Genomic DNA, 44,691 nt, shown 5'->3' with positions numbered 1-44,691 from the left:
CCCCATCCCCTTCGTTAAAACCTCTCGACTTTCTCAAACTTCTTCTCACTCACTGCTCTTGCAGCTTCACCACAGGTGCGAGGGGTGGGAAAAATCTTTTCTGGATTGGCTAATCCTTTACTATTAAAAACTTGTTTAACCCACTGCATCGTTTCTAAATCGGCAGGTGAAAACATATCTGGCATATAACATTTTTTATCTGCACCAATACCGTGTTCACCGGAAATACTACCGCCAACTTTGACACAGAGTTTAAGAATTTCTCCGCCGACTTCTTCGACTTTTTCTAATTCACCGGGAATCGAATTATCGAATAGAATCAACGGATGTAAATTACCATCACCAGCATGAAATACATTGGCGATTTTATAACCGTATTTTTCGCTTAGAGCTTCAATTTCTTGTAATACATAAGGTAACTGAGTCCGAGGAATTACCCCGTCTTGCACGTAATAATCTGGACTTAAATGTCCCGCAGCCGCAAACGCTGCTTTTCTTCCTTTCCACAATTTCAAACGTGTTTCGGGGTCGTTTGCTGAAGTTATATTACGCGCCCCATTCTGTTTACAAATATCAATAACTCGCTGTTTATTCGCTTTAACTTCTACCTCTAAACCATCAATTTCAACTAACAAAATCGCCACAGCATCGCGGGGATAACAATTCATTGCAGTTACATCTTCCACCGCATTAATACTCATGTTATCCATCATTTCCATACCACCAGGAATAATTCCCGCACTGATAATATCGGAAACAGCCGCTCCTGCTGCTTCTACACTGGTAAAATCTGCTAATAGCACGCAAATCGATTCTGCACTTTTAAGAATTCGCAAAGTTATTTCCGTTGCAATTCCTAAAGTACCTTCAGAACCGACAAATATACCCGTTAAATCGTAACCGGGCATTTCTGGGATTTGTCCACCTAAATCTACAATATCACCGTTAGCAGTGACAACTTTTAACCCTAAAACGTGATTCGTAGTCACACCGTATTTTAAACAATGCACTCCACCGGAATTTTCCGCAACGTTACCGCCGATCGAACAAATAATCTGACTCGAAGGGTCGGGAGCGTAGTAAAAACCGGCACCGCTAACGGTTTGCGTCACCCAATTGTTAATTACTCCCGGCTGCACCATAACGCGCTGATTATCTAAATCAACTTTGAGTATTTGCCGCATTAAAGAAGTTACTATCAATACGCATCCCTGAGTAGGCAAAGCACCGCCAGATAAACCAGTACCAGAACCCCTTGCAAGAAAAGGAACCGAGTATTTATTGCATATTTTCACCACTTCAGCAACTTGTTCTGTAGTTTTGGGTAAAACCGCTAAATCCGGACGTTGACGGTAACTAGCTAAACCATCACATTCATAAGTAATTAGTTCTTCACGGCGCTGTATTACCCCTTTTTTACCTAAAATAGCTTCAAATTCCTTAATGATGGGTTTCCAGTTGCGTTGTTGGTATTTTTCGTGAGTAAGCATAGTTTATCGTTCGGTGTGGGATGCAATGGTTATATTTATCAGTCTTACTCTTATTGTTACAGGTGTTTTCTGATAAAAACAATTACAGAAGTCGGGTTTTTTGGAAGATTTTGTAATGTGAGGAATATTGATTCAAAATCTACACAGAAGTCGGGTTTTTTGAGTATGTTGTGGTGTTAGGAATATTGATTGCAAAAACCCGACTTCTTCCAATACGGTTCGGTTAATAATTTTTCGTGGTGATTTCGGGAATGTAGAGACGCGAACCCTTGCGTCTCTACAATTATTTTGGGTTTACGAATTTTCTTATCCGAACCGTATTGCGACTTCTTCCCCCACCATCACAGAAGTCGTGTTTTGAGGAAAAATATCCATCACAACAGAAAACACTCATAAAAAGCCGACTTCTTTTCCCACCGGATTCACCATCTAATTTACGTTAAAGTAGGTAAATATATGAACCCAAATTAGTAGATAATTATTATGGTCAAACAAACTTTAATTGATACTGATGATGGCTTCTACATCCCAGATGCCAATCAGCTAATTACTGAAGATGATACACCTGTGGATAATTTTGCATCTGCTAAACAACAACGGCTTTTAGTCGGTTCTCTTTATAGTTCTTTACAAAATCAAATTTTTCTTGCAGAATCTAATGTGGGGGTTTATTACACAGATTTAAAACCAGCCATAGTACCCGATGTATTCCTTAGCTTAAACGTTCAAGTTCCTCAAAATTGGTGGGAAAAACAAAATCGTTGTTACATGATTTGGCGTTTTGGTAAACCCCCTGAAGTTGCAATTGAAATTGTTTCTAACAAAGTTGGTGACGAATTAGGAGAAAAACTCAAAATCTACGAACATATGCGAGCAAGTTATTATGTCGTATATGACCCTACAAAACAACTTAGTGAAGAAATTCTGCGTATCTACGAATTACGAGGAATGCGCTATTCCCAAACAGAAGAAACTTGGTTGGAACAAGTTGGACTGGGTTTAACTTTATGGGAAGGTGAATTTGAAGCAAGACAAGATTCCTGGTTGCGTTGGTGTCATCAAGATGGTACCGTTTTACTAACCGGAGACGAACGCGCTCAAACTGCCGAACAACGCGCTCAAACTGCTGAACAACGCGCCGCACAGCTAGCTGAAAAATTACGAGAAATGGGCATCAATCCAGACACCATGTAGAGACGTAGCATTGCTACGTCTTTGTATCCTATATCTAAGCGCGCAAAAAACAACTATTGCCATAAACTACTTGTTGATTTATTATATAACTAACGTTCGATATAAGTAATTTGATTGACTGAATGCCGAAAATTGTAGACCACGAAAAGTATAGGAAAGAACTGCTATGGAAAAGTTTTGATTTATTTGCAAGCAAGGGTTATGGTTCTGTTACCATGCGAGAAATTGCGAAAGAATTGGGTGTTTCTACAGGAACGCTGTATCATTATTTTCCAAATAAAGAAACTTTGTATTTACAGTTGGTAGAAGAGCAAACAGAACAGGATATATCTAATTTTTTTACCCAAGCAGGTAATCCCAAAACCTTAGAAGAAAGAATCAAAGTTTTGATAAATTTTATTCAAAAAAATGAGGATTATTTTATCAAGCAAACCTTATTAAGCTATGACTTTTATCAACAGCAAGAGCGTAGTGAAATATTAAGTAATGATATTTTAAAGAAATCTTGGGAATACACAGAAAAAGCTGTTGCAGATTATTTGCAAATTGAACAAAAGCCTATAATTAAGTTTATTTTGAATCTAATTGGAGGCTTGTTTACATCGAGAGTGTTTGGTGGAGATGAAATAGCTTCTTATGAAGAACAAGGAGAATTATTGGTAAAAATGTTAACTGCTTATTTGGGTAATGGGTAATAGGTAATGGGTAATAGGTAATAGGTAATAGATAATGGGTAATGGGTAATGGGTAATAGATAATGGGTAATAGGTAATAGGTAATAGGTAATAGGTAATAGATAATGGTTTTTTGACTTAATTATGGAAATACTTTCAAAACCTGCTAATAAAACTATTGGTATCGTAGTATTTGGGACTGTCATTACGGGTATAATTGCTTTTTACGGAATTTCTCAAACTGGCTTTTTAAAAACATCAGAAACACCTGTTGTACAAAAGTTACCTGTAGTTAAAAAAGTTGCTGCTCTCGGAAGATTGGAACCTTTGGGAGAAGTAATTAATTTATCTGCACCCTTAACTTTGGATGGTGATAGAGTTGCAAAACTATTAGTAAAACAAGGAGACAAAGTAAAAGTAGGAGATGTTATTGCAATATTAGATTCTCAAAAACGGTTGCAAGATGGAGTATTACAAGCGAAAGAACAACTAAAAATAGCACAAGCTAAATTAGCGCAGGTGAAAGCAGGGGCAAAAACTGGAGAAATTGAAGCACAGAAAGCCACAATTGCACGTTTACAAACTGAAAGAACAACTCAAATACAAGCGCAATTCGCAACTATTGCAAAATTACAAGCAGAAAAAGCCACGGAAATCCAAGCACAAAAAGCAACAATTGCACGTTTAAAAGCAGAAGTTGATAATGCAAATTCTGAATATCAACGCTATGAAAAACTTTTTAATCAAGGTGCTATTTCGACATCATTTCGAGATAGCAAGCGCTTAACTTTGCAAACAGTACAACAGCAATTTAACGAAGCACAAGCAAATCTTAATCGTATTCAAGCATCCCGACAACAAGAACTTTTAGAAGCACAAGCAAATCTTAACCGCATTCAATCATCTGGAAGCGAACAAGTTAAAGAAGCAGAAGCTACTTTAAGTCAAATTAGTGAAATTCGTCCGGTGGATATTCAAGCGGTACAAACAGAAGTAGACAATGCTAAAGCTGTTGTTAAACAAGCGCAAACTAACTTAGAAGAGGCTTATATCCGCGCACCGATGACGGGACAAATTATCAAAATTCACACCCAACAAGGAGAGAAAATAGCCGATCAAGGTATTGCTGAATTAGGACAAACACAACAAATGATGGTAGTAGCAGAGGTATATCAAACGGATATTGATAAAGTTAAGTTAGGTCAAAAAGTGCTAATTAGCGGACAAGCTTTTTCGGATAAATTACAAGGAGAAGTTTCACAAATAGGCTTGCAAATTAATAGACAAAACGTCTTTAGTAACGAACCTGGAGAAAATTTAGACCGCCGCGTAGTTGATGTCAAAATTCGTCTTAATCCAGAAGATAGTAAACGTGTTGCAGGGTTGACTAATTTGCAAGTTCAAACGGAGATTGAATTATGATTTTTGATTAATTTGTCTATTAGTTTTATTTATAACGAATGTTTGATATAGATAATATTAATAGTTGGTTGATAGTGGTTAGTAGTTCACTTAATAATTTGACAATTGTAAATCTAAAAGCTAATGAATACACAAATTATCTGTTTAGAAAAAACGCAAATTAATCAAGCAGCAGAAACTCTTGTTACTGCATTCGATAAAGACCCAATTTTTGAATACTTAACATCTCATACAAACAATACAAAATATCAAATATCTCGGAATGTGTGGGATGCGACTTTACGTTATGCTCAGCCTTACAATTATATATATACGACTCCAGAAATCAAAGGTATCGCAGCTTGGATACCACCGGGAAACTATCCTTTAAATGTGTGGAGATTATTGCGAGTAGGTTTTTACAAACTTCCGTTTTTGGTTGGTTTTGAAGGATTGAAGAGATTCATATCATTATTTTCATTAATTGAGAAATACCATGAACAAGATATGCATCAACCGCATTGGTATTTATCTGCATTAGGAGTTTCCGAAATTTATCAAGGACAGGGGATTGGTAGTTTATTGATTCAACCAATTCTCAAATTAGCAGATGAACAAGGTTTACCTTGTTATTTAGAAACATCAACAGAAAAAGCCGTTCGTTTCTACAAAAATAATGGTTTTGAAATTATCAGAACAGGTAAGGAACCAATTGAATATTGGACAATGAAACGAGAACCAAGTAATCAGAAAGAGTAACAGACTTCCGCAATGCTACATCTCTACAACTCTTAACTCCCGTACAGACGTAGCATTGCTACGTCTCTACAATTCCTAACTCTTAATTCCTAACTTTTATCATGTTACGCAAACTATTTCGTCGTACACCTTTAGCGTGGTTACAGTTAAAAAAAGAGAAAACTCGGCTTGCAGTTGCTTTAGCAGGAATTGCTTTTGCTGATATGTTGATGTTTGTCCAGTTAGGGTTATTAGATGCATTATTTGATAGTGCTACAAAACCGCATCAAACATTACAAGCGGACTTAGTTTTAATTAATCCTCAATTTCAAACTTTAATTTCAGTACAAAGTTTTTCTAGAGAAAGATTGCAGCAAGCTTTAGCATATGAAGGTGTAGAATCTGTACGTCCTTTGTATGTTAATACTGCTGAATGGCGTAATCCACAAACTCGGATTAATCGGGCAATTTTAGTATGGGGAATTGACCCAGTAAATCCACCTTTTGATTTTCCAGAAGTTAAGCAAAATCTTGATGAATTAAAGCAATTAAATAAAGTTATATTTGACCGTGCTTCTCGTCCAGAATATGGTCAGATTACAGATTTTATTCAACAAAAAGGAAAGGTCGAAACTTTAGTTAATAAACAAACTATTCAAGCGGTTGGTTTATTCCAAATGGGTGCATCTTTTGGTGCAGATGGAAACATTATTACTAGCGATTCTACCTTTTTAAAACTATTTCCAGAGCGTCAAGTAAATCAAATTGAAGTTGGTTTAATTAATCTGAGTAAAAATGCAGATGTAGAAAAAATTCAATCACAACTTAAAGCTAATTTACCCAATGATGTCAGAGTGTTGACACCACAAGAATTTGCTCAAACAGAGAAAGATTATTGGGAAAGTGGAGGCATTGGATTTATTTTCGGGATTGGAGTAGTAGTAGGGTTTATCGTTGGTATCGTCATTGTTTATCAAATACTTTACTCAGACGTGTCAGAACATCTTCCAGAGTACGCCACACTGAAAGCAATGGGGTACAGTGACGGTTATTTAATGGTGATGTTGATGCAAGAAGCTTTGATAATGTCGGTATTAGGATTTTTACCTGGGATGTTGCTATCTATGGGATTATATCAAATTACTTTTGCTGCTACTTTATTACCTGTGGTGATGAAAGTTGACCGTGCTGTTTTTGTACTAGTTTTAACTATTATTATGTGTAGTTTTTCTGGTTTAGTTGCAATGCGAAAATTACAAAGTGCTGACCCCGCTGATGTTTTTTAGATTTGAGAAATAAAATGATTAACAATAATAATTCTAATTCAATCAATATTTATAGAATTAACTGTTGCTTTAATTACGATTATTTTTTCATTGATTAATCCATGATTGTGGGATATTTTTTTAAGAAATCTGTTGGGATGAAGATTATGGATTTTAAAAACCGCAGAGACGCTGAGAACGCAGAGGAAGAGATGAAGAGAGATAATTCGTTTTATTTGAATAATGTTTCGATTGGTTGGTGTAAGTTTAGTGAAGTTCCACCCGTTATTGTTGCAAGATTGCGACTTTATTAAACGCGGAGGTAGACAAAGAAAATCAATTTTAATACTTGAGATGTTTTTTATTTACTAATTAGATAAGTTATGTCATTAGAACCTGTAATCTCTGTCAAAAATCTCAATCATTATTTCGGTGAAAAAAATCTCCGCAAGCAGGTATTATTCGATATCAATTTAACTATTAATAAGGGTGAAATAGTAATTTTAACTGGTCCATCTGGTTCAGGAAAAACGACTTTATTAACTTTAATGGGTGGTTTACGTTCTGCACAAGAAGGAAGTTTAAAGATTTTAGAGCAAGAAATATGTGGAGCGAAAAAACAACAACTAACTAAAATTCGTCAAAATATCGGCTATATTTTTCAAGCACATAATCTGATGAGTTTCTTGACAGCAAAACAAAATGTGCAAATGTCTTTAGAATTGCATGATAAATATTTAGAACAAGATATTGGTGCTAAAGCTACAGCAATTTTAGAACAAGTAGGCTTAGGAAATCGAGTTGATTATTACCCAGAAAAACTATCGGGAGGACAAAAACAAAGAGTTGCAATTGCTCGTGCTTTAGCTAGTCATCCGAAAATAGTTTTGGCTGACGAACCAACCGCAGCACTTGATAAAAAATCAGGACGTGATGTGGTGGAAATCATGTACAAATTAGCGAAAGAACAAGGTTGTACAATTTTATTAGTTACTCACGATAACCGGATTTTAGATATTGGAGATAGAATCATTTATATGGAGGATGGAAGGTTAGTTCGTGACGGTGTTGATGTTGCAATGAAGGTAAATTAATTTAATTTAATTTAATTTTAGAACACGAACTTAACAAAAAATTTATTAAACTAGAAAAAAGACGCGAAATCGGTGGATAATTTTATGGTTGAACAAATTTTAGTCTCTGAGGATAACTTTTATATCCCGGACGCTGATAAATTAGTTACCGAAGACGATACCCCAGTGGATAACTTTGCATCTGAAAAACAACAACGGCTTTTAGTTAGTTCTCTTTACAGTTCTTTACAAAATCAAATTTTCTTAGCATCAGCAAATGTCGGAATCTACCATGCATACAAACAGCCCCCCATAGTACCTGATATTTTTCTCAGCTTTGATGTTCAAGTACCAGAAAATTGGTGGGAGAAACAAAATCGTTGTTATATGGTTTGGGAATTTGGTAAATCCCCAGAAGTTGTAATTGAAATTGTCTCGAATAAAATCGGTGATGAATTAGGAGAAAAGCTCAAAACTTATGAACAGATGCGAGCAAGTTACTACATAGTATATGACCCAAGTCAGCAATTAGGAGAAAAACAGTTTCATATATATCAACTTGTGGGAAGACGCTATCAAGAAACGAACGAAAAATGGTTAGAACAAGTTGGATTAGGTTTAACTTTGTGGGAAGGAGAATTTGAAGCGAGACAAGATACTTGGCTGCGCTGGTGCTACCAAGATGGTACGATTTTACCAACAGGAGACGAACGCGCACAAACTGCTGAACAACGCGCTCAAACTGCTGAACAACGCGCTCAAACCGCTGAACAACGCGCTCAAACCCTAGAACAACAAAAACAACAAGCACTTTCTCGTGCAGAGCTTTTAGCAGCAAAATTGCGGGAAATGGGTATCAATCCAGATGATTTAGATTAATTTGCTGCAACATACTTTTCAATAGCTTCCTTCCAAACTAAATAGGCTTTCCCATTTAAATGTACCCCATCTGTAGTGTATTGAGCATCTAATTGATTGTTGGAATCTACTAAATGCGAATATACATCGATATATTGGTAACTGAATTCTTTTGCTAATTCTTGTAATTTCAAATTGAATTTCACTAAAATATCGTTATTTTGCCAAAACAACGTTATATCATTATTTACTGGTAAAACACTTTGAATAAATACTTGTGTATCTGGAGTATGAGTTCGTAAGTCGCTCAAAATTTCTTGATATCCATTTAATAATTCTGCAATCGATTTCTTTTCATTTGCAAAATCATTAATACCTACCATTAAGAAAATTTGTTTTGGCTTTGTATTAATAATTGCATCTAGACGATTTAATATTCTAGCCGTAGTATCACCAGAAATTCCTCGATTTTTGATATGAGGATTTTCTAATAACTCGAACCATTCACCTTCATCAGTTAAACTATCTCCTAAAAATACAATAGAATTATTCGATTTAGGCAGTATTTCAAATTGACTCTTTTTATGTTTGTAATAAGCATTTATATTCCAAACTTTATTTTCTGATTTATTTCTCAAATTAAAAATTTTACTTTTGAGATAAAATATTCCCCCTTTTCGGAGAAGAAACGAAATCGCAAATAACAAAAATAAAATATTCAAACTAACAGAAATTAATAATAATAAATTCTGAATTGTATTGTTCATTTCGGATAATTCAGGTTATATTTTTATCTGATTTTTGATTTTTATCTAAGTCAAATTCTGGTAAATTTTATCTCCGATAAACTCTTGGATTCTCAACCAAACTTGTTCTAATAAATCTGGAGACTCAGTATCAAACCATTCAATTGAAGAATCTTTCCTAAACCAAGTACGCTGACGCTTAGCAAATTGACGTGTATGTAAAACAATTAATTTTTTCGCTTCATCCAAACAAATCTCTCCATTTAAATATCGTTTAATTTCTTGATATCCCAAAGTATTGAGTAGAGGTAAATCTACCCCATACTTTTGACAAAGATATTCTACTTCTTCAATCAAACCATCTTTTATCATACTCTCCGTTCGCCGTGCAATCCGATTTGTCAGATGCTCCACATCACAATCCAAACCAATTTGTAGAATTGGATAATCTGGTGGATTTTCTCCTTGTAAATCAGAAATTGGCTTACCAGTAATATAAAATACCTCTAATGCCCTTAAAGTCCGTACCGCATCGTGGGGGTGAATTTTTTGTGCTGCAACAGAGTCAACTTGTTGTAACATAGCGTAGAGTTGGATTTGACCGATGGATTCAAGTTGCGATCGCAACTCCATCTGGGGTGCAACTCTGGGAATTTTCATTCCGCGCACGATTGATTTAATATACAATCCAGTACCACCAACTAGGAAGATGGGGGGATGGGGAGACAAGGGGACAAGGGAACAAGGGGACAAGGGGACAAGGGGATGGAGAGATGGGGAGATAGACGGAGAATCCAAAATCCAAAATCCAAAATCCAAAATCTTCTGTACTTGTTGTTGATGGTCAGCAACCGTCATTGTGTCAGTTGGATTGCATATATCAATTAAATAATGGGGTACTAACTTTTGTTCAGTAATTGTTGGTTTAGCCGTACCGATGTTGAATTCTCGGTAAACTTGTCGAGAATCAGCACTAATAATTATCGAACCACAGCGCTGAGCTAAAGCTAAAGCTAACCCAGACTTACCTGTTGCTGTCGCACCGCAAATTACAATTAACTTTGTCATCGGTTGATCTGTAATTGATTATGAGTCTACTCCTAACACTGAATTTTAAACTTTCTCAAACGAATGACTGATTTTACCGTAAATTAATCTTTTCAACCTAAAATCGTTTGGTCAAAACTAAAAAGAAATAATTTTTAACCTTTAACTTTTAGTTTCTTGTAATCGCTTTTTTCCACAGTTAAAACCTTTATTTACAGTCATAGAACCTACTGAGAGGGAAATCAAAAGAGTAACATTTACCAACAAAGCTGTTATAAATAACAGGTACAACCCCTATAATAAATTCCACTTCTAATAGCTCTAGGGTCGCCCGTAAGGCTTTTGTGCTAGAATTTGGGAGTGTTTTTGACTTTTATGCTTTTTTAGGCGACTTTAAGCCCCAATAATCAGGAGATTTTCATGACGAGCAGTTACAATGCCGAGCAGATTCAAGTTCTCGAAGGTCTCGAACCCGTTCGTAAACGACCGGGGATGTACATCGGTACTACTGGTCCGAGAGGACTACATCACTTGGTTTACGAGGTAGTAGATAATTCTGTTGATGAAGCTTTGGCGGGTTACTGCACCCATATAGAGGTGGTACTCAACGCCGATGGTTCTTGTACTGTAACAGATGATGGTCGCGGTATTCCGACCGATGTACATTCCAAAACCGGAAAATCGGCGTTAGAAACTGTATTGACTGTATTGCACGCTGGAGGTAAATTTGGTAGCGGCGGGTATAAGGTTTCTGGAGGATTGCACGGTGTAGGTGTTTCTGTAGTAAATGCCCTTTCAGAATGGCTGGAAGTGACTATTTGGCGAAATAATAAGGTACATACCCAACGCTACGAACGCGGTGCAGCGGTTTCGGAATTAAAATCTGTTCCCTATAAAGAAAATCGCACTGGAACCCGTGTTAGCTTCAAGCCAGATGCACAAATTTTTACTACCGTTACCGAATTTGATTACGATACTCTAGCTAGTCGTTTGCGAGAGTTAGGCTATTTGAATGCGGGTGTCAGAATTACGTTTACAGATAACCGTTTAGAATTGTTGAAAAACGGTGAACCCCATGTCGAAGTTTATGAATATAAGGGCGGAATTAAAGAATATGTAGCTTATATGAATGCTGACAAGCAGTCGCTACATGAAGAAATAATTTATGTCCAAGGCGAGCGCAATAATGTACAGGTAGAAGTAGCGTTACAGTGGTGTGTTGACGCTTACTCCGATAGTTTGCTGGGTTTTGCCAACAATATCCGTACCGTTGATGGTGGTACTCACCTAGAAGGATTAAAGGCAGTTCTGACTCGCACTTTAAATAGTGTTGCTCGCAAACGTAACAAGATTAAAGAGAACGAGTCAAACCTGAGCGGTGAACACGTGCGGGAAGGTTTGACTGCGGTCATTTCAGTCAAAGTACCCGAACCGGAATTTGAAGGACAAACTAAAACCAAATTAGGTAATACCGAAGTTCGAGGAATCGTTGATTCTTTTGTGGGAGAAGCTCTTAACGAGTATTTAGAATTTCATCCCCAAGTTGTCGATACCATTCTAGAGAAAGCAATTCAGGCATTTAAAGCCGCAGAAGCTGCTCGTCATGCACGGGAATTGGTACGGCGCAAATCGGTGCTAGAGTCTTCACCATTACCAGGTAAGTTAGCCGATTGTTCTACTCGCGATCCGGCTGAATCAGAAATCTATCTTGTGGAAGGGGATTCTGCGGGGGGATGTTTTGATGGCGATACACTTGTAGCATTAGCTGACGGACGTTCGCTTTCTTTTAAAGATATTGTTGCCGAACAAGCCATAGGTAAAGAGCATTTCTGCTATACGATTCGTGATGATGGTACTATTAGCATCGAACGTATTATTAATCCTCGTATCACCAAGACAAATGCTCAAGTCCTGAAGATAACTTTAGACAATGGAGAAACAATTATTTGTACTCCCGATCATCGTTTTATGTTGCGTGATGGTAGTTATAAGCAAGCCGCATCATTAACGCCTGATGATTCTTTGATGCCGCTATACCGTAAATTATCCGATTCGAGTGAACCAAGAATTACTATTGATGGTTATGAAATGGTTTGGAATCCTCGTTCCGATTCTTGGTTGTTTACTCATGTTTTAGCGGATTGGCATAATCGTTGGAATCGTGTTTATCAATTGGCAGACGGCGAACACTGTCACCATGTTGATTTCAACAAACTAAATAATAATCCTACAAACATTCAGCGTTTGAGTGCTAAAGAACATTTAGCTTTACACCGCTCTCATATAAAAAAAACATTACATCGTCAAGATACGATTGATAAATGTCGTGCAATTCGTCAAAGCAAAGAATTCCGTGCCAAGATGAGCGAACGGATGCAGCAACCTCAAACACGGCAAATTCTTTCACAACAAGCGAAGGCACAGTGGGATTCGGAAAACTACAAAGCTTACATGGTAAGCAAATGGCGTGATTTTTACGAAAATAACCAAGAATATCCCATTGCCAATCGCGAACAACTTAGCAAAGCGCAGCAAGAATATTGGAGCAATGAATCAAATCGGTTAGCTCAATCCCAAAGAGTTACCAATTATTTTGCAAATAATCCTCAAGCACGTCTTAGAGGCTCGCAAATTGCCAAACAACAATGGAAGAATGAAACATTACTAGAATGGCGACGAGAAAAAACTCAAGAACAGTGGACACCTGAATTTCGCGCCAAACGTTTAGCAGCACTCAACCAAACTTATTACCGTAAAACAATTGCAGCACTCAAACAAATCGAAGTAGAGCAAGGCAGCCTTGACTTAGATGCTTACCAAGAATTTCGTCTGCAAACAAGAGATACGTCTTTGTTGCGCTTTGATAAATTCTGCCAACGCTATTTTGAAAGCGATACTAAGGCAGCTTATGAAGCCGTTGCTAACTACAACCATCGTATAGTCAAGATTGAACGTTTAGACGAACCTGTAGACGTTTATGACATCGAAGTTCCTCACACCCACAACTTTGCTTTAGCAAGCGGCGTATTCGTACACAATAGTGCCAAACAAGGGCGCGACAGACGTTTCCAAGCGATTCTTCCTTTACGCGGTAAAATTCTTAACATTGAAAAAACCGACGATAGCAAAATCTACAAAAATAATGAAATTCAGTCTTTAATTACCGCTCTCGGTTTAGGTGTTAAAGGTGAAGAATTTGATTCAACCCAACTGCGATATCACCGCATTATCATCATGACTGATGCTGACGTAGATGGAGCGCACATCCGGACTTTGTTATTGACTTTCTTCTATAGATATCAAAAAGCTTTAGTTCAAGAAGGTTTCATTTACATCGCTTGTCCGCCATTATACAAAGTAGAACGGGGGCGCAATCACTATTATTGCTATAGCGATCGCGAATTACAAAATTTAGTTACCAATGAGTTCCCTCAAAATGCTAACTATACTATCCAAAGATTTAAGGGTTTGGGAGAAATGATGGCAACTCAACTTTGGGATACCACTATGAACCCTGAAACCCGAACTTTAAAAAGAGTAGAAATCGAAGATGCAGCCGAAGCCGACCGAATTTTCACAATTTTAATGGGCGATCGCGTTGCACCTCGTCGTGAGTTTATCGAAACTCACAGTTCTAAACTTGATCTCATAGATTTGGATATCTAATATCTGCTCGGTTTTAGATTCCAAATTATTTATTATTAGCGATCGGTAAGCAGTTTTCAATTACCGATTGCTTTTTTTCATGTTTGTAAAAACTATTAAAAAGTCCGGTTTTTTGGCTAAAATATTCGTAAAACAGGACAACCGGGGTCAAAACCCAACGAATCACCCAAGCAAAAATAACGAATATCAAGAAGTCGGATTTTTAAATATAGTTTTAAATATAGTTTTAAATATAAATATCTGTAACACGCTTACAACTTTTGCCAAAACCCGACTTCTGAACCCAACCGTCGTAGTACGGGAGTACCCTGCACACAGCCAGAATAGTTCTTTTCAGTCAAATCTCAGTAAAATATTTTATTTTATACTTTTATCTCAACAAAATTACGATATGTATTCTTATTAACTTAGTGGCTATAATTACACAACATTATTTGTTCAATTTCATGTGCTGAATAGAAAAAACTAAATTTGTCAATCTTCCGGAAGACATAAAGTGAAGGATGAACAGAATATCCAGCACAGCGGCTTTATAGTTTTTTTAACTGTTTCGCCAATCGCGAGATTTTGAGTATATATTACTGAGTTAAAATTCCTATAGAAGTAAAATATAGTTCTCAGGGAATGATAAAAACCAAATTGTAAAGTATACTGCAATCTACTACGAGCTGCTGAGTTACAAATTTTGCATTTATTCTATGCAGCAAGGGTGTTAATTTATTTAATTTCGATACTTTTGAATGTCAAACTTGAATTGTAATTGATTAGAATATGTATGTATCAACCATCAAAATTTGTCAAGTTTCTTAAGGCTGAAATTTCAATGGTGCGCTAAGGTGTATTTATAAATGAATTGGTTTAATCAACTGATTCCTAAGTTACAAAGAGTCTGATTGCAGTTTATCTGTAATTTCAGGTAAAAAATGTCCGTTCAAAGGTAAAATTTTCGTTAAGTAAGATTTTGTCTTACCCAAAGCTGTTTCGAGATCAAGGTACTAAAGTATTTGTAATAAATATTTCGTCCTTTAGCAAAAGAATATTTTTCTGCTCGATACATCTGTCTTAATGTCATCTTTGTCAAAATTATTTGTCGGTGAAGAGAAAATTCTCAGCAATCGCGTATCATCCTAACCACTTAAATGCGACCCGAATTATAAAATAGAGGGTAATTGCAGGTGAATTAGGTTGTGCGTAACACCTTCAATTAAATAGATATAGATGTGTAGTCGGTGTATATGAGTGCTTTTGACTTCATCAAGGATTGGTGTAATTTCAAAAGTTTGGAAAAAAATTACACAATAAGCCTACAGTCTTTAATGTGTTTTTGCTAAAACAGACAATAAATCAATTTATTACTTTATGAACACCACAGTCAGGCATAGTACAATTTCTGTGAAACAGGCTACAATCGGAACAGTCTTTCTGGAAAATCTTACTCAAGACATATTACTTTATATGTACTAGTTGATTCATAACCGGAAAGTTGATTTTTCTTTCATAGGAATCGAAAGTTTAAGTAACGACATTAATCATGGTGTTTACTTTTCACAACCTCAGAAGTGACCCACATCAAATCAAAAAGACTTTATTTACGCAAGGCAGTCTTCCCCTAAAGGGATAAACAGCTTGCTGTCTGATTGTTATGACTGGGGGCATTAGTTGAAACAGGAAACTGCGACCAATGCCAAAAATTCTGATCGGCGGTTGAAGAGTGGGCGATCGCCCTTTGATTTATTGTAAACGTTTAAGCTGCATAAAAAACAGCTTTCAGCATGGAAGACACCACCCGGAGTAATTGATTCTGCAAGGAGCATGAGGAACGCGGCATGAACCAGGCTAACAACGTACTCGAAAATATTTATCAACCTAACCTAGGAGTGATAAATCAGCCCGAGATGGAGTTAGAACTCTTAATCGAAGAAGAAGAAGAAGAAGAAGAAGATTTACTTATCAATGAAGGCGAATTAGAGGAAGAATTTAGCGAAACTCAGTCTGCTGACGTAGCCAAGGCTGGAAAAGCTGCTAAAGGTCGTCGTCGGACGCAAGCGAAGAAAAAGCACTACACCGAAGATTCTATTCGCCTGTATTTACAGGAAATTGGTAGAATTCGCCTTCTAAGAGCAGATGAAGAAATTGAATTGGCACGTAAAATTGCTGATTTGCTCGAATTAGAAAGAGTGCGCGAAAGACTCTTGCAGCAGCTCGAACGCGAACCTAGAGACATCGAATGGGCAGAAGCCGTACAGCTACCTTTGCCGCAATTTCGCTATCGCCTTCATATAGGACGTAGGGCGAAAGATAAAATGGTTCAATCTAACCTGCGCCTTGTAGTTTCGATTGCTAAGAAATACATGAATCGTGGATTGTCTTTCCAAGATTTGATTCAGGAAGGTAGTCTCGGTTTGATTCGTGCTGCTGAAAAGTTCGACCACGAAAAAGGTTATAAGTTTTCTACTTACGCTACATGGTGGATTCGTCAGGCTATTACTCGGGCGATCGCCGATCAATCTCGGACGATTCGTCTACCAGTTCACCTGTATGAAACCATCTCTCGCATTAAGAAAACTACCAAGCTACTTTCTCAAGAAATGGGACGCAAACCCACAGAAGAAGAAATAGCTACTCGCATGGAGATGACTATTGAAAAGCTGAGATTTATCGCCAAATCCGCTCAGCTACCAATATCTTTAGAAACTCCCATCGGTAAAGAAGAAGATTCCCGTTTGGGTGATTTTATTGAGTCAGACGGTGAAACACCTGAAGACCAAGTTTCCAAGAGTTTACTACGCGAAGACCTCGAAAAAGTCTTAGATAGTTTGAGTCCTCGCGAACGCGATGTTCTCAGACTACGCTATGGTTTAGATGATGGTCGGATGAAAACTCTTGAAGAAATTGGACAAATTTTTAACGTTACTCGCGAACGTATTCGTCAAATTGAGGCAAAAGCACTTCGTAAGTTGCGTCACCCCAATCGTAATAGCGTTCTGAAAGAATATATTCGCTAGTAAATTATTTGCATTGAGTAGTTTGTCATTAGTAACTTTTGGCAAACTACCATAAAAAGACCTGGGATTACTAAGTATTTCCCAGGTCTTTATTTTTAATTAGGTTAAATTTAAAACTTAAAATTTCGATAAAGTGGGTCTTAAAATTTACAGAATACCCCAGAAATGCAAAAAGCCTTTACCGGAAAAAAGTTCAATTAACGCAGCAGCGACAAAGCCAATCATCGCTAAACGACCGTTCCAAATTTCCGCTTGAGGAGTAAAACCCCAACGCCAAGCATTACGATCTTCAGTTGTTGCAACAGGTATTTTAGTTGAGTTTGCCATAATTACTACTCCGAACTGAGTTCCTAATGTTTGTAACCTTTTGTAACTTAAATATAGCAAATATTTTAATATTTGCAACATTTTCAAACAAAAATGTTACAAAGCTAGACTTTAATAATTTTTGATGATATAAAAATCAACATTTCATTAATTATGCGAGGTTGTAGAGACGCGAAATTTTGCGTCTCTACATGGTTTCGCGGATAAATGAACCCGTCAGAATAAATGAAAAAGACTAGTAGTACTTGACCACATAAGTTTTGAGCGGTAGAGGTAGTGCGACCCGAAAAGGTCGCTGGTGGCTTCTAGCTCCCTAATTGTCATCCAACATTGTGTGGCAGACCACTAGGAATTATTTTCAATTGCAACTTCATTAACAGTGACAATTGTTTCATCGCGGTTGAGTTCTACAACCTTTTTGCCCCAATCATTTTTATTCAGTACAGGTACACTTTCTCCATTCAGACGTATTACTCGTTGATTGCTGGTGACGAGGGCGATTTCAGTTTCCGGTTTGACTAAAGCAATACCCGCAAGATTGTCAGTTGCAACAGAAAATTTAACAACTTGAGCGCCTAGATCACCGCGATTGGCTAATTTGAATTTACTTGCATCAAGTTGTTTAGCATATCCTTCTTGAGTAACTAGCAATAAATGAGAGTTTTTACTCAAAGTCACACAGCCAACCATTTGATGTTGTTTACCTACGCGCAGCGCTTGTAAACCGACAGCAGTGCGTCCCATATAAGGAAGTTGTGCGTCATTGACTTCAAAATAAACTATTCTTCCACCAGAACTGGCTAAAACTAAACGTTCGCCGCTGTTGACAAAGTGAGTTGATAAAAGTTCGTCATCATCCTTGAGTTTTAGAATAGTAACTCCACGACGGCTGATATTAGTCAATTCTTCTATAGGCAAACGCTTGATACGTCCTTGTTTCGTTAAAAGAACTACATCTGTATTGGTTGAATTTTCTGGAATTACAAGACGACCAACAATAGATTCAGCTTGGCTCTGAGCAGTTGATGTCAGCAAAGTTATTAATGGTGTTCCCCGCGCTCCCCGCCCAGCAGTTGTGGCAGGAATATCTCCTACTTGTAACGGGTACATTTTACCGCCGCTAGTTACAACTAATAGGTCTTTGTGAGTATTAGTTTCCGAAGCTTGAATAATAAAATCATAATCTGGAATTCCGCTATCAGATTTTGATCTTTTAGAAGATAAACTAGTTCGTCGCACGTAGCCGCGCTGAGAAAATTCTAATACCACATCTTCAACAGGTACCTGTATTGGTGGACTCTGACTTTTAGATTTAGTACTTTGATCTTTTTCGTCACTTTTATTTTTCTGTTTGGCAAATGCTTTATTATCGGGTTTTTCTATAAATTTGCTGCGTCGCTCATCGTTATAAGAGCGTTTTAAACTCCGCAAATCTTTTTTTAAACTTTTAAGTAATTCTTTTCTATCGTCGAGTAATTTACGTAACGTATTAATTCTTTCTTCAAGTTCCTCGAACTCTTGCTGTAATTTTTGTCGCTCCATACCAGTGAGTCGTCGCATTGGCATCGCCAAAATTTCATCTGCCTGTATCTCACTCAACCCCAATGTACTTACAAGACTAACTTTGGCTGTGGAACCATCGGCAGCTTGTCGCAAAATCTCAATCACTTGATCGACTTGAGAAAGTGCTGCAAGCAAACCGGATACTATGTGCAGCCGATTTTCTGCTTTACCTAATTCATAAGAGTAGCGACGATTGAGAGTTTGCTCGCGAAAATCCAAAAACTCTTGCAGCAGTTGACGCAAACTCAATTGACGCGGTTGTCCGTCAACTATCCCTAAAAGAATAGCCCCAAAATTAGTTTGCAGCGCCGTCTGATGAAACAAATGGTACAGCAGTTCTTCTGGAACAGCATCACGCTTTAACTCAATTACCACCCGCATCCCATCGCGATCGCTTTCATCGCGGATATCACTAATTCCGGTTAATCTCCCTTGATTAACTAAATCAGCGACTTTTTCAATCCAACCTGCCTTATTCACTTGATAAGGCAATTCTGTGACTACAATCGCGGTGCGTCGTTTGTTTCCTCGTCCTGTGGGAACTTCTTCAATCCTGGCAACCCCCCGCAGCAAAATACCACCTTTACCAGTGGTGTATGCTTCATGAATACCATCTTTGCCAACAATTTCTCCACCAGTAGGAAAGTCAGGTCCTGGTATAAGTTTAAATAATTTTTCGTCAGAAAGTTCGGGGTTATCAATCAAGGCAATCAACCCATCCACCACTTCACCTAAATTATGAGGTGGAATATTGGTAGCCATTCCCACAGCAATTCCGGCACAACCATTGAGTAACAAAAACGGTAACTGTGCGGGTAAAACTGTTGGTTCCTGCTGAGAATTATCAAAGTTACCGATAAATTCTACTGTTTCTTCGCCAATTTCCGCGAGCATTCCTTCATGGCTAATCGGTGCCAGACGTGTTTCAGTGTAGCGCATTGCCGCCGGTGGGTCGTTATCTACACTACCAAAGTTGCCGTGTCCTCCCAACAAAGGATAACGGCAAGAAAAGGACTGTACTAAACGCACTAAAGCATCATAAACCGATTGGTCTCCGTGGGGGTGATATTTACCCAACACGTCACCTACTACACGAGCGCATTTTCGGTAAGGTCGATCGGGAGTTAAGCCGAGTTCGTGCATAGCGTACAAAATCCGGCGATGCACCGGCTTTAAGCCATCGCGTACATCCGGTAGCGCCCGCCCCACAATTACACTCATGGCATATTCGAGATAAGACCTTTGCATTTCCGTATGCAAGGCTGTGGTGATTACCTGTCCCGTAGAGAGAAGGTTTAACTGTTTTGCCATGAGTTTTTTCCCTGAACTTGAACTACACTTAGATTGCCGTAACGTCGGAGAGCAGTAATCTTACTTATAACGGATGAAATGCTCTTGGTCATAAAATCTTGATATTTATGTCTTGCTGCTTCGGTAGTATTATCCTTGTTGACAAGGATACAATTTGATTTTTTGAATGTAGACACGGCGTAAATCGTGCTATCTTCAATCGTCTATCCCCTTGACATATTAAGAGTCCGATCGATCCTCATGAAAACTGTTTTGATTGTCGAAGACGATCTTGTTAATGCTCGTGTGTTTTCCAAAATTTTAACCAAACGCGGAGGTTTAGATGTTAAACACACTGAAAATGTAGACGAAGTAATCAAAATTGCTCAAGCCAAAGAAGCAGACATTATTTTAATGGATGTTTCTCTTTCTAGAAGCGTTTACCAAGGTAAATCTGTTGATGGTATCAAAATTACACAAATGTTAAAATCTGATCCTCAAACAGCGACATTACCGATTATTTTGGTCACTGCTCACGCGATGGAAGGCGATCGCGAAAGCTTTTTGCGGCAAAGTGGTGCTGATGGTTATATTTCCAAACCCGTGGTGGATCATCAACAGTTTGTTGACCAAATCATCGCCCTACTACCCAAAGACAATAACGCTTCTTAAAAACAACTCTACAAGGTAACAGTCGCCCATCAATTAAGCTGGGCTACTGCTTCCATTGATAATATAGGTGTACTATATAGGTGTACTTTTAAGCAATAGCCTGGGGAAAGATTAATAGCAAGCCAGCCCGTTAAAGATAAAAATAATACCTTGCCCGCTATTAAAATTATCCAAGTAAAAAACTATTGTCCAGCGGGTTGGGAGAGAGATTGTCCGTTCAATGCAGCTTGGATACTCGGTAATTCTAAGAATTTTTTGGTATCGGATAATAAACGATTACCCCAAAGATTTTCTTTAAGGAAATCTAAATTAGCATAGCGTTCATCGAGTTTGAGTGCAGCTTCTCCCATTGCTAAACCCCTTTGGCGATCGCTTTTGTCGCCTCTAGTATATAAGGCAACGGCTAATGCTAGTTGAGGCTCGGCGGCTGGTTGTTTGGCGCTGTTGGCTTTAGTAATAGCTTGTTGCCATTGATTTATAGCACCGCTGATATCGCCTTGTTCATAAAAAATTAATCCAATATTGTTAGTCGCAGGCCAAAAATCTTGCTTGTTAGCAATAGATTTTTTGTACTCGCTAATAGCTTGGGGCAATTGACCAAGCATATAGTAAGCGTTGCCTAAATCAAATAACCCTTCTGGATCATTGGGTTTTATTTTTAAGCCTGCTTGATATTGAACAATTGCTGATTGATATTTTTCCTGTTGAAAATAAGCAGAACCTAAAGCAAAATAAGTCTCGGCATTTTTAGGATTAAGACTTTGTGCCTTTTGTAAAGAAGTAATTGCTTGATCAAGCTCTCTGGATTGTAAATATAATCCCCCCAAAAGAAACCATACTTTGTCATTGTTGGGAGCAAGTTGAGTCGCCAGCCTTGCGCGGGGCATTGCCAAGTCGAACTGCTGAAATTGTGCAAGTTGTGCAGCTTCCTGGGCTAAAAGCAAACCTTGTTGTTCTAACTTTGCGGCATCAAGTTGCACGGTATGAGGTAATAATGCTTGAGCGTTAACTCTTTGAGGAGACACGCTCAAAAAGCTACAGAAAAATAGAACAGAAATTAATCCAACTCGTTTAGGCACACTACCGCCTTTTTGGCACAAATTAAGGAATCTTTCAGATAGCTTAAACCATCTGGGCTGTTGATGACAGCTAAATGTTTCAGTGATTTGTCTTTCTATAGGGGTCATTTGTTCCGCATCCCACATTTTGGTTACTTATACAATAAAACTAATCAATCATGACTAAAGTCACCCCAAAAGGTAAAGTCATATGCAAGTTGAAAAGGCTACTATTAAAAAAGTTAAACAAATACAAGAGAACTGATTTTTAACTTTTTAATTTGGTATAAAACCCCTTGCGCGAAGGTAGATTGTTGGATATTGCTATACACCCTTTAAACAAAATATCTTAACGGTAAAATCCTGTCTGCTATCGGTTCCCTATTGCACGTTCCACTCTACCTTACCCAATCTATGACACAATTTTTGTCGCTGCTGTTATGGCTACACCCATAGAAATTCCCCTAATCGGCAAAGTGAAAGGATTACCTCGCTGGCTTGTTGCTCTGTTCGCAGCGGGGATTGTAGTTGTGGGCGCAACTACTACCTATATTTTTATTGATCGAGCAAAAAACAAACAGGACATCACACAACTTACTACTCTTGTAGAAGAAAAGAAAGTTACCATTATTCTGAATGCTAGCGGTAAAATTGTGCCAGTTCAAAACGTGAACATTAGCCCAAAAAACCCCGGCACAGTAACCCAATTATATGTAGAACAAGGCGACACCGTAAAAATCGGGCAAATTATCGCCACAATGGATAGTGCAGATATTCAGGCAAGAATTCTACAAGCTCGCGCTAACTTAACACAAGCTCAAGCAAAATTAGACCAAGCTAAAGCTGGTTCTCGTCCCCAAGAAATTAGTCAAGCCAAAGCCCGTTTAGCACAAGCCCAAGCACAACTAGCCGCAGCAACTTCCGGAAATCGTCCCCAAGAAATTGCCGCTTCACAAGCACAGGTAGATGCTGCTATTGCCAGAGTTGATTTGACTAACGAAAGAGTTAGACGTTACCGCAGCTTATACAATCAAGGAGCAGTAAAAAAAGACGATTTAGACCAATTTGTTAGCGAAGATAAAACCGCTCAAGCAAACTTACTCGAAGCCCAAAAAAGATTAGCTTTACTTCAAAGCGGTAGTCGTGCTGAAGAAATCACCAGACTTCAAGCAGCTGTCGCAGAAGCACGCGCTCAATTACAATTATTAGAAAGTGGTTCCCGTCCCGAAGAAATTGCTCAAGCAGCAGCAGGTGTTAGCGCAGCACAAGCACAACTCAAAACCGAGCAAGTAAATTTAGATAATACAATTATTCGCGCTCCTTTTTCAGGTATTATCACGCAAAAGTTTGCCAATGTGGGGGCATTTGTTACACCAACTACTTCCGCTTCGACCAGCGCATCAGCCACATCAAGTTCCGTAGTTGCCTTAGCGCGGGGATTAGAAGTATTAGCAAATGTCCCGGAAGCGGACATCGGCAAAATCAAAGTAGGGCAACAAGTAGACATCGTAGCCGATGCTTATCCCGACCAAGTTTTTAAAGGAGAAGTGCGTTTGATTGCTCCGGAAGCTGTCAACGAACAAGGTGTAACATTGTTTCAAGTACGAGTTGCAATTAATACAGGAAAAGACAAACTGCTTTCCGGTTTAAACGTAAACTTGACTTTTTTAGGCGATGATGTACAAGCCTTATGGGTGCCAACAGTTACTATCGTCACAGAAAAAGGTGAAACAGGCGTTTTAGCACCCGATAAAAACAACAAAGCACAATTTCGTAAAGTTACAATCGGCTCTCAAGTAGGAAATGAAACCCAAGTATTAGAAGGATTGCAAATTGGCGATCGCATTTTTACCAGCCCTCCCAATGACTACAAAATCCAGAAAAAGCTACAAGAACAGAGTGAGTAATAAGTTAAGAGTTAGGAGTTAGGAGTTAGGAATTTCTAACCTTTAACCTTTAACTTTTGACCTTTAACCTTTAACCTTTAACCTTTAACCTTAACAGATGAACTTTGTAGAAAGTGTACAAATGGCGGGTACAACCCTGCTATCAAATAAATTGCGTAGCGCTCTTACTATGTTAGGCATTGTTATCGGTAATGCTTCGGTAATTGCGATGATTGGTATTGGTGAAGGAGGACAAAAATTTGTTAATAAACAGTTGGAATCTCTCGGACCCAATGTATTATTTGTAATTCCAGGGAATCAAGAAACTCAACGGATTACCTTTGAGATTCCTAAAACCTTGGTGTTGGAAGATGCTCAAGCTATTGCAACTCAAGTTCCAACAATTGCGGGAGTTGCACCGGAGTTAAATCGCAGGTATGTGGTGACTTATGGCAATAGAAATACTGATGTAAATATAATTGGCACGACTCCGGGTTTTCCGCTGGTACGGGATTTTCAACTTGCTAAAGGACGCTTTTTTAATGAAATAGATATCAAACGCAGCAATCAAGTAGTTGTACTGGGTGCGGATTTAGCAGAAAAACTTTTCGGCAGCGTTAATCCTTTAGGAAAACAATTGCGAATTAAAAATACCAGCTTTCAAATTATTGGAACATTAGAAGGTAAAGGTTCGGGATTGGGTGGTGCTAATTACGATGAGGCTGCATTAATACCAATCACAACTTCAGCAAACCGACTTGTAGGAAAAAATTCTCCCTACGGTATTGCCTTAGATTACCTTGTAGTCTCTGCAATTAATAACGATAGTGTAGACGCAGCCGAGTTTCAAATGAAAAATTTATTGCGTCTACGGCACAAAATAACTGGTGAAGATGATTTTACCGTGCGTTCTCAAAAAGATGCTCAAGCTACAGTCGGACAAATAACCGGCGCATTGACAATTATGCTGGCTGCAATTGCAGGTATTTCCTTGTTTGTCGGTGGCATTGGTATCATGAATATCATGCTGGTTTCTGTCACCGAACGTACTCAAGAAATCGGACTGCGAAAAGCAATTGGTGCAACCCAACAAGATATTTTATTACAGTTCATGATTGAAGCAGTAATTGTTTCGGCGGCTGGTGGTTTAATTGGTACTGCGGTTGGTGTTAGTGGCATTTTTTTAGTAGCAGCTGTTACCCCTTTAGAAGCCGGAATCTCAACTGTTGCAATCCTTTCCGCTGTTGGAGTTTCTGGCGCGATCGGTTTATTCTTCGGCGTAGTTCCCGCACGCCGTGCTGCTAAACTCGATCCAATTGTTGCTTTGAGAAGCGCTTAAATCAGGTTAAAGGTTAAAGGTTAAAGGTTAAAGGTTAAAGGTGAGTATAATTCGTAATTCGTAATTCGTAATTCGTAATTAATGCCCCATAAATTGAATTTAGGGGCTTCGTGCATGGCATAATCCACGGATAAATCCGGGGGCTTCGGACCTTAAAAATTTACCCGGTGAATAATTTTGCTTCCTCAATCCAAAATCTAAAATTTAAAATCTAAAATTGAAATGGCTAATATAATTCGCTTAGAAGATATTTTTAAAATTTATGGTAGTGGAGAAACGGAAGTCAAAGCGCTGTGGGATGTGGATCTAACTATAGAAGAAGGCGAATATTGTTCGATTATGGGACCAAGTGGTTCTGGTAAATCTACAGCAATGAATATTATCGGTTGTTTAGACCGTCCCACATCAGGAAAGTATTATTTAGATAACGTAGATGTGGCACAAATGGATGATACCCAATTGGCACATATTCGCAATAAAAAACTAGGTTTTGTCTTTCAACAATTTCACTTATTACAGCAACTCACAGCGTTAGAAAACGTTATGCTACCGATGCTTTATGCTAATGTAGGCAATACTGAAAGACGAGATAGGGCAATTGAAGCGTTAAAACGAGTTGGTTTAGAAAATCGCTTGAATAATAAACCCAATCAACTATCGGGGGGACAACAGCAACGTGTGGCGATCGCCCGTGCTATTGTTAATCGTCCGGTTGTACTCCTAGCCGACGAACCTACCGGCGCTCTTGATTCTCGCACAACTCAAGAAGTATTAGATATTTTTACTGAACTTAATAGTACGGGAATCACAGTGGTAATGGTAACTCATGAACCTGAAGTTGCACGTCAAACACGGCGGATTGTTTGGTTTCGCGATGGTGAAGTTATTCATTCAAATTTAACTGCTGATGATTTGAGTGTTGTTAGTGGTTAGTTGTTAGTTGTTGGTTGTTAAGTTAAGGTTAAAGGCATAATTGGATTTTAGATTTTAGATTTTGGATTGTAGATAATACCTCGCCATGTTAGTTTTAAAGGGTTTGTGGTAAAAAATTAGCTTCTTTGAATCAACAAAATCAATCTTGTTACTATGAGCTTCTGGGACAAAATGCTAACTGTTAACTGTTCAAGTTAGTGCTTTCAATAATGCTTGTAATTTCAGTTGGATTTCTGCAAATTCTTTTTCGGGGTCTGAACCTGGTACAATACCGGCACCCGCATATAGAAGAGATGATTTTGTGTTGCTGTCAATCAGTGCCGAACGAATTCCCACGACAAATTCACAATTACCTTGAGAATCGATCCAACCCAAGGGTGCAGCATATAAACCCCTCTCGAAGCTTTCATAACGGCGAATTTCCATACAGGCAATATCGGGTGCAACTCCGGCTACTGCTGGTGTAGGATGCAGTTTAGCGACTATTTGTAAAGGATGCACGTTGGGGGGAACTTTGGCGATAATTGGTGTCCACAAATGCTGAATATTTGACAATTGTCGCAATCTAGGCGCTAAAACCTGGGGCAATAAACCTAGACTGAATAACCTTTGAGTAATAAAATCAATTACTAGGGAATGCTCGTGTCTTTCTTTTTCGCTGTTGAGTAGGCGATCGGCATTTTTCGCGTCTTCTTGGGGTGTTTTACCTCTCGCAGCACTTCCAGCTAAAGCATCTGCGATTAACTTTTGATTGCGAATCGCAATTAATGTTTCTGGAGAAGCACCGATAAAATTTTGCCCTTTACCGTTACTTGTGGAAAAAATACAGCAGTTGGGATGTAGCTGTCGGAGATTATTTAATGATTTGAATAAGTCGAATGGAGTACTTGATCTAATATTTAAAGCATCCGCTAAAACAATTTTACTATAGTGACCTTTATGAATATTATCTAAAGCTGATAATACTGATTGTTTGAATTTAATTGGTTTAGTAATTGACTTTTTAGTAAATTCTGGTCTGGAATCATCTAAATCAAGAAAATCGGATTTTAATTTGTTGATAGCTGTAATTTTTCGCCACAAATATTCTAAAGTTTCTTCTATATTTAAATCTCCATTCACTAAAATATTTGATATTAATATACAGCGGTCATTTTTCCGAGTAATTTGCCATTTTGGTAAAAAAACCGTAGCCGCAGAAAAAGGATAATCTTGCTGAAAAAAGGTTTCAAAAAAACTAAAGCTACAAAAAAATAGGGGTTTGCTTAAAGAATGGTTTGTATTGCAAAAACTAACTATTTTACTCAAACAATCTTTGATAAAGTTTTCAGCTTGAAAAAAACGTTCTTTACCTTCAAATTGACATTTTGTTACCGCGTCAAGAGCCGCTATCGCCTCTTTTTTGCTGGGATTTTCCCAGTAGAAATTAAGCTCATTAGATTTGGATAGTTTCTGGAAGATAACCAGAGGGTCTACCGAGTCAATTTCTAAAGCAATACTAACTATTTGCGTGTAACTATTCTTAATGCAAAATGCTCGATTATTTGCAATAAATTGGTATAGTCCATTATTATATACAGAAAACTCGGCAGAACATGGTGAAACTGTCATATTTCTAAAAATAGTAAATTTTTTTGAAGTTCTCTTCCTAAAGCATCATGAATCGTGGTCGTATTTCTACAGGTAGCACATTCAGATGCAGTTTTACCAGCTAGCTGAGGAGACACATCGACGCTGATGTTAAAAACCTCCTTAACTTTGAGCGTTTGTAGATTTTACAGTAGCTCTCGCTCTAAATACAGCCCTGTTAGGTAAGGGATGTAGTAAAGAGAGGTTAGTGGTAAAGCAGAGGCTATGATGAATAGGCTTGCTACTTTGTGTTGGTAAACAATTTGGCAATTTTATTGATTGCGAGTGATGACTACAAAGCTGATTTTATATCCCAATAAAAAGTTATGGATGGCGGCGATTAAACCGCCAATGTATAGCGTTGCGATTATGCCCATTTGGGTAGGAACTACTGTTGCTTTTGCTGAAACAAAGGTTCTTCATGCAGCGGTTTTTTGCACGTTTTTAGCTGCGGCAATTTTGATTCTTGTCTGGGAAAATTTGAGTAATGATGTTTTTGATTCCGATACGGGAATTGACATTAATAAACCTCATTCTCTAGTGAGTTTAACAGGCAATAAACAATTGATATTTTGGCTGGGAAATTGCTTTCTAAGTCTAGGATTGTTAGGAATATTAGCAATTAGTTGGTGGCAAAAAGACCTGACTGTAATTGGTATTATTTTACTGTGTTGCTTTTTAGGATATCTTTACCAAGGACCTCCTTTTCGTTTGGGATACCAAGGTTTAGGCGAAATACTCTGCTTTTTTGCTTTTGGTCCTTTGGGAGTATCAGCAGCATATTACAGCCAAACTCAAAGTTGGTCTTTGATGAGTTTAGCTGCTTCGTTAATCGTTGGTATTTCCACAACTTTAGTATTGTTTTGTTCTCACTTTCATCAAGTTAAAGAAGACTTAGCAGCAGGTAAACTTTCACCTATTGTTCGTTTAGGAACTCAAACAGGTTCTCAAGTTTTAAATTGCTTAACCAGCAGTATTTATGTGTCGATATTGATATTTGTATTTTGCGGAATTTTTCCCTTATGGACGCTTTTAAGTTTATTAAGTTTACCTTTCGCTTTACAGTTATGCAATCATGTCGGACAATATCACAATCAACCCCTCAAAGTTAGTAATTCCAAATTCATCGCGATCGCAGTACAATTTTGGTGTTGTTTGTTATTAGGATTGGGTTTTGTTTTGTGAAATTGGTAATTGGTAATTGGTAATGGGTAATTGGTAATTGGTAATGGGTAATTGTCAACTAACTCCAAAATTGTTAGGTGTTTTATAAGTTTGAATTTCATGTTTATCGTCGAAAATTTATTATTCCCTTAAACACGGCTCACGGTATTTGGAAAAATCGGGATGGAATTATTCTTTGTCTGAGTGATGAAATGGGAAAAGTGGGTTGGGGAGAAATTGCTCCTATTAGCTGGTTTGGCTCGGAAACTTTGGAAGAAGCGGTTTCTTTCTGCAAACAATTACCTCAAAAGATTACTCAACAAGATATTTTTTCCATTCCCGAAAAATTACCCGCTTGTCAATTTGGGTTTGAATCAGCACAAGAAATGGTAATACAAAATAATTCTGCTTCTGTGTTTTCTCAAAATTTGACCTATAGCGGATTATTACCTGCTGGAAAAGCTGCTTTAAATCAATGGCAAGAACTATGGGAAAATGGTACAAATACTTTTAAATGGAAAATCGGTGTTTATTCCATCACTGAAGAATTATCTATTTTTGAGTTACTTATTCGAGAATTACCAGCTTTTACAAAACTGCGATTGGATGCGAATGGAGGATTGAGCTATGACGATGCTGAAATTTGGCTGCAAAAATGCGATGATATTGATTTAGAAGTCGAATTCATTGAACAGCCGCTTTCCGTAAATCTGTTTTCACAAATGTTGGAATTGAGTCGTCGTTATAGCACAAAAATAGCTTTAGATGAATCTGTAGCGACAATTAAACAACTTGAAAACTGTTATCAAAAAGGTTGGCGAGAAATTTTTGTCATCAAAGCCGGTATAATTGGTTCTCCATCACGTTTACGCCAATTTTGTTCAACTCATCAAATTGATACTGTATTTTCATCAGTTTTTGAAACATCTATTGCAAGAAAAGCCGCATTATCATTAGCTGTAGAATTATCGCATCAAAAAAGGGCAGTAGGCTTTGGTGTTAATCATTATTTTGCTGAAGATGAGGAAGTGTGTTTGGAACAGTTATGGAAGAAAACTTGAGATATTTTGTAAATAATGACTGTTTAATTTGCGAAGATAATCATTTATTTTGCCAATTAATCAACACATTTTATTTAGATATAATCCAGTTTAAACAAGCATATTCTTTTTTACCAAAAATCATTTTAAATGAACGTGAGCCAGTACGTTTTTTAGCTGGTTTCTTAGCTGCTTGTAAAGCAAATTGTCAGGTATTTTTGTGCAATCCTGATTGGGGAAAACAAGAATGGCAGCAAGTATTCAATTTAATTAAACCTGATATTATTTGGGGAGTAGTGGGAGCATCTTGCTCCCTAGAAAAACCTTGCTCCCTAGAAAAATCTTACTCCCTAGAAAAATCTTACTCCCTAGAAAAATCTTACTCCCTAGAAAAATCCTACTCCCTAGAAAAATCTTACTTTCTAAATAATTCTACTGATAAAAAAGCGGGCAAGATGCCCGCACTACTTGATAATCCTAATCCCCAATTCCCCATTACCGATTCCCCATTTTCACATATAATGATACCTACGGGTGGTTCTGGAGGTAAAATCAAATTTGCCGTACATACCTGGGATACTTTGACAGCTTCGGTAAAAGGATTTCAAAAGTATTTTCAAGTAGAAAAAATAAATTCTTTCTGTGTATTGCCACTATATCATGTTAGTGGTTTAATGCAATTTATGCGCTGTTTTATCACTGGTGGAAAGTTAGTTATTTTAGCTTTTAAAACCCTTGAGAATAGTAAAAAATTGGATAGTAATAATCTAATTAACAACTTGAATTTTTTTATATCTTTAGTTCCTACTCAGTTGGAACGTTTACTAAAAAAATCAGATTTAACTCAGTGGTTGATTAAATTTAAAACTGTACTTTTAGGAGGTGCGCCAGCTTGGGATGAATTATTAGAAAAAGCTCGATTTCATCATATCAGATTAGCCCCTACCTACGGGATGACAGAAACAGCTTCCCAAATTGCTACTTTAAAACCAGATGATTTTCTCAAAGGTAAAGTTGGCTGTGGACAAATTCTTCCCCACGCGAAAGTACAAATTGTTGGAGAGAAAGGAGAGTTTTTAAAAACTAATCAAGTCGGTAAAATTAATATTCAAGCCGAGTCTTTAGCTCTTGGTTACTATCCTCTGAATGGTGAAATACAAAGTTATTTGCAAATAGATGATTTAGGTTTTTTAGACGAAAAAGAGTATTTAAATATTGTCGGAAGAAATAGCGACAAAATAATTACTGGTGGAGAAAAAGTTTATCCCGCAGAAGTTGAAGTCGCAATTAGAGCTACTGGAATGGTGGCTGATGTGTGTGTCATTGGTTTGTTTGATACACATTGGGGACAAGTCGTAACGGCTATTTATGTACCAAATAATTCCACAATTTTAAATGATAATATTAAAGCTTTAATCCAGGAAAAACTTAGTAATTATAAAATTCCTAAATTTTGGATTTCTGTTGATTCATTACCTCGTAATTCTCAAGGTAAAATCAATCGTCAAAAGCTTTATGAAATTGCTGTTTTTACGGAATTATCAATGCAAACTAAAATATAAGGAGACAAAGACGTAGCAGTGCTACGTCTCTACATTATTAACGTAACTTTTCCAAACATTTGACGATTTCTGCTGATAATCCTTTCTTTTGTCTGTTTGTTGCATCAATACAAACATGACGAGTGATTGCTTTTCCAACTAATTTATCATTTATATAAATTTGATAATCAATTTCAAACTGCTCAACACGAATTTTTGAAGGGGTTAAACTAACAAATAATTTATCACCGCAATACATCGGACTCATGAAATCGACATTAGCATGAACGATGGGAAAAGCAGTAGATGGATTTGTAAAAAATTGCTTAATATCAATTCCTAATGATTCTAACGCTGCTTCGTAAGCTTCGTGACATATACTCAAAACATTCGCAAAGTAGACAACCCCAGCAGCATCGGTATCTTGAAAGCGAATTGTGCGATTATAAGTAAAAGACATTGAAAAAGGTTAAAGGTTAAAGGTTAAAGGTTAAAGGTTAAAGGTTAAAGGTTAGGAGTTACAAAAATAAAATTATTTCCTATTTCCAATTACCCATTACCCATTACCCATTACCAATTATAAATATCATCAGAATTTGGATTAAGATAAGGACGTTCTAAATCAACTAATTTACAAGCAAAATGCTGATGAATGATGTCTACTTTTTCTGAGGGTGAATCAATACCTTTTTCCCATGCTGTAAATAAAGCGTTAGCGAGAATTTGACAACGATTTACACCGAAACTTTGTTTGTTAAGGGGTTTTTCTACTGGTTGTTCAGCTAAACTTAATCCTGGTGCTAAAAATTTAGTAAATAACGGTATTTCTGATTGAAAATAAGATTGATGTTCTGTGTAAATATTTTTAAGTAATTTTTGTATAATCGGATATTCTTGACGCTGAAAATTAAGTATCCCCGAATCATAACGATCGCAACCTAAAGGATGATGGGGAACTTGGAAACTGAAGGGTATTTCCGCAGCGTTAAATTGCCGTGTTATGCTATCCATTAAAGCAATGGCACCTCCGGAATTTAAGTTGAAAAATAGACTAGTATTTCCTGAATCGTTCAAGTTATTTGATAAGTCATTTTGGTATTTTTGACCTAAGTTACTAACTGCTAAATAGAAGCCGTTATTTAAACGGTTTTTTGGTAATCGGATAGCAATTAAATCATTAACTTTAATCGTGGAAATGTTTGATTCTAAATGATTTTCCTCTACGTGTAATGTCAAACCACCTTTAGTTACAGCCAAACTTCCATCAGGTTCAATTCGTAATATCTGCCAATCGCGATCGCAATAACCCGTACCATGATTATGTTCATGTAACTGATTGTAAAATTGCCAATCGATTTCAAATACACAATTGTTTTCTAAATCTTGATGTAATAATAGGTTGGGATTACCAATATTTGCTGCTAATACACTTTGTAAAGAATTATTGTAATAAATACCGTACAGAAAGTTTCGCAGTAATAAAGTCAGGTATTTGTCTTGTAATACTTTGGAACTTTTTTCCAGTGTTTCTACCATCAAAGCAGGTAAAATAAAAGGTTGATATTCCGGATGAATAATACAAAAATTAGGTTCTAATTTTATTTTAGTAACAATATCGAAGAAAGTATTTGATAGCGAATTTGTATTAGAAGTTATCATGATGATTTTATATGTATTTATCTATGAATAGTAAATGATGAAAAATAAATGCAACCCTTCACAGAAAAGAAAAGTTAACAGCAACCATTTTTGATAGATTACTGTTAACTATGAAATTTCAACGAACCAACCTCGGATTAAATTATAAATTTTAGAATGATAATCCAAAATCTAAAATCTAAAATCCAAAATTGATTTGACTAACATCCACGCAAGCGGGTTTTTTCGTAATAAAGAGGAATTAAATTGTTTTCCCTTTCAGCCGCATTAATTTTGGCAGATTGTAGAAAAGGTTTGAGAATTTGGAATTCTGATTTACCAAAAATGTCCATTACATATTCGGGGGTTCTGATTAAGATATTTTTGGCGAATTCCAGAGTAACTAAACTAGTATGATGTAAGTTTTGCTGGCTCTTAATCTGACTCTGAATTTGATTTATCAGCGCTAAACCAGCAAACTTGACAATCGACTGGATGAAATCTTTACGATACTCTAAAATCATTGGGAAAGCTTTCAGATAAGCTTCAGTTAAAGCCAACATCGAAGGTTGAAGAATCTCCAGCGGAATAGCCGCTAATTCCAAAGATTCCTCTAATTCCAAAGTTGAATCTACGACTAAACTCGATAACCAAATTTTCAAGTAACCCGCTAGCAGAATTCCCAAATCGTAAGCAGGATCTCCCCAAGCACAGGCTTCCCAATCAATCAACTTAACTTCTGCATTATCCAACTGCTGCCAACGAGAATGTACTAAAATGTTTTCTAGTTTTAAATCGTTATGAGTTAAACAACAAGGATTAAATGAAGACGCTAAATCGGCGATCGCGGATTCTAAAATGTCATCACGCTGATAACTAGAGTAAAACACCAGCCCCGTACTGCTGACTTTGCCAAAAATCTCAGGTTCAAGAAAATCTATGCCCTGTGCCGGATTAAAATACTGATAGCGAATCTGCCCAGCTGGAGCAGTAGCCATAAAATCACGGTACTTTTGACGTTTAAAAGTGGCACGATGCAGTGCTGCTAAGGTATCGCCAATCGAACTTGCTAACTCTGGAGGAAAGTATAAGTTCTGCCTGTAATAGCTTTCCAGCCCTCGGTATTCCCAAAGGTAGTTACGCACGAGAATCGAGTTTTCCTCGTCGTAATGTACTAATTGTGGAGATAACGCACTTGTATTGCCGAGAACTGGAAAAGATTCAAGCAATTGGTGAAACAGCCATTCATTAAAGAATTCATGGGGGATACCATTGACATCTTGGGCTAGTTCTTGTTTAACCAAAAGCTTGCGATTTGAACCCAAAGTAACCAGTATATTTAAATTCTTACGGCTACTACTGTGTGGCAAATCTGCATCGGCGGTTGCGCCATCTTCTGAGCTACTCAGATCCGCTTCTTGCAGATACTGGATAACGTTTTGAGAAGATAGTGAAAATTTCATTTATGTCTTACTTCCTTAGATTCCTTTAAAATCAGCTTTTTTTTGGTTTTGGCTGGAATAATGACAGCATTCCCCAACTAAGCCCGTTTTTCAGAGAATCTCAACAAAATTAGGATGAGTACTCTCTATTCATATCGGATTTTACTGAGAAAAACCTGCCAAAATGCCAATTAGTTCTTTACTATTGCTTCAAGTTTCACTTTCATTGCACGGTGAAATCTTTAATATTAATTCAAATTTTTACTTCCGCGAATATAGATATTTGTGCTTTAACCTTTTAATGGCTGTTCTTTTCCCAAGATTCCTTTTTTGAACAGTCAGCAGATTCACAAACATTAATATAATTATCTCTTACAACAGCTAACACTCACACAGTACAAGAACTTTTATCTGCTTTCCGGAAGAATACAATTATTTTTCTTTACTCGTAGTGTAATAATTACCTTGTCAAACTATCAACAATCCTAATCAACCCAAATTCTACGTAAAACCCTTAGTTCTCTCAGAGAACATTTAACGAAATATTTAAATATTTTTCTCTTACGCAACATTTCTACACAATATCTCCGCAGCGAATTGCTTAAAATTTAAAAGTTTAATGAATATAGAAATAATTCTTAATAAACAAAGTTGAAAATCGTGGAAACTTGTTTTTTGAAAGACTCCTGGATATTGGCTATTTTTCTACAAATTAAATATTTATAATAATTGGCAATAATAGGTTAAAGGTCAAAGGTTAAAGTTCAGAGGTTTAAGCTCAAAGGCATTCATGCATTCATGCAACTGTCAACTGTCAACTGTCCACTGTCAACTGTCAACTAACTTATGAATAATCAAACAATTATTGCCCAGGTTCAATTTCTCCAGCGTCAAGCAGCTTCTCTGTTACTTTACCAATCTGTATTTGAAGGGGAAGTAGGTAAAGCATTTCTTAATTTATTGCAAACAATACGTTATCCCAATGCTGAAGCGCGGGATTGTCTTCAAGCTTACGGCTATTTCTTCAAAACTTTGGCACTTCATAATCAAAATTGGGAAGAATATTTGATTTGTCAAATTTTAGTAGACGAGAATCCTTTCAGCACTCAAGCCCAATTAGAATTAGAAAGTTTACCTCCGGCTTTAATTGCAGCAGCAAAACACGATTTACAAGCTTTGCAAAGCTTCCATGAATGCAGTGTTGCTTGTCTAAGTGAATGGGTGCAGTCTATAGCCCGTCTACCGATATTGCCAATTGTATGGTATGTAGAACAGCAGAAAACAGAAGCGAACGAACAATTACCACTGATAGAGAAATTGAGAATTTTGCCAGATTGGTGTGACGCTGTGCAAGACTTAACAGCATTTTATCGAAATTACGGCACGGGTATTTTTGCTGAATATAAAGCTTTCCGCTGGCAACAGGGTGAGTTTATTGGTATCCGCCACCCCGATCCAGTAAAATTACATGAATTGGTGAGTTATGAATCTCAAAAACAAACTTTAGTCAAAAATACGGAATTTTTATTATCAGGACAGCTGGCGCTGCACGTTTTACTTTACGGTAGTCGTGGTAGTGGGAAATCTTCCTTAGTAAAAGCTTTATTAAATGAATACGCTCACCTAAATTTACGCTTGATAGAAGTTGCCAAATCTGAATTAAAGGATTTACCACAAATTGTCGAGCTTTTATGGAATAAACCACAAAAATTTATCGTCTTTGTTGATGACTTATCCTTTGAGGATTCCGACGACACTTTTAAAGCATTCAAAGTCGTCTTAGAAGGAAGTTTAACAGCGCGATCGCAAAATGTGGTAGTTTACGCAACTTCAAATCGTCGTCACTTAATTCGGGAGTTTTTTGCGGACAGACCCCGACCCAAAGATTCTGATGAAGTCAATGCTTGGGATACCGTACAGGAAAAGCTTTCATTTAGCGATCGCTTTGGTTTGACATTAACTTTTGAACCTGCTTCTCAAAATGCTTATTTACAAATTGTGCAACATCTGGTAAAAATATCTAACATCGAAATTAGTACAGAAGAACTAAATTATCAAGCTTTACAATGGGCAACTCGTCATAATGGACGTTCCGGAAGAACTGCAAGACAATTTGTAGATTTTTTAAAAGCTGAAAAAACAATTTAAGTAGCTGTGCCAACATTTAATTTAACATTTCGGGGTAGGGAGTAGAAAGTAGGGAGTAGGGAATATATAACTGAGTAGTAAATAATCAAGGCTTAACTACTTATGAGAACTAAAAATAACAGGTAACTTTCATACTCTCTACTCCCGAAGCAACTACTCCCCATTTTTGTAATAATCTTTTTAGGTAGATATATTGACTTATTAGTTAAATTTTTATACTCATATTGAAGTTGTATTAGTAAAACAATTGCATCAGGGTTCTTAAAGTCCGGATGTGAATAGTGATACAGCGGCAACATATTTTGATAAATGAATTATGCTAAAAACAAGCAATATGCACGACTCTATGGTCAGCAATCGATTTATTATAGGTATAGTTGCCTTTGGGGTGAGTTTCGGGCTAACTTTAGTGTTCACCTGGAATTTTTATAGTGCGATTTTCACGGGCATCATAACTATACTTGCTACATATACAGCGACATTTATCGTAGATAAACGACGTAGAAATTATGAATCATTAGTTTTAGATTCTTTTGTAAAACGAATTAAAGAACTGGAAAAAATCCAACATGGTATGACAGTAGAAGTTGCTCAGTTAGAAAGTCATCGTCGCAATTTAGTTACTGAGTCAAATCAACTACAAAACCAAATTGGCGATCGCCGTAATCAAAGAGATTCGGTAAATCGAGAATTAAGCACTTTTGCGCTTCAGAAAAAACAATTAGAGTCGGAAGTCATCTATCTACAGAATGAAATCAAAAATATCGAGAAATTGAAAGAAGAAGCAAATAACGCTTTTGCGAATATTTCAGCAGAAAAACGACGTTTGGAGTTAAATTGTAATGTCTCGAAAGCTGAAATAACCCAATTACACGCTACAATTGGCGAACTTCTTCAAGAAAAAGAAGAATTAGAAAATAATTTAACTTTGCTCTCAAGACTCAAACCGCAGTTAGAAGAGAAATTATATGAGTTGCGAGTGCAGCTTCAAGAATTAGAAAGTGAAGAGAAAAAGCAAAAAGAAGTATTATTTAGTAATAACGAGCAACAAGAAAGATTAGAAAATAAATTAAAGTTATTGAAAAGCCAAAAAGTAGAAGAAAAAAATATTTTAGAACAATTACAAGGACAAATTTCGTTACTCCAAGAAGAAAGGGACTTGTTACAAAATCAAGTTTGGGAATTATTGCAACAATTAGAAAACTTGAATCAGCAGCCATCATTTATTGAAGTAGGACAGTCAGAAACAGAAGAGTTTCCTTTTGCTGATTTAGTTGAAAGTATATCGATTGAGCCAGAAGAAGGAGCAGAGAATACATCATCCGAATTAGCCAAAGAATGGACGGATTTTCTACACAATTTACCCCTACATGAAATTCAGGTATTAAAAGCAGTATTAGAACAAGATAATCCTAATAGTGTGATTAAAAAGATAGCCGAAGAAAATATTACCATGCCAAACTTATTAATTGATGCCATCAACGGACGTGCTAAAGATGCCATTGGTGAATTAATAATTGCAACTGCTGATGATATTCCCCAAATTTATCAGGAACATCAGCAAAATGTTCAGAAATTAATTGCGATGTCCGAAAAAATTAAAAAAAAACACGCTTCATCTAATTAAGATTGCTGAAATTATTTTAATTACTATAAATCATTTTATAATTCATCTTGTTTTATATTAATCTTGAAACAGATAAATAATGTAGAGAGGGGGCGTATTGCTACCTCTCCAATATTTTGAGTTTACTACTAGCGATATGCTATATAGTAGCTAGCAGCATAAAATTATGGGAATAATTCAAAACTCCCAAAATCCAAAATCAATAATCCCAAATCCAAAATCGAATGACAAAGCCAAAAATATCTAAAAAAGTATCTACAGCTTTGATAAACTCTTTAGGTGCGGGGGTAGTACCCAGAGTTGGATTAGAACATATAGCAGTAGGTAGGGAAAAAGAATTAAATAGCCTGTTACAAAACATCGAAGATGTTGCACAAGGAGTTGCAGCATTTAGATTTGTAATTGGTAATTATGGTTCCGGTAAAAGCTTTATACTGCAACTTATTCGTAATCGAGCCATGGAATTGGGTTTTGTTGTTACTGATGCCGATTTATCTGATAAAAGACGATTAGCAGGAACTAATAATGAAGGTTTGGCTACTTATCGAGAATTAATGAGTCGTCTAGCAACAAAAACTCGTCCCGATGGTGGTGCTTTGGTTTCTATTTTGGAAGGATGGATTAATAAAATCCAGCAGGAAGTAGTTAAAGAAACTGAGATGCGTCCAAATGACCAAGGTTTTGACGACAAAGTAGAAACCAAAATTAGAGAAGTAGTTCAGTATATCGAAGATTTAGTCCACGGGTTTGATTTTGGTAGCGTAATTGTTGCTTATTGGAGAGGATATTGTTTGGATGATGATGATTTGAAAAATGCAGCATTGCGGTGGTTAAGAGGAGAATTTAATACCAAAACAGAAGCCAGAATAGCTTTAGGAGTACGAGTAATTATTGATGATGAAAGTTGGTATGACTACCTGAAGTTATGGGCTAAATTTGTTGCTGAAATTGGCTATAAAGGACTTTTAGTTTTATTAGATGAAGCGGTGCATTTATATCAAATTTCACCTACAGTCAGTCGGGAGAAAAACTATAACAGACTGTTAGGAATTTTCAACGATACAATGCAGTGTAAAGCCGAACATTTAGGCGTACTTATTGGCGGAACGGTAAAGTTTTTAGAAGACCCCAATCGTGGTTTATTTTCTGATTCAGCTTGGCGAAGACGTACTAAAGAAAGTCGTTTTGTCGCCAAAGCAGGAGTACAAGAATTTAACGGTCCTGTAATGAGATTGAATCCTTTAAGTCAATCAGAAGTCTTAAGCTTATTAGAGAATTTAGCTGATATTCACGCTCTTAACTACAATTATAAAAAAGCTTTGACTAACAACGATTTAAAAGAATTTGTCCAAGAAATTATTAACCGTTTAGGGGCTGAAGCTTTACTTACTCCTGGCGAAATTGTTCGCGACTTTATCAGTATATTGAATATTTTGCATCAAAATCCCCAGATTACTTTAGGCAAGATAATTCATGATTCAGAATTTCAACCTACTAAATTAGGCGCAAATACAGAAGTTGATGAAGATAATGTTGCTGAATTTACTTTGTAAATAGTGCATCAGGCATTGAAAAGTATTTTTTCACACAAAAATATCAAATAAATTGGTTTGCTGTAAACTTTATTTATATCTATAGCAAAATAGCATTTTATTGTATAACTTAATAGATTGAAATCAAATAATTCAAATATTTTTTATTAAATAAGAGAGTGAAATTAAACCAATGCGCCTGTAAGCTTTAATTAATTTGGGAAAAAGGTTAAATACTTCATACTCATACCTTGGATTTCTCACAAGTAAGTGGTAAGCGTTAAGTGGGGGATTGATTTTCCCACTACTCACTAATCACTACTACTTCCAACTTCCTTCTTGTTTGTGAGAAATGGGGGATACCCATTCCCAAAGCCCCATTCCCATATATTTTATAACTCGTAATCTCTATGCAACTTGTTCACGGCTTACATTTTAGGAACCTGCGCGGGGATTTATTTGGTGGTTTGACTGCTGCAATTGTTGCTTTACCATTAGCTTTAGCGTTTGGGGTTTCAGTATCACCGGATGATGGAGCGATTATGGGGCTGTACGGTGCTGTTTTTATTGGTTTTTTTGCAGCATTGTTCGGTGGAACTCCAGCGCAAATTTCCGGTCCCACAGGCCCGATGACGGTAGTAATGGCGACAGTGTTTAGTACCCTCGTTAATAAAAATCCAGAGACGGGTTTAGGGATGGCTTTTACCGTGGTGATGTTGGGGGGAATATTTCAAATTCTTTTTGGAGTGTTGCGTCTAGGGAAATATATCACCTTAATGCCTTATACGGTTATTTCCGGCTTTATGTCGGGAATTGGATTTATTATCTTATTTCTCCAAATCGGGCCATTTTTCGGACATCCAGGTTCTGCAAATGTAATTCAATCGCTGCAAAATCTTTCTAAGTATGTAAATAATCCCAACCCGGTAGCAACAGGTTTGGGTGCTTTAACGCTAATTATAGTATTTGGTTCTCCTACAAAAGTAAATCGGATTATTCCCGCACCTTTATTAGCCTTGGTTGTTTGTACACTGATTTCCGTTTTTGTATTTCCCGATAGCGGTATCCCAATCATCGGCAAGATTCCCACAGGTTTACCCAAGTTGCAATTACCGTTATTTGAGTTAGACCAAATCCGGGACATGGTAGGTTATGGTTTAATGCTGGGAATTTTAGGCTCTATCGACTCGCTGTTAACCTCCTTAGTTGCGGACAATATTACCCGTACAACTCATGATTCCGATAAAGAATTAATCGGGCAGGGAATTGGCAACTTATTCGTCGGTTTATTCGGAGGATTACCGGGTGCAGGTGCAACAATGCGAACCGTTGTTAACGTTCGCGCTGGAGGAAAAACTCCGATTTCGGGGATGGTTCACGCTTTAGTGCTGTTAGTAATTGTTCTAGGTGCAGGGAAATTAACCGAAAATATTCCAAATGCAGTCTTAGCGGGTATTTTAATCAAAGTTGGTATCGATATTATCGATTGGAGTTTTCTTAAACGCGCCCATATGATATCAATGCGGGCAACTGGGTTAATGTATGGGGTATTATTTCTCACAGTTTTTGTTGATTTAATTACTGCTGTCGCGGTGGGAGTATTTTGTGCTAATTTATTAACTCTCAAGCGTTTATCCGATTTACAAGCCAAAGAAGTTCAAGCAGTAACAATTCCTAACGAGAATAATCACAAATTGCGTTTGAGTAGTCGAGAAGAAGAGATTTTAAAGCAAGCCAAAGGTCGGATTTTATTATTTCATCTTAGTGGTCCGATGAGTTTTGGTGCAGCAAAAGCCATCTCGCAGCAAATGTCAATTATAGAAAATTATGATATTTTAATTTTGGAATTAAGCGAAGTACCTTATGTTGGTGTAACTGCTAGTTTAGCTATAGAAAACATGGTTAAAGAAGCCTACGAAAATCGACGAACAGTATATCTTGTCGGAGCTAGCGGTATAGTAGAAGATAGATTATTACGCTTGAAAATCTTGCGACGAGTACTAGAACAAAATCCAATAGATACACGTTTAGAAGCTTTAGAAAAAGGGATAGTTCTTATTAGTCAGCGTCAGGGACATTAGAGTAATGGTTAGTTATTTAAATTTAGTTTAATAAAGTTTAATTCCGTATATAATCTTTATTAATAGCAGCATTTTCTATCTGATTACGAAATATATCAAGCATTGCAATAACTTCTTTGTGTAACTCTATCTCCTGGAGGAGCATGATTGAAACGTTCCCCGCCTCAACGTGAGAAATGAACTTAATTTTGTCCAACTACTTAACTTCTTTCAAATTTGACGAAGGTATTGTTTGAGAAACCCCGTTTCTCAATTCTCATAGATAATTTATTACTGCTATAACAGTTATATGTACTCGAAGTACTCGAAAAATAGTTGATTCGAGTTTATACCGCTTTGTTGTTTTACAATGCTGTGTAAGTAATTGGACTAAGCAACGGTAGAAGTTTTTTATAAGAATATATGAAAAGCGAAATGTTAGGTTCCCGTTATTCTATCCAAGAGCAACTGGGGAAAAAACCTGGAAGATACACGTATTTAGCGCTAGATAATCAAACTCAAAATTTAGTTGTCGTCAAGTTACTCAAGCTTGATAATGATTTTGAGTGGGATAGTTTGAAGCTGTTTGAGAGAGAAGCGCAAATCTTACAAAATCTTTCTCATCGAGCGATTCCCCAATATCTCGACTTTTTTGAGGTTGATTCACCCGATAGTAAAGGTTTTGCTTTAGTTCAAAGTTACATTGATGCGAAATCTCTTGAAGAACAAGTTAAAACTGGACGTACTTTTAAGGAAGCAGAGTTAAAAGAAATTGCCGAAAAGCTGTTACATATTTTAATTTATTTACACGATCGCAATCCTGCGATTATTCACCGTGATATCAAACCCAGCAATATTTTACTGACAAACCGTTCCGGAAATAGCGTCGGTGAGGTTTATTTGGTTGATTTTGGTTCGGTACAAAATATTACCGCTGTTGAAGGTGGTACTTTAACCGTTGTGGGAACTTATGGTTATATGTCACCAGAACATTTTGGTGGCCGTGCTGTCCCTACTTCTGATTTATACAGTTTGGGAGCAACTTTAATTTATCTAGCAACTGGAATCCATCCAGCAGATTTACCTCAAAAAGATTTACAAATTCAGTTTGAAAATAAAACACAATTAAGTCAGCATTTTACTAATTGGTTGAGAAAGGTATTAGAACCAAGTCAAGAAAAACGATTCAATTCGGCTCAAGTAGCTTTAGAAGCTTTACAAAAATCCGAGGAATTTAATCAAAGTCTTTCCAGTCGTTTTTCAATTAAACCAGTTGATACCAATATTTTACTTAAGAAAAATGATGAGAAAATTGAAATTATCCAACCAGGAACGGGATTCAACTTATTTAATTTCTTTGGTGGATTAATTTATAATGTGTTGCCCATAATCTTTATACCATTCCTTTGGTGGTTGATATTTATACCAGGGCTAGGTTGGATAGTACTATTTTTTGCAGCTAGGTCATTCTTTTCCAGATGGAAAAGTTGGCTTTTTACTCTTTTTGGCACAACAAGGTTACGTATAAATAGAAAAACTATTTCTTTAAGCTATGAAATTTTCGGTTTGAAATTTAAAAAACCTAGCCCATCTGCTCGCGAACACATAATCAAATTAGAATATATTAATTCTTATATTAAAGATACAAAAAATTCCGGAAATCTTACACGCAAAAACGAAGTTCCACCAGCAATCATAATTTGGGCTGGGAATAAAAAATATCAACTGACTGGAATTACTGAAACAGAGCTTGATTGGCTAATAAATGAGCTCAGTGATTGGTTAGAATTACCCGTTCAAAATCGAATTCTACCCGTAATTGGGCAGAATGATTCTTAACTAACCTTGGCAACCACATCGGGATTATTTGCCAAACGTCCATCTTCCATGTATATAATTCTGTCAGCAATATCAAGAATGCGGTTATCATGAGTAACTAGCAAAATTGTACAACCTTTCTCTTTGGCAAGACTCTGCATTAATTCCACCACATCACGACCGGATTTTTTATCTAATGCTGCTGTCGGCTCGTCAGCAAGGACTATTTTCGGTTCGGCGACTAAAGCACGTGCGATCGCAACTCTTTGTTTTTGTCCTCCTGATAGGTCATCGGGGTAATAATTTACACGGTCTCCTAATCCTACTGCTTCGAGCATTTCAATGGAACGTTTTTTCATTTGTGCTGGAGAAATACCTTTGTGTACTTCCAAACCCATTCTCACGTTTTGCAAAGCTGTTAAACTACCGTGTAAGTTGTGCGCTTGGAAGATATAACCATTACTGCGTCTTGCTTGTGTTAATTTAAACGCACTAGCACCGCATAACTCTTGTCCCAATACGTGTAAACTACCAGATTGAGCAGAGCGCAAACCTCCCGCTAAGGTTAACAGTGTAGTTTTACCAGAACCCGAAGGTCCCGTCATAATGATAATTTCACCAGCATTGATTTCTAAATTGATATCAAATAATACTTGTTTGCGGAGTTTTCCTTTACCAAAAAAATGGTCAAGATTTTCAATAGAAATTACAGAAGACATGAGAATAGGTTAAAGGTTAAAGGTTAAAGGTTAAAGGTTATAGGTTAAAGGTTAAAGGTTGACAGTTGATAGTTGATGGTGGTTAGTTAATGGTTGACAGTTCTTATT

General features: G+C 37.0%; 32 protein-coding genes. 21 read left to right on the top strand and 11 right to left on the bottom strand.

The genetic code is table 11. The annotated features are described in order from the left end of the window. Positions 1-14: 14 nt before the first annotated feature. On the bottom strand, positions 15-1,490 hold the full coding sequence (glcD, locus tag IQ247_RS15730) for a glycolate oxidase subunit GlcD (protein ID WP_193921515.1): 1,476 nt from the start codon (positions 1,488-1,490) through the stop codon (positions 15-17). 483 nt (positions 1,491-1,973) lie between these two features. On the opposite strand from glcD, the gene IQ247_RS15725 reads away from it, so the two are divergent. The 7 genes from IQ247_RS15725 (at position 1,974) to IQ247_RS15690 (ending at position 8,714) form a co-directional block, all read left to right on the top strand. Next, positions 1,974-2,684, top strand: a complete 711-nt coding sequence (locus tag IQ247_RS15725) for a Uma2 family endonuclease (protein WP_193921514.1) — start codon at positions 1,974-1,976, stop codon at positions 2,682-2,684. 122 nt (positions 2,685-2,806) lie between these two features. After that, a complete protein-coding gene (locus IQ247_RS15720; protein WP_193921512.1) occupies positions 2,807-3,379 on the top strand; it encodes a TetR/AcrR family transcriptional regulator in 573 nt (190 codons plus the stop codon). Positions 3,380-3,502: 123 nt separating this feature from the next. Then, positions 3,503-4,780, top strand: a complete 1,278-nt coding sequence (locus IQ247_RS15715; RefSeq protein WP_193921510.1) for an ABC exporter membrane fusion protein — start codon at positions 3,503-3,505, stop codon at positions 4,778-4,780. Positions 4,781-4,903: 123 nt separating this feature from the next. Then, positions 4,904-5,518 carry a GNAT family N-acetyltransferase gene (locus tag IQ247_RS15710; protein WP_193921508.1) on the top strand — a complete coding sequence of 205 codons (615 nt, stop codon included), beginning with the start codon at positions 4,904-4,906 and terminating at the stop codon, positions 5,516-5,518. A gap of 101 nt (positions 5,519-5,619) precedes the next feature. Further along, a complete protein-coding gene (devC, locus tag IQ247_RS15705; RefSeq protein WP_193921506.1) occupies positions 5,620-6,783 on the top strand; it encodes an ABC transporter permease DevC in 1,164 nt (387 codons plus the stop codon). A 362-nt stretch (positions 6,784-7,145) separates the two neighbouring features. Continuing rightward, positions 7,146-7,856, top strand: a complete 711-nt coding sequence (locus tag IQ247_RS15695; protein WP_193921502.1) for a DevA family ABC transporter ATP-binding protein — start codon at positions 7,146-7,148, stop codon at positions 7,854-7,856. A gap of 84 nt (positions 7,857-7,940) precedes the next feature. Beyond that, entirely contained in the window at positions 7,941-8,714 is a 774-nt protein-coding gene (locus tag IQ247_RS15690) for a Uma2 family endonuclease (protein ID WP_193921501.1), read from the top strand. Here IQ247_RS15690 and IQ247_RS15685 read toward each other — a convergent pair. Both IQ247_RS15685 and miaA read right to left on the bottom strand, forming a co-directional pair. Continuing rightward, positions 8,711-9,460 (bottom strand): GDSL-type esterase/lipase family protein, encoded by a 750-nt coding sequence (locus IQ247_RS15685; protein WP_193921500.1) that lies wholly within the window; start codon positions 9,458-9,460, stop codon positions 8,711-8,713. The two genes, IQ247_RS15690 and IQ247_RS15685, sit on opposite strands and share 4 nt — an antisense overlap. Positions 9,461-9,505: 45 nt before the next feature. Next, on the bottom strand, positions 9,506-10,507 hold the full coding sequence (gene miaA, locus IQ247_RS15680) for a tRNA (adenosine(37)-N6)-dimethylallyltransferase MiaA (protein WP_193921499.1): 1,002 nt from the start codon (positions 10,505-10,507) through the stop codon (positions 9,506-9,508). Positions 10,508-10,906: 399 nt separating this feature from the next. On the opposite strand from miaA, the gene gyrB reads away from it, so the two are divergent. After that, positions 10,907-14,152 carry a DNA topoisomerase (ATP-hydrolyzing) subunit B gene (gene gyrB / locus IQ247_RS15675; RefSeq protein ID WP_193921498.1) on the top strand — a complete coding sequence of 1,082 codons (3,246 nt, stop codon included), beginning with the start codon at positions 10,907-10,909 and terminating at the stop codon, positions 14,150-14,152. A gap of 1,826 nt (positions 14,153-15,978) precedes the next feature. Next, a complete protein-coding gene (rpoD, locus tag IQ247_RS15670) occupies positions 15,979-17,157 on the top strand; it encodes an RNA polymerase sigma factor RpoD (RefSeq protein ID WP_193921497.1) in 1,179 nt (392 codons plus the stop codon). Between the two features lie 147 nt (positions 17,158-17,304). Here the strand turns inward: rpoD and IQ247_RS15665 are convergent, their stop codons facing one another. Both IQ247_RS15665 and gyrA read right to left on the bottom strand, forming a co-directional pair. Further along, positions 17,305-17,484, bottom strand: a complete 180-nt coding sequence (locus tag IQ247_RS15665; RefSeq protein ID WP_193921495.1) for a CAB/ELIP/HLIP family chlorophyll-binding protein — start codon at positions 17,482-17,484, stop codon at positions 17,305-17,307. Positions 17,485-17,829: 345 nt separating this feature from the next. Further along, complete coding sequence (gene gyrA, locus IQ247_RS15660) at positions 17,830-20,358, bottom strand: DNA gyrase subunit A (RefSeq protein WP_193921493.1); 2,529 nt, start codon at positions 20,356-20,358, stop codon at positions 17,830-17,832. Between the two features lie 240 nt (positions 20,359-20,598). Between gyrA and IQ247_RS15655 the strand changes: the two genes are divergently transcribed. After that, positions 20,599-21,009 (top strand): response regulator, encoded by a 411-nt coding sequence (locus tag IQ247_RS15655; RefSeq protein WP_193921491.1) that lies wholly within the window; start codon positions 20,599-20,601, stop codon positions 21,007-21,009. A gap of 182 nt (positions 21,010-21,191) precedes the next feature. Here IQ247_RS15655 and IQ247_RS15650 read toward each other — a convergent pair whose 3' ends face one another. Beyond that, positions 21,192-22,196 carry a tetratricopeptide repeat protein gene (locus IQ247_RS15650; RefSeq protein ID WP_228059782.1) on the bottom strand — a complete coding sequence of 335 codons (1,005 nt, stop codon included), beginning with the start codon at positions 22,194-22,196 and terminating at the stop codon, positions 21,192-21,194. A 311-nt stretch (positions 22,197-22,507) separates the two neighbouring features. On the opposite strand from IQ247_RS15650, the gene IQ247_RS15645 reads away from it, so the two are divergent. The 3 genes from IQ247_RS15645 (at position 22,508) to IQ247_RS15635 (ending at position 26,225) form a co-directional block, all read left to right on the top strand. Further along, positions 22,508-23,974, top strand: a complete 1,467-nt coding sequence (locus IQ247_RS15645; protein ID WP_193921490.1) for an efflux RND transporter periplasmic adaptor subunit — start codon at positions 22,508-22,510, stop codon at positions 23,972-23,974. A gap of 97 nt (positions 23,975-24,071) precedes the next feature. Then, positions 24,072-25,292, top strand: a complete 1,221-nt coding sequence (locus tag IQ247_RS15640; protein ID WP_193921489.1) for an ABC transporter permease — start codon at positions 24,072-24,074, stop codon at positions 25,290-25,292. Positions 25,293-25,514: 222 nt separating this feature from the next. Beyond that, positions 25,515-26,225 carry an ABC transporter ATP-binding protein gene (locus IQ247_RS15635; RefSeq protein WP_228059781.1) on the top strand — a complete coding sequence of 237 codons (711 nt, stop codon included), beginning with the start codon at positions 25,515-25,517 and terminating at the stop codon, positions 26,223-26,225. Positions 26,226-26,414: 189 nt separating this feature from the next. Here the strand turns inward: IQ247_RS15635 and IQ247_RS15630 are convergent, their stop codons facing one another. Next, entirely contained in the window at positions 26,415-27,836 is a 1,422-nt protein-coding gene (locus IQ247_RS15630) for an isochorismate synthase (RefSeq protein WP_193921488.1), read from the bottom strand. Positions 27,837-28,142: 306 nt separating this feature from the next. Between IQ247_RS15630 and menA the strand changes: the two genes are divergently transcribed. The 3 genes from menA to IQ247_RS15615 all read left to right on the top strand — a co-directional run bounded on the left by menA (position 28,143) and on the right by IQ247_RS15615 (position 31,620). Next, positions 28,143-29,039 (top strand): 2-carboxy-1,4-naphthoquinone phytyltransferase, encoded by an 897-nt coding sequence (gene menA, locus IQ247_RS15625; protein ID WP_193921487.1) that lies wholly within the window; start codon positions 28,143-28,145, stop codon positions 29,037-29,039. Between the two features lie 77 nt (positions 29,040-29,116). Then, entirely contained in the window at positions 29,117-30,079 is a 963-nt protein-coding gene (locus IQ247_RS15620; protein WP_193921486.1) for an o-succinylbenzoate synthase, read from the top strand. Then, positions 30,049-31,620: a 2-succinylbenzoate--CoA ligase gene (locus IQ247_RS15615; RefSeq protein WP_322745511.1), complete on the top strand. Its 1,572-nt coding sequence runs from the start codon at positions 30,049-30,051 to the stop codon at positions 31,618-31,620. Before IQ247_RS15620 ends, IQ247_RS15615 begins: the two co-directional genes overlap by 31 nt. Before the next feature lie 37 nt (positions 31,621-31,657). Here IQ247_RS15615 and IQ247_RS15610 read toward each other — a convergent pair whose 3' ends face one another. The 3 genes from IQ247_RS15610 to IQ247_RS15600 all read right to left on the bottom strand — a co-directional run bounded on the left by IQ247_RS15610 (position 31,658) and on the right by IQ247_RS15600 (position 34,700). Further along, positions 31,658-32,059, bottom strand: a complete 402-nt coding sequence (locus tag IQ247_RS15610) for an acyl-CoA thioesterase (protein ID WP_193921482.1) — start codon at positions 32,057-32,059, stop codon at positions 31,658-31,660. 110 nt (positions 32,060-32,169) lie between these two features. Next, positions 32,170-33,258 (bottom strand): T3SS effector HopA1 family protein, encoded by a 1,089-nt coding sequence (locus tag IQ247_RS15605; RefSeq protein ID WP_193921480.1) that lies wholly within the window; start codon positions 33,256-33,258, stop codon positions 32,170-32,172. 200 nt (positions 33,259-33,458) lie between these two features. Continuing rightward, positions 33,459-34,700: a phosphotransferase family protein gene (locus IQ247_RS15600; protein WP_193921479.1), complete on the bottom strand. Its 1,242-nt coding sequence runs from the start codon at positions 34,698-34,700 to the stop codon at positions 33,459-33,461. Between the two features lie 825 nt (positions 34,701-35,525). Between IQ247_RS15600 and IQ247_RS15595 the strand changes: the two genes are divergently transcribed. From IQ247_RS15595 to IQ247_RS15575, 5 genes are all read left to right on the top strand, one after another. Then, positions 35,526-36,827, top strand: coding sequence for an ATP-binding protein (locus IQ247_RS15595; protein ID WP_193921477.1), 1,302 nt, complete (start codon positions 35,526-35,528; stop codon positions 36,825-36,827). Positions 36,828-37,143: 316 nt separating this feature from the next. Then, on the top strand, positions 37,144-38,454 hold the full coding sequence (locus IQ247_RS15590; protein WP_228059780.1) for a tellurite resistance TerB C-terminal domain-containing protein: 1,311 nt from the start codon (positions 37,144-37,146) through the stop codon (positions 38,452-38,454). A 224-nt stretch (positions 38,455-38,678) separates the two neighbouring features. Next, on the top strand, positions 38,679-40,007 hold the full coding sequence (locus IQ247_RS15585) for an ATP-binding protein (protein WP_193921474.1): 1,329 nt from the start codon (positions 38,679-38,681) through the stop codon (positions 40,005-40,007). Between the two features lie 389 nt (positions 40,008-40,396). Continuing rightward, a complete protein-coding gene (locus IQ247_RS15580; protein WP_193921472.1) occupies positions 40,397-42,067 on the top strand; it encodes a SulP family inorganic anion transporter in 1,671 nt (556 codons plus the stop codon). Between the two features lie 402 nt (positions 42,068-42,469). Beyond that, a complete protein-coding gene (locus IQ247_RS15575) occupies positions 42,470-43,885 on the top strand; it encodes a serine/threonine protein kinase (RefSeq protein ID WP_193921470.1) in 1,416 nt (471 codons plus the stop codon). On the opposite strand, the gene IQ247_RS15570 is transcribed toward IQ247_RS15575, so the two are convergent. Next, entirely contained in the window at positions 43,882-44,583 is a 702-nt protein-coding gene (locus IQ247_RS15570) for a DevA family ABC transporter ATP-binding protein (protein ID WP_193921468.1), read from the bottom strand. The genes IQ247_RS15575 and IQ247_RS15570 overlap by 4 nt on opposite strands. Positions 44,584-44,691 lie beyond the last annotated feature (108 nt).

This window comes from Plectonema cf. radiosum LEGE 06105 (assembly GCF_015207665.1).
Classification (GTDB): Bacteria; Cyanobacteriota; Cyanobacteriia; order Cyanobacteriales; family Nostocaceae; genus Rivularia; species Rivularia radiosa_A.
This window is presented reverse-complemented; position numbering and strand designations above follow the sequence as displayed.

Coding starts and splice junctions, on each gene's coding strand:
- rpoD (WP_193921497.1), top strand. CDS start 15,979: ATGAACCAGGCTAACAACGTACTCGAAAATATTTATCAACCTAACCTA.
- IQ247_RS15585 (WP_193921474.1), top strand. CDS start 38,679: ATGACAAAGCCAAAAATATCTAAAAAAGTATCTACAGCTTTGATAAAC.
- IQ247_RS15720 (WP_193921512.1), top strand. CDS start 2,807: ATGCCGAAAATTGTAGACCACGAAAAGTATAGGAAAGAACTGCTATGG.
- IQ247_RS15650 (WP_228059782.1), bottom strand. CDS start 22,196: ATGACCCCTATAGAAAGACAAATCACTGAAACATTTAGCTGTCATCAA.
- miaA (WP_193921499.1), bottom strand. CDS start 10,507: ATGACAAAGTTAATTGTAATTTGCGGTGCGACAGCAACAGGTAAGTCT.
- IQ247_RS15685 (WP_193921500.1), bottom strand. CDS start 9,460: ATGAACAATACAATTCAGAATTTATTATTATTAATTTCTGTTAGTTTG.
- gyrA (WP_193921493.1), bottom strand. CDS start 20,358: ATGGCAAAACAGTTAAACCTTCTCTCTACGGGACAGGTAATCACCACA.
- IQ247_RS15710 (WP_193921508.1), top strand. CDS start 4,904: ATGAATACACAAATTATCTGTTTAGAAAAAACGCAAATTAATCAAGCA.
- IQ247_RS15630 (WP_193921488.1), bottom strand. CDS start 27,836: ATGACAGTTTCACCATGTTCTGCCGAGTTTTCTGTATATAATAATGGA.
- IQ247_RS15595 (WP_193921477.1), top strand. CDS start 35,526: ATGAATAATCAAACAATTATTGCCCAGGTTCAATTTCTCCAGCGTCAA.
- IQ247_RS15610 (WP_193921482.1), bottom strand. CDS start 32,059: ATGTCTTTTACTTATAATCGCACAATTCGCTTTCAAGATACCGATGCT.
- gyrB (WP_193921498.1), top strand. CDS start 10,907: ATGACGAGCAGTTACAATGCCGAGCAGATTCAAGTTCTCGAAGGTCTC.
- IQ247_RS15655 (WP_193921491.1), top strand. CDS start 20,599: ATGAAAACTGTTTTGATTGTCGAAGACGATCTTGTTAATGCTCGTGTG.
- IQ247_RS15600 (WP_193921479.1), bottom strand. CDS start 34,700: ATGAAATTTTCACTATCTTCTCAAAACGTTATCCAGTATCTGCAAGAA.
- IQ247_RS15635 (WP_228059781.1), top strand. CDS start 25,515: ATGGCTAATATAATTCGCTTAGAAGATATTTTTAAAATTTATGGTAGT.
- IQ247_RS15570 (WP_193921468.1), bottom strand. CDS start 44,583: ATGTCTTCTGTAATTTCTATTGAAAATCTTGACCATTTTTTTGGTAAA.
- IQ247_RS15580 (WP_193921472.1), top strand. CDS start 40,397: ATGCAACTTGTTCACGGCTTACATTTTAGGAACCTGCGCGGGGATTTA.
- IQ247_RS15725 (WP_193921514.1), top strand. CDS start 1,974: ATGGTCAAACAAACTTTAATTGATACTGATGATGGCTTCTACATCCCA.
- IQ247_RS15715 (WP_193921510.1), top strand. CDS start 3,503: ATGGAAATACTTTCAAAACCTGCTAATAAAACTATTGGTATCGTAGTA.
- menA (WP_193921487.1), top strand. CDS start 28,143: ATGACTACAAAGCTGATTTTATATCCCAATAAAAAGTTATGGATGGCG.
- IQ247_RS15645 (WP_193921490.1), top strand. CDS start 22,508: ATGGCTACACCCATAGAAATTCCCCTAATCGGCAAAGTGAAAGGATTA.
- IQ247_RS15590 (WP_228059780.1), top strand. CDS start 37,144: ATGCTAAAAACAAGCAATATGCACGACTCTATGGTCAGCAATCGATTT.
- IQ247_RS15605 (WP_193921480.1), bottom strand. CDS start 33,258: ATGATAACTTCTAATACAAATTCGCTATCAAATACTTTCTTCGATATT.
- IQ247_RS15665 (WP_193921495.1), bottom strand. CDS start 17,484: ATGGCAAACTCAACTAAAATACCTGTTGCAACAACTGAAGATCGTAAT.
- glcD (WP_193921515.1), bottom strand. CDS start 1,490: ATGCTTACTCACGAAAAATACCAACAACGCAACTGGAAACCCATCATT.
- IQ247_RS15575 (WP_193921470.1), top strand. CDS start 42,470: ATGAAAAGCGAAATGTTAGGTTCCCGTTATTCTATCCAAGAGCAACTG.
- devC (WP_193921506.1), top strand. CDS start 5,620: ATGTTACGCAAACTATTTCGTCGTACACCTTTAGCGTGGTTACAGTTA.
- IQ247_RS15640 (WP_193921489.1), top strand. CDS start 24,072: ATGAACTTTGTAGAAAGTGTACAAATGGCGGGTACAACCCTGCTATCA.
- IQ247_RS15690 (WP_193921501.1), top strand. CDS start 7,941: ATGGTTGAACAAATTTTAGTCTCTGAGGATAACTTTTATATCCCGGAC.
- IQ247_RS15695 (WP_193921502.1), top strand. CDS start 7,146: ATGTCATTAGAACCTGTAATCTCTGTCAAAAATCTCAATCATTATTTC.